This window comes from Streptomyces sp. NPDC048479, from assembly GCF_040651435.1.
In the GTDB taxonomy this organism is placed as follows: Bacteria; Actinomycetota; Actinomycetes; order Streptomycetales; family Streptomycetaceae; genus Streptomyces.
On sequence record NZ_JBEZKA010000007.1, the window covers coordinates 1 to 55,645 of the forward strand.

Genomic DNA, 55,645 nt, shown 5'->3' on the forward strand with positions numbered 1-55,645 from the left:
GCACCTCTCTGTGGAACGCGTGGAGGGGCCCTGGTGCCATGTGGCACCAGGGCCCCGAAGGAACTGCTACACCATCTGCCGACCCTGGTACTGCGTCGGCCTTCTGTTTCCGCAGACCCGACCGAGATGCTGTCGGGGGTGCGCGGATCGCGGTTGCTTGACCGGAGACCACCTCACTATCGATGTCCTGCGGTACCCGGACTCAAGACTTCCGCCCGGGCGATCCTGATGGCGCGGGGCTCCTCCGTTCTTCCCTCGGTGATCAACTACTTACCAAGCGGGGGACTGCGTACTGCTGGTACTGCTCTACTGCGAACTGCTGGTGATGCGAACTGCTCAGTGGCCTGCGACAGCGCCACTCTTCGGCAGCCAGCCCCGTCGCCCGTCCTGCATCTGCTCTGGCTTAGAACCCCACTGCCGAACCTCCCGGTACGCGCGCCCGCAGTCGACGCCTTTACCGAGGTGCTGCTCACTGACTTCACTGCTGGGTACTGCGAACTGCACTTACGGGTACTGCACTTGCGTTAACTGCGGTACTGCTTGTGGCGGCCCCTGATCACTGCGGGCCACCCGGTCCGGCCGTCAGTCCCGTCGCCGTCCTGCAACCGCTCTGGCTTCGGAACTCCACCACCGCACCGTCCTGCGAAGTGCACTTGCGGGTACTTCTGCCCGGCAGTTCATCTCTGCCGGGCCCTGCTCGATCTCGGCTACGTGAGAAACCATAACCACGCCACCCCCCAATGTCTACTCCAGCCGACGTAGATTTTCGTGTGTTCGACGGTGAGGTAGTCATCCTCGAACTGAACAGGGACAGGGTTGAGGGACCCCGAGCCGGGCAGAAGGTGCCGCATAGAGCGGACCGGGCATTGACGATCCAGAGACCGGGTGACCTGATGGACATGATGAGCATCAACGCCGCAGCCGACCGTTCCGCAATCTCGGTCGCCGACGCACGCGATGCCAGCCGGGCTTTCCTGGAAACCCCCGGGCAGCCGGAGATCGCCGCCGAAGCGGCCGACACCGTCGTCCTGGTCGTCTCCGAGCTCGTCACCAACGCGCTGCGCCACGGCGGCGGAACCTTCACGCTCCGCCTGACCGCCCACACCGACACCATCGCGGTGGCCGTCGACGACGCCAGCCCGCGGGCGCCGCGCATGCGCACCCCCGACCTGGACGGCGGCACGGGAGGCTTCGGCTGGCCCATGGTCAACCGCCTCGCCCGCGCCACCGCGGTGACTCCCCGGATGGCCGGCGGCAAGACGGTGAGCGCCGTCCTCACCCGGTAGCACCAAGACGACGGTGCCGACAACTTCCCAGAAACGACCCTTTCCCGGAGCAAGATCAAGAGCGGTCCGCGCCGGCGGCCCGGAACCCGGATCAGCTGTCAATACTCGTTCTCACTCAAAAGTGAGCTGTGGCCCATTCTGGGGTTTGTGACAGCATCCGAGATCATGACGGATCCTCAAACCGCACTCGCGTCCGATGCCGACGACGAGAGCCATCCCTGCTCCCGCTGTCACGCTCAGGCAGGTTCGCCCTGTCGCTCGCGCTCCGGCGCGGTCGCCGGCACCTACCACACCGGCCGCTTAACTAAGCTTGACTATTAACCCCACCAAGATCATGTCTTGGTGGGGTTAATAGTCAAGCTAAGGTGCCCCGGCTCGCCAAGCTCCTGCGCGTCCCGACCCCCGCCGACCGCGGCCCGGGTCAGCCGTGGCGACCCGGCACCCACGTCCCGGCACCGATCGACCCGGACACCCCGACCGCCGACATCCGCATCGGGTACGCCAGGCGCTCCAGGTGCTCCAGCCACCAGGAACTCCAGTCTCAGCTGGACGCGCTCGCCGCAAAGAACATCCCCCGGGACAAGATCTTCGCCGAGAAGATCAGCACCCGGGTGCGGGTCCGCCCCGCCTTCGGGGAGTCGCTGAAACCGCGAGGGAGATCAAGGCGCACGCCCCGCACTGCCGAGTGATTTTCACGGTGAACGAGAGGAAGAGGCCGGGGCGGGATGCCGCGGAGCTGACCGCGCTGGCGGACCACCTCACCGCGCACGGCCTGGTGCTGGAGATGCTGGCCGGACCGCTCGCCGGGATCTACGACCCCACCGGCCCAGGTCGCCTGCTGTTCGGGTTCTTCGCCGCGATGGCCGAGACCGAGCGGGAGACCATCCGGGAGGCCACGCTCGAAGGGCTGGACGCCGCGGCCCGCAAGGGCAAGCACGGCGGCCGGCCGTCGGTCATGACTGATGACATGCTGCACACCGTGCTCCGCCGCCGCGCGAGCGGCGAGACCGTCGAGCAGATCCAGCCCGACCTGATCACCCCCACTGGCAGGCGCAAGGGACAAAAACCGAGCCCGTCGAGCATCTACCGGGCCCTCGCCGAGCACGAGAAGCGCATGGCGTATCCGGAAGCCGTCGAGCAGGCTTGTGCCGACTTCGCCGCCCTGACGGCTGGCGAGGTACCCGGCCCGCGGGCAGCGGGCCAGGCCCCCGCAACGCCGTGACAGCCGAAGCATGCCCCGTCTGGAGTACGGCGCGTTCGAGTCCCGCTTCGTTGTACGTGGTGTGACGGCGGATGGTGAGCAGCGTGTTCACGGTCGTGGTTGACCCTGGGGCCGCGCCGGTCCAACGGTGTGGGCTGGCCGTACCAGGTCGACCAGATGCGTCGCGCGCTGAGGTCCCGGGCTGAAGACGCCCTCGCCCGGCGGCTGGGAGTGCCGCCGACTCGTTTCCTGACCTCGTCCGATGCCTCGGCCACAGCCGGACCTGGCAGCGCAGTGCCGGGGGCCTGGCCGTAGTCTGCTTCCCATGGCCGACACACAGACCCTCACGCCCCGTGAAGCCTTCGAGATGCTGCTGGCCGGCAACCAGCGGTTCGTCGCCGGTTCGCCCGAGCACCCGAACCAGGACGCCGCTCGCCGCACCGAGGTCGTCTGGGCCCAGAGGCCGTTCGCCGTGCTCTTCGGCTGCTCCGACTCCCGGCTGGCCGCCGAGATCATCTTCGACCGAGGGCTGGGCGACCTGTTCGTGGTCCGCACCGCCGGGCACGTCCAGGGGCCGGAGGTGCTGGGCAGCATCGAATACGGGGTGAGCGTGCTTGGCGCCCCGCTGGTCGTGGTGCTCGGCCACGAGGCGTGCGGCGCGGTCGCGGCCGCCCGCTCCGCCATCGAGGACGGCACAGCGGCGGGCGGCTACGTGCGGGACGTGATCGAGCGGGTGACCCCCAGCGTGCTGGCCGCCCGCGCCGCCGGGCGCACCGAGGACGCGGACTTCATCGCCGAGCACATACGGCACACCGTCGACCTCTTGCTGGACCGCTCGCGTGTTCTGGCGGGAGCCGTCGACACAGGCCGGGCCGCGGTGGTGGGGCTGTCCTACCGGCTGGCCGACGGTACAGCCCGCCTGGTCACCGCCCGTGGCCTCGACGACGTGCTGGTCGGCTCGGGATCGTAATCCGGGAGGGTCAGCGTTCCTCTAGGCCAGGCGCGACCTTGCGGAGCTCTGCGGCGCTGATCGCTCCGGCGCGCAGCAGGACGGGCGTGGCTGCGGTGATGTCCACGATCGAGGACGGGACGTCGGCCGGGGTCGGCCCCGCGTCCAGATACACGGCCACTGTCTCGCCGAGCATCATCTGGGCGGCGTCGCAGTCCTGGGGGGACGGCTTGCCGGTCAGGTTGGCACTGGAGACGGCGAGCGGACCGGTCGCGGCGAGCAGCTCCAGGGCGAGTGGATGCGCGGGCATACGGACCGCGACCGTGCCACCGGTGTCGCCGAGGTCCCACTTGAGCGACGGCTCGTGGCGGGCGACCACGGACAGCCCGCCCGGCCAGAACGCATCCAGGAGCTTCCGCGCCTGCTCCGGCAGATCTTCGACCAGGCCGTCCAGGTCATCGGGGGAGCCGACCAGCACAGGCGAGGGCATGTTCCGTCCCCGGCCCTTGGCGTCCAGCAGCCGACCCACCGCCTCGGGACGGAAAGCATCAGCCCCCACCCCGTAGACGGTATCGGTGGGCAGCACCACGAGCTCACCACGCCGCACCGCCGCGGCAGCCTCACCCAACCCGACGGCACGCACGGAAACGTCGCAGCAGTCGTAACGCCGAGACACGGTCGTCCTCCATCCCATCGTTCTGTTGTCCGGCCAGGGTAGGCACCTCCCCGGTGTCCAACGACCCGGACGTTCCGACGTTCTCCACCGCCAGACCCACCGGCCGGCCGTCGAACAGGCCATGGACAAGGGCAAGCGGCTCACCGGTCCGGCGCGCGACGAGCTCGCCGGCGAACTCAAGACCGCCTACGACGCCGGTGCCGCCAGCGGCACCGCAACCTCGACATCGTCGAGTTCTTCGGCCCGGTCCTCGAACGATGCCGTGGTCTCCAGCCAGGCGGCGAGCGCCAGGGCAGCCTGCGGGTCCAGTGCGGCCATGTGCGAGGCCGCCCCCAGGGCCCGCGCGTGGGTGCGCCGCTCCGGGCTGTCCGGGTAGGCGAACGAGGCGAGGATGCCGCCGCCCACGGTGCCGTCCAGCTCGACGTCCTGCGGCGTGAACCGGCCAGGACCAAGGCGCCCGTCTCTCGTCGGGAGACTCCGTGGCCTCGGCTGCGCGGCGCCGCAGGAGCGCCGCAGCTTCCCGCAGCAGCCCGTCCGTCATCGCCTGGCCCCTTTTCACCGGCCTCGGGTTCGGTCGGAAAGAAGCGGCGGCCGTGCCATGGGTGGTCGGACCCGGCGGGCGCGACGGCGCGGGGCCGCTGCGGTATCGAGCATGGCCCGGTCGGCGGCCGGTGCCGGGAGTCGTTCCTGTCCTGCTTCAGCTGCCCGAACGCGCTGGTACTGGGGCGGCACCTGCCCGCCCTGCTCGCGCTGACCGATGCAGTGCTGCACAGACGCCGAAGGGCCCCCGGCGCAAGGCCGGGAGCCCCCTGGGTTCGGCGGACCGGTCAGTGGCTGGCTGCGAGTTCGCCGCTGAGCGTGCCGTGGAGTTGGGCGCTGGGGTCGTTGAGGCCGGTGATCTCGACGGTTTTGCCACGCTGGGCGTACTTGGTCTCGATCGCGTCCAGGGCTGCGACGGAGGAGGCGTCCCAAACGTCGTGCTGCTGGAGCGCCGCAGCCCTGCGATCGGCCCGCGCGGGACTGTGCGCAGCAGGTCTTAACGGCTGCGGTTTCGTGACTCGATTCGAGCGAGGTCAGCCGTCCCCTCGGACGCCCTGCCTGCGTTGAGTGCGCCATCCGGCGGCGACCGACGAGGAGTGACGGCTCAGTGGCCTCGCGGGGCGTACATGATCACGGCCATCCCGGCGAGGCAGACCAGTGCGCCGATGACGTTGAAGCGGTCGGGCCGGTAGCCGTCGGCGATCAGATCCAGCCCTTGTGTTCGCGCACTCCCTGCCAGACCAGCCAGGCGCCGCCGATCTCGAACAGGGCGGCGACGACGAACAGGGCGAGGGAGCGGGCAACGGTCACGGCCGTGGGCCCTACCGGCGGGCCGGTCCGGTGATCTTCAGCGGGTCGGCCGCTTGCTTGCAGCCGCACCCCTCTTCTCGTGCGGCCGAGGGGGCGCAGGAGCAGGGTCGGCGGCGTTGTGAGAACCACCAGGCCCCTGCGGCGAGTGAGGCCAGGGCGAGGGCGAGCGCGGGCAGCCAGCCCACCAGGGCGGAGGCTCCGGCCCCGACGACGCCTGCGGCGATTAGGACGGGCAGCAGGCAGCACGCCACGCAGGCCAGCCCGGCCAGGCCCGCGAGCGCCTTCGGGGTGCGCTTCGGGCGCGGGTCAGCAGCAGGGTCCGGCATGTCGGTTCTCCTCGGCAAGATCAGTGAAGGGGATGGGACAGCAGGCGCTTCCGGCGCACACGGTCAGGTCGTCGCAGCCGGCCTCGACGGCCGCGACCAGGGTGGTGCGGATGGTGGTCAGGTCCGCGATCTTCGCGTCGACCTCGGCGAGCTTCGCGGCCGCGCGGTCCTGCAGTCCGGCAACGGGGCGGCCGTGGCGGTGCCGGCCGGCCTCCAGCAGCTCGGCCACCTCGTCAAGGGCGAAGCCCAGCCGCTGGGCCGCCTTGATCACCCGCAGCGCGGTCACCGCCTCACCCCCGTACAGGCGGTGACCACCCGGGCTGCGCTCCGGTGGGGTGAGCAGGCCGCGCCGCTCGTAGTAGCGCAGGGTCTGAATGTTCACCCCTGCCGCATCGGCGACCTGACCGCTGCGCAGGCCCGCGCTCAACGCGGCCCACCGGCGGCCGCGCGTTCGGCCAGTGCGTCCAGGACCGGCACGTGCGCCTGATCCACTGCGATGTCCAGCAGCACGGCACCGGCGACGGTGGTCACGGTGAAGGTGAAGAACGAGCAGCAGCTGCTCTCCCGCTCCACCAGGTCACCCACCCGCTCTTCCAGACCGGTGCCGGTGCCCAGGTCCAAGCGCACCCGCAGCGGCTCAGGCCGGGACACGTGCCGCAGCCGCTCGGCGAACAGCGCATCCCACTCCGCCACGCGCAACGGCAGCTCCTCGGCCGGCAGCGTGCACGCCTGTGGCACCCAATCCAGTTCAGTCATCGAAGCGCACTCCCGTCATCACGCCCCTTGGGCGGGGACTCTGTCGACGGTAAACCTGTACCTGGGTACCGGATGCAACCCTCGTCCCTCACTTGCCGCCGGACGCGTTCGGGGTGGCGGTGCCGAACACCGCGGTGACCACGTCGCGGGCCTCATCCGATGCGGTCACCGTGAAGCTCATCCCCTCCGGCCCGATCGTGAGGGCGAAGGTGAAAAACGAGCAGCAGGCGAACTCCGCCGCCGCCAGGCGGGCCAGTTCCACCGCAATGCCGGGGTCGTGGTCGAAGACCAGGCTCACCCCACCCTCGGCAGCCTCCCGCCCAGTGGCTTCGCCAAGGGCCGTCTGCCACTCAGTGATGCGCTCGCGCATCGCGTCGGCGCCGCCGGCAAGGGTGCACACGATGTCCGACCCCCCGCCGACCGCGTCCGCCGACAGGACCATCCGACTTGCCGGAACCCGCGGCGTGACCACGGCCGACGCCGCCGTCACGCAGACACATTCCTTGCCTCGCGCATCGCGTCGTGTCCCACCTCCCCGCCCACCTCGACGATCCGGCCCTGCACTCGCGCCACCTCTTCGCGCGGTCCGGGCTGGTCGCCGGGGGTGCTGCTCTGTAGCTGGGCGGCCTGCTCGATCAGCTCCACGATTCCGGACTGGAACGTGGTCAGACGCTCCGTCACCAGCTGGGCCATGCGGGCCTGCACCGCCGCACAGTCCTCGCCGTCGTACAGCTCGATCAGGCCGGCCAGATCGCTGCCGATGCCGAGTTGCTCGGCCGAGGCGAGCAGCCGCGCCCGCACGGTCGACGCCGCTTCCACGGGTGGCTTGCCTGGTTGCCCAGTGACGGTGCCACAGCACCTGCCCCCCGCCTCCGGCACCCAACCTGACATGGAAACCTCCACGGTCATCAGCAGTCTCGCTGTCGTGCACCGACCGTAAGGCTGTACGTGGGTACCGGATTCAAGCCCGCCGCGCGCGTGGGCCGGTGGCCTTGGCTCGCTCAGCGCACCGCCCGCGAGCGCACGTGTGTTGTCTGCGTCAGGCGGCGGGCTGCTCGGCGGCCGTGCGGCCGGGCATGAAGATGACCGTCACCAGCGCCAGGCCGACCACTGCTCCGGCGAGCTGGGCAGCAATGAACGGCGGAACCGAGGCGGGGGCGATGCCCGCGAACGTGTCGGTGAAGGCGCGGCCGACCGTGACGGCCGGGTTGGCGAACGATGTGGAGGAAGTGAACCAGTACGCGGCGCCGATGTAGGAGGCGATGGCCGCCGGCGCGAAGCGGAGGCGGTCGGTGCGGGCCAGGCCGAAGATCAGCAGGATCAGCCCGGCCGTCGCGACCACCTCGCCCAGCAGCAGATTCCCTGCCGAGCGGTCGTGCGTGGACCACTTCACCAGCGGCTCACCGAACATCAGGTCGGCCAGCACAGCGCCCGCGATCGCGCCGACGATCTGTGCGGGCACGTACACGGCTACCTCGCGGGCGGTGACGCCGGCGCCGCCGCGGCGGGCGGTCCACCACTCGGCCAGGGTCACGGCCGGGTTGAAGTGCGCGCCGGAGACCGGGCCGAGCAGAAGGATCAGTACACCGAGCCCGAAGACGGTGGCGATCGAGTTGGCCAGCAGCTGTAGGCCCACGTCCTGGGTCAGTTCGGTGGCCTGGATGCCGGAACCCACCACGACGGCGACGAGCGCAGCGGTGCCGACGAGTTCGGCAGCTGCCCGGGCGCCCAGCGGGGTGCGGGGCGGGGTGGCTCCGGGCGTCGGCTGCGGTTCGGCGGCTACGGAGGTAGCCGGGGTGGCGTCGGGGGAAGCGGCCTCGGTGGCGGTCAACAGGACTCCTTGGTGCAGTCGCGACGATGTGCGGGGGGTCAGGGGCAGGACCGCTTGAGGTTCGCTTCGGCAGTGGCGCGCGCGGTCTTGGCGAGGTCGGCGAACTGACCGGCAAGCTGTTCGATGACGTCGGGGCGCACCTTGTAATAGGTGAACCGGCCGCACGGCTCGGTCTCGACCACGCCCGCCTCGCGCAGCACCTTCAGGTGATTGGAGACGTTGGTCTGCTTGGCACCGGTCTCTTCGACCAGGTGCGTGGTGCAGAGCGTCTCTTTTGCGAGCAGGGTCACGATCTGGAGCCTGAGCGGGTCTGCCAGCACCCGAATCAGGTCAGTGTCGACTGACGTCATCATGGACTGATACTCTCACATCACCCGGAGCTGATACCAGTCCGGGCTGGCCTTCGTGAGCCCGTGGAGGGTTCTCATGTCCCCACCGTCTTCCCCCGTCCTGCCCGACCAGCGGCTCTTCGCCGGTGCCCCCCGCCTCGCCGCACGCCACGAGGGCCGCTTCTCGGCCGAGACCGTACAGCACCTGCTGGCCGACTCCTACACGCGGCTGGCTACCGTCGCCAAGATCCAAACGCATCTCGTGATGCTCGCCGAGCGCCTGGCAGCCGAACGGCTTGACGCACTCGCGAAGGTCGAAGGTGCCCCGGGATCCGGGATACCGAGGGTGCTGTTCGTTATGCAGCCACAACGCAGGCCGCTCGCAGATCGCCGCCGCACTCCTGGAGCACCGCGCCGGCGGCCGCGTGGTGGTGTCCTCCGCAGGCAACGCGCCAGCCGCAAAGGTCGACCCCGTCGTCGCCCAGGTGCTCGTCGAAACCGGCGCTGACATCGCCACCGCCTATCCCAAGCCGCTGACCGACGAAGTCGTCAAGGCCGCCGACATCGTCGTGACCATGGGCTGCGGCGACGCCTGCCCGGTCGCCCCCGGACACCGCTACCTGGACTGGCCCATCACCGACCCCGAAGGCCCCCCAATCGCCGTCGCCCGCACCATCCGCGACGAGATCGACGCGCACATCACCGACCTCCTGGCCACACTCCCGTAAGCCGGCACCTCCGTCAGCTCCACCCACGATCCCCAAAGGAAGAACCCATGTCCTCCACTCCGCTCGCCTCCGTGCTGTTCGTCTGCGTTCACAACGCCGGGCGCTCGCAGATGGCCGCCGGATTCCTCTCCCACCTCGCGGGCGATCGCGTCGAGGTCCGCTCCGCGGGCTCGATCCCGGCCGAGCAGGTCAACCCGGCCGCGGTCGAGGCGATGAAGGAGGTCGGCATCGACATCTCCGAGCAGAAGCCGAAGGTGCTGACCACCGAGGCCGTCCAGGCATCCGACTACGTCATTACCATGGGCTGCGGCGACGCCTGCCCGATCTTCCCCGGCAAGAACTACCTCGACTGGGCCCTCGAGGACCCCGCGGGGAAGGGCGTGGAGTCCGTCCGTCCCATCCGTGACGAAATCAAGACCCGCATCGAGGCCCTGTTCGCCGAGATCGACGCCAAGCAGGAAGCGTGACCTCCGTGACGGACACCGACGTGCGTGAGGTCATCGTCATAGGCTCCGGCCCCGCCGGATACACAGCCGCCCTCTACACCGCCCGCGCGCAGCTCAAGCCCCTGCTGTTCGGCAGCTCGATCTTCGTCGGCGGCGCGCTGACCACGACCACCGAGGTCGAGAACTTCCCGGGCTTCCCCGACGGCGTCGACGGCCCGGTCCTCATGGAGAACATGCGGGCGCAGGCCGAGAAGTTCGGCGCCGAGATGATCGACGACGACATCGTCGACGTCGATCTCACCGGGCCGGTCAAGGAACTCTCCGACTCGGCAGGCGCTGTTCACCGGGCCAAGACCGTGATCGTCGCGACCGGCTCCGGCTACCGCAAGCTCGGCCTGCCCCGCGAGGACGAACTGTCCGGACGGGGAGTGTCTTGGTGCGCGACCTGCGACGGGTTCTTCTTCCGTGACCGCGACATCGTCGTGGTCGGCGGCGGCGACACCGCCATGGAAGAAGCCACCTTCCTCACCCGCTTCGCCCGCTCGGTCACCGTCGTGCACCGCCGCAGCAGCCTGCGCGCCTCCAAGGTCATGCAGAACCGCGCGTTCGCCGACGACAAGATCTCTTTCGCCTTCGACAGCGAAATCGCCGAGATCAAGGAAGAGGGCGGCGTGCTCTCCGGCGTCGTTTTGCGCAACACGGACACCGGCGCCGCCCGCGACCTGGACGTCACCGGCCTGTTCATCGCGATCGGCCACGACCCGCGCACCGAACTGTTCACCGGACAGATCGACCTCGACGACACCGGCTACATCAAGGTCGAGGCCCCGTCGACCCGCACCAACATCTCCGGCGTCTTCGCCGCCGGCGACGTCGTCGACCACACCTACCGCCAGGCGATCACCGCCGCCGGCACCGGCGCGGCCGCGGCCCTGGACGCAGAGCGTTATCTCGCAGCCATCGCTGACACTCAGGTATCGGCGGTAGCGGTAGGGGCCGCCTGACCCATCGGCAGAGCCTCGTCGGTCTACGTACAGCGGTGCGCAGGCCGCCGCTTCGGCGGTAGCTGCGCCGGGGCGCCACACGACTCATTCCTGTCCGTGCGGCGCCCCGAGGCCCTACGTGCCTGGAGCGCCGAGGCTTTTGAAGAGGCGAGCAGCGGAGTGCGTTTCCAACGCGCAAGTTCCTGCTCAACCGGCCCGCTCAGGAGGAGTGATGGGCCAGTTCCAGATGCGGGTCCAGATCACCCGGCACTGGCGCCGGGTCGGCGTGCACGAGGACGGCGGTGAGTTTCGGAATGGCGTGCAGTAGAGCGTGCTCGGCATCGACGGCCACGCGGTGGGCCTCTCGTACACTCAACTCCCCGTCGACGACGACCGCGACCTCCGCGCGCAGCCGATGGCCGATCCAGTGCAGCCGCAGCTCGCTCACCGCCCGCACGCCCGCGACCTCGCCCAGCGCGTGCTCGGCGGCGTCGACCAGAGTGGGATCGACCGCGTCCATGATCCGGCGGAAGACCTCCCGGCAGGCGTCGCGTAGCACCAGCAGGATCGTGGCGGTGATCGCCAGACCCACGATCGGGTCGGCGAGCCGCCAGCCGAGCGCGGCGCCGCCGGCGCCCAGCAGCACGGCGAGGGAGGTGAATCCGTCGGTACGTGCATGCAGTCCGTCTGCGACCAGCGCGGCCGAGCCGATCTCGCGGCCGACACGGATGCGGTGGCGGGCGACCCACTCATTGCCGAGGAACCCGACGACAGCGGCGGCCGCCACCGCGGGCAGGTAGCTGATTTCCTGCGGGTTCAGCAGCCGGTCGATCGCCGTCCAGGCCGCGAAGGCGGCGGAGGCTGCGATGGTCAGCACGATGACGATGCCGGCCAGGTCCTCGGCACGACCGTAGCCGTAGGTGAAGCACCTGGTGGCCGCACGGCGGCCCAGCACGAAGGCCACCCCGAGCGGCAGCGCGGTCAGGGCGTCGGTGGCGTTGTGCACGGTGTCGCCGAGCAGTGCCACCGAGCCCGACAGCACCACGACGACCGCCTGCGCCACCGCCGTCACCCCCAGCACGACGAGTGAGGTCCACAGCGCCCGCATGCCCTTTGCCGAGGACTCCAGCGCCCGGTCAACCTTGCCGGCGGACTCGTGGGAATGGGGCTTCACCAGATGCCCCAGCTTGTGCCGCCACCGCGCCCAGCGGCCCGGGCCGTGACCAAGCTCAGGACCGTGGTGGTGCTCGTTGGGGTGGGTGGGCCCGTTCTGCTCGCTCACGAATCTGGCCTTCCGACGCGGGACAGGGAGGTGGACATGGGGACGAGCCTCCATCCATTCTGTGCGTATGAGCGCACGCATGCACCTATCACCTGCGCACGGCTCGCACCCGCAAGATCCGGGCGCCGAGCAGTTCGCTCGCGCCGCCGAGGTCCTGGGCCTGCTCGCCGACCGCACGCGACTCGCGCTGCTGCACACTCTCGGCAAGGGCGAGGCCGACGTCACCACGCTGACCGCCGCCTGCGACGCCGCCCGCCCGGCGGTCAGCCAGCACCTGGCCAAGCTCCGCCTCGCGGGCCTGGTCGATGCCCGCAAGGAAGGCCGCCGTGTCGTTTACGCCCTGGCAGACGGCCACCTCGCCCGCCTGGTCGGCGAGGCACTCAGCCACGCCGACCACGATCTGTCCGGCATCCCGCGCCACGGCTGACGGGCAGCGCCCTACCGGGACCTGCTCCGCGCCAACCACCGCCGTCCCGCCAGAGCGGCCGCAAGATGTGCCACAAGACCAACGGCGACCATCGCCAGACCGACCCGCGCACTGATCCACAGGTGCACCGCGACACCCGCACCCAGCAGCAGCGCGAAAGCGATCCGCAGAGTGCGGTTCGCGTGCAGCATCCGGCTCACCGCACAATTTCCGGCCGGACGGCCTGGACATAGCGCAGGTGCGGGCGCACGTCGCCGCGCGCCCGCACCTTGAAACCGGAGTCGGCGGCGAGGCCGTCGAGGAGATCCACCGGGTTGTGCTCCATCGCCGGGCCGGTCAGCGCGCCGATCAGGTGACGGCCCAGCCGACTGCGCGGCGGCCGGAAGTCTGCGAGCAGCAGTCGCCCGCCGGGGCGCAGCACCCGGAACATCTCGCGCAGCGCGGCGGGCCGCACATCGGCCGGGATGTGATGGATCGCCAGGCTGGTGACCACCACGTCGAAGGAGGCGTCGGGCGCGTTGAGCGCCTCGGCGACCCCGGTCTCGTACGAGCAGGCACCGCTGCCTGCTTTGCTCCGCGCATAGCCGATGACGGTGGGCGAGGGATCGATGCCCACCGCGCTGCCGCCGGGTGCCACCGCCGCGGCGACCAGCCGGGTGAGGTAGCCGGTGCCGCAGCCCACGTCGAGCACCTTGTCCCCGGGGCGGGCACCGCTGAGTTCGACCAGGCGCGAAAACGCGCGGCGCCGCCGCCCGCCGAAGAAGACCGCCGTGAACACCTCGTAGGCGCGGGCCGGGCCAATCGTCTCTCCCCGTGTGGTGGTCTGCGGATCGCCGTGCAGGAGTCGTCCGAGGGCCATCACCCCTCCTTAACTTAGTCATGACTAAGAACGCTCGTCAGCTTAGTCACGACTAAGTTAGGGGCGCAAGGGGGGTTACGATTTCCCCTGTGACCGACTCAAGATCCACCACCCGGAAAAGCGCGCCGCGCGTCCGGCTCCCCGCCGCACAGCGCAAGGAGTCGATCCTGACCGCGGCCACCGAGGTGTTCGCCGAATCCGGGTACCGGCGCGGCAAGGTCTCCGAGGTCGCCGCCCGGCTCAGGGTGAGCGAACCGGTGGTCTTTCAGAACTTCGGCTCGAAGGCGGCACTGTTCGCCGCCGTCCTGGACCGGGCCGTCACCCGGGTCCGCGATGTCCTCAACAACGCGGTCGACCACGGCACACCTGTGTCGGAACTCCTGGAGGAATTCCTGGCCCCGGACCACATGGACCGCTTCCACACACCAGGATCGCTCGGCTTCCTCTTCGCCGACGCCTCCTCGCTCACCGCCGAGCCCGGAGTCGATGACGTAGCCCGCCACGCACTCCAGCAGATGGCCGAGGCTTTCGCGGACCTGCTCCGCAGCGGACAGCGCGACGGCGACATCCGCCCCGACCTGGACCCGGCAGCCGGCGCCTGGTGGCTCATGTCAATGCTGTCCGCACGCACCTTCCGCGCCGCCGTCATCCCCGACCGAGCCGCGCTGGAAGCCCGTCTCAGCGCCATGACACTCAACGCGCTGACCGCACGGGAGCGGTCCGCCGACGAGCCGTAAGCCCTGCTCAGTGGATTCAGTCGGTTCACCGAGGTCTGCGCCCGAGGGTCTCCGACGCAGACGGCGGAATCATCGACTTGCTGCTCTCCGCTCAGTCGATGCCGCGATCGCCGATTTCGCTGTACTGCCCGCCGTGGCCAGGTAGTCACCACTCGTCCCGAGAACTGGCCCGCGGCTCAGTGGCGTACACGCCTCACGGCGGCGCGGACGACCGTCGAGGCCACGGTTCCCGGAGACTGCGCAGGCCGGGAAGCGGCGCTACGAGCCCTCCACCTCCTCCGCCGCCGCCCTCGGCGGCTCGGCCGCCGAGTGAGGGAACCCGGGTCTCGGGAAGGCGAACCAGTCCACCGTGGTGAGGGGCGGTGAACCGGGCAATGTCGAAGATGTCGAGGTTCGGGTTGGAGGGTCTCGAAGAAAACGATCCGGGTGCGGTCGGTGAGGACTTCCGGCACCCGGTCGGCTTCGGCGGCAATCAGGGACTCCGCACACGCGGCGCTGCCGCTCTGGTCCTGATCCTGGCCCTGGCCGCGCTGTTCCTGTCTGGGAATCCGCTCTGTGTGTGCGCGGGGCAGCCGGCCCTGGCGCGGCCGGGGTCAGGCTGCGCGGTGGCTTGTGCCACGGCCCTCGGCGACATCCGGAGCCTTGGCCGCGCGTCGCGGCAGCCGGAGGCGTTTGAGGTCAAGGGCGTTGACGGCGACGATGATGCTGGAGCCGGACATGGACAGTGCGGCGATCTCGGGGCGGAGCACCAGTCCGGTGGCGGGCTCGAAGACCCCCGCGGCGATCGGGAGGGCGATGGCGTTGTAGCCGATGGCCCAGCCGAGGTTCTGCCGCATCTTGCGCACGGTGCCCCGGCCGATCCGTAGTGCGGTGGCCACGTCGAGGGGGTCGGAGCGCATGAGGACGAGGTCGGCGGTCTCGATGGCGACGTCGGTGCCGGCGCCGATCGCGATGCCGAGGTCGGCCTGGGCGAGGGCGGGCGCGTCGTTGACGCCGTCGCCGACCATGGCGACCTTACGGCCGCCCCGCTGCAGTTCGGCGACCTTGGCCGCCTTGTCACCCGGGAGGACCTCGGCAATGACGGTGTCGATGCCCAACTGCTGGGCGATCCGCGTGGCTGTGGCCCGGTTGTCGCCGGTGAGCATGACCACCTCGACGCCGAGGGCATGCAGTTCGGCCACGGCGGCGGCCGAGGTCTCCCGGGGTGCGTCGGCGATGCCGAGCAGGCCTGCCGCCTGCCCGTCGACGCAGGCAATGACGATGGTGCGGCCGGTACTTACCATCTCCTGGCGCGCACCGGCCAGGGGGCCGAGGTCGACGCCTTCACGTTCGGCCAGGCGGCGGTTGCCGACCGCGACCCGGTGGCCGTCCACGACGGCCGTCGCACCATGGCCGGGAACGTTCTCGAAGTGCCGGGCAAGACCCGCTCCAACTGCAGCACGGGTCAGTGCGTACCGTACGACAGCCTCGGCCAGGGGATGCTCGGACTCGCGCTCCACCGCTGCCACCAGGCGCAGGAGCTCCGTCTCGTCAATTCCTTGTGCGGTGACGACGTCGGTGACTTCCGGCTCGCCCTTGGTCAGGGTGCCGGTCTTGTCCATGACGACCACCTGGATACCGGCGGATGCCTCCAGGGCGACGGCGTTCTTGAACAGCACGCCCCGCCGGGCGCCCAGGCCCGTACCGACCATGATCGCCGTGGGAGTCGCCAGGCCCAGCGCGTCCGGGCAGGTGATAACGACGACGGTGATGGCGAACAGCATCGAGGCGCCGAACGGGCGGTCGGTGGCCAACAGCCAGACGGCCAGAGTCACGGCGCCGCCGACCAGTGCGACGAACACCAGCCGGAACGCCGCCCGGTCCGCCAGCCGCTGCCCCGGCGCCTTGGAGTTCTGGGCTTCCTGGACCAGCTTGACGATCTGAGCCAGTGCGGTGTCGGAGCCGACCTTGGTGGCGCGCACACGCAACGTGCCATTGGCGTTGATGGTCGCGCCCACCGCCTGCGAGCCGGGCGCCTTGTGCACCGGCAGACTCTCGCCGGTGACCATCGACTCGTCGACTTCACTCTCGCCCCCCTCGACCACCCCATCGACGGCGATCTTGGCTCCGGGGCGTACCAGAAGCAGGTCGCCGACCGCGACCTCGGCTGTGGGTACCTCGACCGGCTCGCCGTCCCGCAGGACGAGCGCCTTGGGCGGGGCCAGGTCGAGCAGAGTGCGGATCGCGTCGTTGGCACCTCCCCGGGCACGCATCTCGAACCAGTGGCCGAGCAGCACGAACGAGGCAAGAACGGTGGCCGCTTCATAGAAGACGTCGCCGCCCCCAGTCAGCGTGACGATCAGGGAGTACAGCCAGCCGGAGCCGACGGCGACCGCGACCAGCACCATCATGTCCAGCGTGCGTGCCCGCAGAGCCCGTACGGCACCGCCAAAGAAGATCGTGCACGAGTAGAAGATCACCGGCAGGCTCAGCAGCAGTGCCCACAGGTCCTGGCGCAGCCCAAAGGGGACGGGGGCGTCCAGTCCGAACACGTCCTCGCCGATCGGCGACCAGATGACAATCGGGACAGAGAACACCACCGCCACCAGGAAGCGGTTGCGCATGTCGGCCGCCATGGCCGCCATCGACATCTCGCCGTGACCACCGTGGCCCATCCCTTCGTGCGGGGACACCGCCCCCTCCGGCTTCGCCGGCGCCTCGGCGTGGGCCGGGTGCCCGGCGGGCTCGGTCCACACGTCCGCCGCCACGCCGGGGACCCCATGCCCTTCATCGGGCGGATCCGGTTCGGCCATGGGGTCGCACACATGCGAGGGCACCAACTGACCTGCGCAGTGGTAACCGCAATCGGTAACCCAGCCGCGCAGCTCGGCCAGCGACGTACGCCGCGGATCAAAGACCACCGTCGCCGCCTGCGCAACCGGGTTCACCTCGACCTCAACGACGCCGGGGCGCCGCCCCAGCACAGCGGCGACGGTGCTCTGCTGCGACGCCCAGGCCAGGCCCCGTACATCCAGCACCGCAGTACTGCGCTGCTTGGCCGGGCCCGTCGGGTACGGCAGGGGTTGACCGTGGTCGTCTGCGGAGTCAGGCATGGCCATTCCTCTTCGGGGTCCGCTGTCTTCACGGAGGGAGTAGCAGGAGGGCCTGGATCGTGGTGCGCCGGCGCACACCCGGACCAGGTGGGCTACGCGTTGTCGAGGACAACATTCATGCGGGCGAACTCGGCGGTCTGGGAGATGACGATGTCGTCGGCCACCTTCTTGGCGACCTGGCTCGCGTCCTTGGCTTTTCGGTCTTGGCCATCACGACGACACCTTCGTGTCGCTTGATCATCAATTCCAGGAAAGCGGCGTCGAATGCCGGGACGCCTCTTCCAGCTTGGCCATGTCGTCGCCGGTCAGCATCCCGGGCATGGAGCGTCCAGAGTGCTCCATGCCGCCTTCCGCGGGTACGTCCTCGCCCCACGAGGTCAGCCAGCCGGTCATGGTCTTGATCGACGAGGTCGGTCGCTCCGAAGTGGAGGAGCTCCACGCGGTCGTCCTGCGGGCAATGATCCGACGCCGTGGCCTGCTCTCCTCGTGGCTCAACCGCCGCCGCAGTCCCCACTCGCCGGCCACCCTGTTCCTGTCACCGACGTACCCCCTCCTGCGGACGCCGGTCCAGCAGAGACTCCCCAGTTTTAGTCGCCGGCCGGTGCGGGACGACTAGGTGTATTGCCCTGGAGCGTTGTTCACGCGGCTGATCGGTGGGGGGCCGCCGAGTGCGGTGTGGCAGCGGCCAGACCGGGTGTGGAGGCGGTCGCGGAGCGCGGCGATGCGGTGGTGGCCGCCGTCGGCCAGCTCCTCGGCAGCCAGTTGCGCCGCGGCGCCCAGGGCGACGGCGAGCGCGACGTTTTCGGTGTCGGCGCGCAGGCCGCGTTCCCGCCCGCCGCCGTAGACCAGCGGTTCGAGGGTGACGCCGTCGCGTACGTACAGGGCGGCGATGCCCTTCGGCGCGTACATCTTGTGGCCGACGATCGTCAGCAGGTCGACGCCCAAGTCCCGTACGTCCAGGGGGATTTTCCCCTCCGCCTGAGCGGCATCGCAGTGGAAGAGTCCCCCTGGGCGCGGGTGATACGGGCCAGCTCGGCGATGGGCTGGAGTGCGCCGGTCTCGTTGTTGGCGGCCATGACCGAGACGAGGACGGTGTGCTCGGTGAGCGCGGCGGCCAGCGCCACCGGATCGACCAGGCCGTCGGCGTCGACGGGCAGGTAGGTCACCTCGGTGCCGTGCAGGCGTTCCAGGGCCCGGCAGGTTTCCAGGATGGCTGGGTGCTCGGTGACTGGGTGATCCCATGCGGACGGTCGGTCTTGGCGGCCAGTACGGCACCCCGGATGGCGAGGCTGTCGGCCTCGGAGCCGGAGCCGTTGAACACGATCTCCTCGGCTTCCGCCCCGATGAGCGCGGCGACCTGGCCACGGGCGCTGCCCAGGGCTTTCCTCGGCTCGGTCGCGTAGGCGTGGGCACTAAGGGATTGCCGAACCAGTCCGCCAGATACGGCCGCAGCGCCTCGGCAACCCGCGGGTCGGCCGGAGTGGTGGCGTTGTAGTCCAGATAGACCGGTCCACCCTGCAGCCCGGGGTGCACAGGGATCATGCGGCATTCCCACTGTCCACGGGCAGCTCGGCAAGCCGCCACTCCAGCATCCCGTCGCTCAGCCGGACCGCCTTGCGGCCACGCTCATGCAACAGCCGTACGGCGTCGTACGCGAGAACGCAGTAGGCGCCACGGCAGTACGCCACCACCTCGGCCTCATCGGGCAACTCGGAGATCCGCTCGGCGAGTTCCTCGACCGGAATGGAGAGCGCACCGGGGATGTGCCCGGAGGCGTACTCCTCAGACGGGCGGACATCGAGGACGACGACCTCACCCGCCTGTGCCCGGGCCAGCAGCTCCTCACGGCCGACCTCCTCCACCTCGCCCGGGTCGCCGAGGTAGGCGGTGCGGGCGGCCTCCACACCGGCCTGATGGGCCTGGGCGACCTGCCGCAGCAGCGCGTACAGGGCGGCGACGTCCTCCCCGGCCAGCCGGTAGTGGATGCGGACGCCTTCGCGGCGGGTGGCCACGAGCCCTGCCTGCTTGAGGGTCTGCAGATGCGCCGAGGCGGTGGTCAGATTCAGCCCCGCCGCCTTCGCCAGCGCGTCGACGGTGCGCTCGCCCTGAGCGAGCAGATCAAGCAGTTCCAGACGCTTTCCGCTGGCCAGAGCCTTACCCGTGTGAGCGAAGGCGTCGTACAGCGCCGACTTGCGCGTGACATCTCCCATGGCATCCTCCATAGATCCATGGAATATTGTATCTGTGGGCAGGTGCTGTGACCACTCAGCCCCTACCGTGACACCTGGAGGACCTGATGGGCTTCGCCGACGATCACCTGATACCCCTGGTCGATGAGGGGCTGGGCAACAGCGCCTACCTCGTCGACCTGGGCGACGGCCGGGCCCTGGCCGTGGACGCGAGCCGGGACCTGCGCGCCCTGCGCGCGGCTGCAAGCCGGCGCGGACTGACGGTCGCCGTCGCCGCCGACACCCACCTGCACGCCGACTTCCTGTCCGGAGCGGTGCAGCTGGCGGCCGACGACGGCGCCACCGTGCTCGCCTCAGCCGCCGGACGCCGCGCCTTCCCGCACACCGCGCTCGCCGACGGCGACGAGACCGACCTGGGCGGTCTGACTCTGCGGGCGCTGGCCACCCCCGGGCACACCGATGAGCATCTGTCCTTCCTCCTCCTGGACGGTGCCCGCGAGCTGGGCGTATTCACCGGCGGCTCACTCATCGTCGGCTCGGCCGCCCGTACGGACCTGCTCGGCGCCGACCGTGCGGAGGAGCTGGCTCGCGCCCAGTACCGTTCGCTGAGGCGCCTGGCCGAACTGCCGGACACCACAGCGGTGTGGCCCACCCACGGCGCGGGTTCCTTCTGCTCCGCGCCGCCCGGTGCCGAGCGCACCACCACCATCGCCGCCCAGAAGCGGGCGAACCCGCTGCTCGCCGCGCCGGACGAGGGTACCTTCGTCACGCAGTTGCTCGGCAGCCTCGGCTCCTACCCCGCGTACTTCGACCGCTTGGGCGAGGTGAACCGGCGCGGGCCCACAGTCCTCGGCTCCGCCCCGCCGCTCACCGCGCTCTCCGTGGCCGAGGTGCGCAGTCTGCTCGGCCAGGGCGCACAGGTCGTCGACGTACGTCTCGTCGCGGACTTCGCCGCCGGGCACATCCCCGGTGCGATCTCCATTCCGCTGCGCGACCAGTTCGCCACCTGGCTGGGCTGGTTGTTGCCCGACGACGCCCCGCTCGTCTTCGCTACCGCACCCGGTCAGGATCTCGCCGAAGTCACATGGCAGGCGCTGAAGGTCGGATACGAACGCCTCGCAGGGCACCTGCAGATGGCCGCCTGGACCGCCGACGGTGGACAGCAACAGACCATCGAACTGCTTACCGCCGACCGCATCGCGAACCGGCCAGTGCTGGACATCCGGCAGACAGCCGAACATGCGACAGGTCACATCGCCGACGCGGTCCACATAGAGCTCGGCGACCTTGCCGCCCGTACCGATGAAGCACCGAAAGGTGCTGTGGTCGCCTGCGGCCACGGCGAACGCGCCATGACCGCCGCCAGCCTCCTACAGCGAGCCGGCCACCAGGATCTCGCCGTTCTCGACGGCGGACCTGACGACTGGTCCAAGGCCACCGGCAGCCCCCTGGAGAAGACCGCGTGACCACCCACACCACCGGCGAGACCAACTCCGGCATACGTCTCGGACTACGCGCCAACCTCGCCCAGTTGAGCCTGCTCGTCGCCGTGAACGCTCTGGTCGGCGGCATGCTCGGCCAGGAGCGCACGGTCCTGCCGCTGCTGGCCGACGACGTCTTCCACCTGTCCGCCTACACCTCCGCCCTCACCTATATCGTGGCCTTCGGCGCCACCAAGGCCGTCACCAACTTCTTCGCCGGGACCTGGTCGGACCGCTTCGGCCGCAAGCCCGTTCTGATCGCCGGATGGCTGATCGCCATCCCGGTTCCCGTCATGCTCGCGTGGGGTCCGTCGTGGGGCTGGATCATCGCCGCCAACATCCTGCTCGGCATGAACCAGGGCATGACCTGGTCCACCACCGTCATCATGAAGATCGACCTGGTCGGCCCGGAACGACGCGGCCTGGCCATGGGCTTCAACGAGGCCGCCGGCTACGTCGCCGTGGCTGCCACCGCGATGGCTACCGGCGCCATCGCCGAGCACGCCGGGCTGCGCCCAGAGCCGTTCCTGCTCGGTGCCGCCTACGTCGTCCTGGCCCTGGGCCTGTCCACCTTCGCGGTGCGCGAGACCCGAGACCACGCCCGCTTCGAGGCCTCGCGCCATAACTCCCCTACTGGCGGTGGCCACGACGGAGATCTGACCACGGTCCAGATCGCCCGTCTCACCAGCCTGAGCGACAAGGCTCTGTCCGCAGCCAGCCAGGCCGGCATGGTCAACAACCTCAACGACGCCCTCGCCTGGGGCATCTTCCCCCTGCTCTTCGCCGCCCACGGCCTGTCGATCGCCCAGATCGGCATCCTCGCCGCCCTCTACCCCGCCGTGTGGGGAGCGGGCCAGATGCTCACCGGCTGGTGGTCCGACCACATCGGCCGCAAACACCTCATCACGACAGGCATGTTGCTGCAGGCCGCCGCCATCGCCCTTGTCGCCGTCGGCACTACGTTCGGCGCCTGGGCCGCCGCGCAAGTCCTCCTCGGCATCGGCACCGCCCTCGTCTATCCCACTCTGCTCGCCGTTATCGGCGACGTCGCCCACCCCGCGTGGCGTGCTCGCGCCGTCGGCGTCTACCGCCTGTGGCGCGACGGCGGCTTCGCCGTCGGCGCCCTGCTCGCCGGAGCCCTCGCCGACGTCTACAGCCTGACCACCGCTATCTGGGCTGTCGCCGCCCTTACCGCCGCTTCCGGCCTCGTCGTAGCGGTACGCATGTACGAGACGCACCCCCGCCCGTGATCATCGAGCCCCGGTGATCGACATCAGCAGCACTGACACCCGTCGGCCTCACGCAAACACCACGTCCGACCCCAGGACACGAGGCAGATGAGCGCGCCAATGATGTCGAACGTGGGGGCGCTGCGCTGACGGGATCGATCGCCTTGCCTGACCGGTACAGGTTCGCCCCGGAGATCGAGCAGCGGGACCGGTTCAAACTCGGCATCGTCGAACGCCTCGCCGCCCGCAAGCCGGCCCGCGGATCGAGCAACGGGTGAGGCACGGCAAGGACTCCGGCGGCTGCGCCCGCGCCTTCACCATCCTCGAACTCGGTGTCCAGGAGATCGTCCAGCGCAACGGTGACACCGAAGTCGATCTGGGCACCCGTAAGCCGGGCAAGGCCACGCTGATCACGGCGGTTGAGCGGTCCGGCGACTACCGGGCCCGCGTCGCCGGGTGAGCCGGCCGCCCCCGTATACACCCGGCCGGGAAGGATCGTTCCCGGCCGGGGCGGGGTCCGCGCTGGGCAGGACCGGGGCTGCTTGCACCTTCGAGGGGGCGTAGCGTTGAAGGTGATGAAGCTCCCGGGTTCCTGTGGCATCCGGTGGAGCGGAGGCGGTGATGGACGCTCCCACCGCGCCAGTCTTTGTGCCTGCGCGGAATTGCGGCGGGCGGCTCGGTGCGTGTGTCGTACGGAGTCGTCCAGGATGCTCCGTATGCTCACCGCCGACCGAACGCTCCCCACCGCTCACTCGCGATGTCGGCATCGTCCGTGACATCGGGCGATGGAGATCGAGCGGGGACTAGGAGGAGTCATGACGTGGAGTATTTCGGGCAATTACCTTTCCGGTTGTTCGTGTGTGATGGTCTGCGGGTGCGCCGTCGACGCGAAGCCCCGTGATGCGCAGGGGCGTGAGCAGTGCCTGGGCATGGTCGCGTTCCATGTGGCCGAAGGACGCCTGGATGAGCTGGACCTGTCCGGGGTCGACTTCGCCCTCTACAACCACTTTCCCTCGAACCTGACTTCAGGTGACTGGAAGGTGGGCATTGTCGTCGATGAGGGCGCCAGCGATGAGCAGGCCGCTGCGATCGAGCGCATCCTGTCCGGTCGCGAAGGCGGGGCATTCGGCGAACTCTCGCAGTTCTTCGGCGAGTACCTGGGTATGGAGCGGGCGAGCGTCTCTCTGAGTGACGGGGAGAATCCCAGCCTCAGCGTCGGTGGGAAGACCGAGCTCGCCTTCGAGCCTCTTACCGGGCCCGACGGAAAACCGACGACGGTCAAGAACGCATTGTTCGGGTTCGCGCCGGAGTACGTGGTGGGTCGCGCCAGCGGGCGTTCCGACGCCTTCGGCCTGTCCTTCGAGGCGGCGTACGGCGAGAGGGCGGACTACGCCTTCTCGAGCGAGGCGCCTGAGGGCGCACCCGCCGGGCGGGTGTAGGCGAAGGACACCGGGTGGGAGGAGGACCGTATGTCTCCTCCCGCGCCTGCTCCGCCGGGCCTGCTGCCGACTGTGTTCTCGCGCGCGTCGCTGTCCCGATGCGTGCCGATCGCGCTTGCCGTCGGCACGCTGTTGTCTCTGGTGAACCAGGGTTCCGTCATCGCGTCCGGCGATGCCACCACGGCCACGGTGGTGCGGGTCCTGGTCAACTATGTGGTGCCGTTCTGCGTCTCGAGCGCGGGATTCTTCAGCTGCCGGCGTGCGACATGGCGGTCGGGGAAGCAGGCGCTCAGTAGGGCAGGCCCATCATCGAGTCCATCGACGGCCCGGACATCTGAAGGCCGGGCAGCATCCAGTCCTGGAACGGGGCCAAGGCGGCCAGTACGAGGAAGGCGAGGCCGACCGCCCAGGTGAGCCAGGGGCCTCGCCACCAGAGCTTCTCCAGGAAGATCACCGCGGCCAGCCCGGCCATGGCCGCCACGTTCATCACCCCGAGCGGGATGAGGACGATCATCAGGCCCCAGCAGCAGCCGAGGCAGTAGAGCCCATGGTGCATGCCCACGCGCAGGTCGCGGGCCCACGGCCGGAAGCGCGCGTACCGCAGCAGGTGGGAGAGCGGATTGCGGCAGTGCCGCAGACACACGCGCTTCAGCGGCCCGAACTGGTGCACCCCGGCGAGGAAAAACGCGGCAGCGCCGAGCCAGCGGCCCGCGTCGGGGTTGTCGTCCACCAACCGCCCGGTCGCGGCCAGCCCTGCGTACGCGAGCAGTCCGAACGCGGCCCAGACGAGCAGGTAGCCGCCCGCGAACTGGGTCATCCGGGCGGCGCGGACCGCCCCCGCCGACTGCCGACCGATCGCACGCGCCCAGGTGATCGCGATGGGGGCCATCGAGGGCAGCATCATCGCCACCATCATGACCACCCAGAGCAGCAGAAAGAGCGGGAGTGCCATGCCCATGGTGCCGGGTTGCGTTCCCATGTCGCGTGACTGGCCGACCGTGAGTACCCATGCCAACGCGGCGATCAGCACCATCAGGATCCAGGCAACCGCCAGATCACGCCTCGGCAGGAGGACTCCCGGCCGGGTGGGCGCCGGCGCAGCCAGTCTGAGGTGCGGCATGGCACTTCCTCCAAGAACGTGCGCTGCCACGGCCCGCCCGGTGGCCCCGTTTTGATGCCTGCGGCATGCCACGGCGAGCGACGGACATGTGGATGACATCTCCAGCAGATCACAGAAGCGGAGGACTCAAAAGCGGGGGACCCGCAGGGGCAGCGGCCGACCGGGACAGGCCCGGTCGGCCAACTCGCGCTGTGCCCTGGGGTCAGCGGTGCATGGGCTGGAAGCGGCGCAGTCGCAGGCTGTTGGAGACGACGAACACCGACGAGAACGCCATCGCCCCTCCGGCGATCATCGGGTTCAGCAGTCCGAGCGCGGCCAGCGGCAGCGCGGCCACGTTGTAGGCGAAGGCCCAGAACAGGTTGGCCTTGATCGTACGCAGGGTACGGCGAGCCAGCCGGATCGCGTCCGCCGCCGCCCGCAAGTCACCCCGTACCAGGGTCAGATCGGATGCGGCGATCGCCGCATCGGTGCCGGTGCCCATCGCCAGGCCGAGGTCGCCCTGGGCCAGGGCGGCCGCGTCGTTGACGCCGTCGCCGACCATCGCCACCACGCGGCCCTCCTGCTGCAGCCGCTGGATCTCGGCGACCTTGTCCTCGGGGTGGACTTCGGCGATCACGCGGTCGATTCCGACCTCCGCCGCGACCGCGCCGGCCGCGGCCGTGTTGTCGCCGGTCAGCAGGACCGGGGTCAGCCCGAGCCGCTTGAGGTCGGCCACAGCCTGGGCGCTGGTCGACTTGACGGTGTCGGCGACCACCAGCGCGCCCCGCACCTGCGAGTCCCACGCGGCGAAGACGACCGTACGGCCCTTCGCCTCCGCCGCGTCCCGTGCGCGGGCCAGGTCTGCGGGCAGGGACTTCGCCTGTTGGTCCAGCCAGGAAGCGCGCCCCGCCAGCACGGTCCGGCCGTCAACCTGTCCGGTCACGCCGCGCCCCTGGGTGTTGGCGAAGCCGGTCACCGCAGCCAGAGCCCCGAACTGCTCGCGGGCGGCGGCGGAGATGGCAGCGGCGATGGGATGCTCGCTCGCCTCCTCCAGCGCACCGGCCATGCGCAGCACCTCGTCCGCGTCCTCGCCGTCGGCGGCCACCACCTCGACCAGACGCATCTTCCCCTCGGTGACGGTGCCGGTCTTGTCCAGGACGACGGTGTCGATGCGCCGGGTGGACTCCAGTACCTCGGGTCCGCGGATCAGCAGCCCGAGCTGTGCGCCGCGTCCGGTGCCGACCATCAGCGCGGTGGGCGTGGCCAGCCCCAGGGCGCACGGGCAGGCGATGATCACCACGGCGATGGCGGCGGTCAGCGCCGTGGCGGCGGACGCGCCGATCAGTGTCCAGACGGCAAACGTACCGACAGCCAGGGCGATGACGACCGGGACGAAGACCGCCGAGATCCGGTCGGCCAGGCGCTGCACCGCGGCCTTGCCGGTCTGGGCCCGCTCCACCAGGGCGGCGATCTGTGCAGCTTGGTGTCCGACCCGACCCGTGTCGCCCGTACGGTCAGCCGGCCGTGGCTGTTGAGGGTGGCGCCAGTGACCTGCGAGCCAGGCTCGACCTCCACCGGCACGCTCTCCCCGGTCAGCAGCGACTCGTCCACCGCCGAGGCGCCCTCGACGACCTCGCCGTCCGTGGCGATCTTCTCGCCGGGCCGTACGACGAAGAGGTCACCCGCGGCCAAGTCCTCCACAGGGATACGTACCTCCGTACCGTCGCGGAGTACGGCGACGTCCTTGGCGCCCAGGTCCATCAGCGCCCGGATCGCGTCCCCGGCCCGCCGCTTGGCGCGGGCCTCGAAGAACCGGCCCGCCAGCAGGAACGCCGTCAGTACGACGGCGACCTCCAAGTACAGGTGATCCCCGCCCAGTAGGAGAGTCCCGGCGCTCCACACGTAGGCGGCCAGCACCCCCAGCGACACCAGGGTGTCCATCGTCGCCGACGCATGCCGCAGATTCAGGGCCGCTGCCCGGTGGAACGGCCACGCACCCCACGCGACCACCGGTGTGGCCAGCAACAGCGCCACCCACTGCCAGCCGGGGAAGTGGAGAGCGGAGATCATCGACACGAGCACCACCGGCAAACCCAGCAGCGCCGAAGCGATCAGTCGGCGGCGCAGACCGGCGATGTGCGCGCCCTCGGCATCGACAGCCTCTTCCTCCGTGGCCGGGGCTTGGGTCCGGGGCACCTCGGCGCCGTAACCGATGGCCTCGACGGCAGCAATCATCTCCTCAACGCCGACATCGGGGCTCTCCCGGGTCACGTGCGCGGTTGCGGTCGCGAGGTTCACCGTCACGGTCACGCCGGGCAGCTTGCCCAGTTTGCGTTCCACCCGCGCCACGCACGAGGCGCAGGTCATCCCGGTGATGGCCAGTTCTATGGACTGCTCGGCATCGGGCCGCGTGCTGGTTGCCATGGACGGTTCCTTTCTCTTTCAGTCTCGTACGGCCGGTGCCACAACGGCGAAGCCCTGCCCGGCGGCGGGACGCCAGGTCAGCTCGCCCCCGTACAGGCGGCGTAGGACAGCAGGCGGCTGGTGGTAGCAGAACACAGATGTGCCGGCGCCGACGATGGCCGGGGTGTCGAGGAACAGCGGTAACTCGGCCAGGAAGTAGCGCACCGCGTGCTCGACCTGTTCCTCGTCCGGCACCTGCCCGGCGGGCAGTTTTTCGGCCAGCACCCACCCTGTGGCCTCCCGGCAGGCATCACGGAAACCCTGGTCGTCGGCGTACCGGCGCAGCCCGCTCGCATGGAGCCGACCGAACGCCGCATTGCCCTCCAGCTCCGCCCAGCCCAGCGCGCTTGTCCGCGTCGGCCAGGCCGAGCGAACCCAGCGCGGTGACGATCTTGTTGCAGGTGTACTGGCCCTGTCTGCGCGCTTCCACGCGGCCATCGCCGGCGCGTATCCCAGTGCCTCGAAGGTGAAGGCGCTCGGTGCGTCCGGCACGAAGAAGTCCACCCGCTCGAACCGATCGAGCCCCCACGCCGCCAGCTCGCGGATCCGGGCGGTGGAGAAGTAGCTGTTGAACGGGCTGATCCCGAAGCAGGCATGCTCGGCCCGCTCGACGACTTCGGCGCACCGGCCGCTCAGCGGTGTCACTGCCATCACCGCCGTACTGCCGTCGCCTTGATCTGTGGTCATGACCGGACGCTAAAACCTTGCCCTTAGGGCAAGGTCAAGCGCAGACTGGAACCATTCGCACGAACGGAGCCCTCCATCATGCTCACCGTCGGCCGCATCGCCGCCCAGACCGGGCTGAGCCCGAAGGCCGTCCGCCTCTACGAGGCCAACGGCCTCATCGACCCGCCCGAGCGCACCGCCGCCGGCTACCGCACGTACACCGACGAAGCGATCCCCGTACTCGGCTTCATCCGCCAGGCGCAGGCCCTCGGCCTCAGCCTCAAAGAGATCAAAGAGATTCTCGACCTCCAGCGCCGCGGCGAGCAGCCCTGCGGCCTCGTCAGCAACCTCCTCGACCAGCACCTCGCCGACATCGAGCGCCGCATCGCCGACCTCCAAGCTCTCCGGACCACCCTCCAGAACGCCCGCGCCCAGGCCGACCAGGCAGTCGACCAGGGGCAGAGCGCCCTGGTCTGCCGGATCATCGAAGGCATCACCGCGAGTTCCGGCCCGGCGAGTTCATGAGTCGAGATTCCGCCGGCTGTCGGACCACGTGCATCAGCTCCGCTGTCCCGCCTTGGTTGAGCTGAGGTGGGAAGTTCCGTGCCGCCCGGCATGGGGGCTGCCGATGCGTGCGATGAGCAGGGCGATGTCGTCGTCGGCGGAGGCGGGGGCGAGGTGGCTGAGCAGGGTGTCGCACAGGTCGGCCAGCGGTGTGGTGCCGGTGAGCAGGTGGGTGAGTTCGGTCAGACGTTCGTCGATGTCGCGGCCTCGGGCTTCGATGAGGCCGTCGGTGTACAGGACGAGCAGGCTGCCCGGCGCCAGGTCCACGTCGGTGGTGGTGAAGTCGATGCCGCCGACGCCCAGCGGTACTCCGGCAGGCAGTTGCAGCAGGTGCGCGGTGCCGTCGGGGGCGACGACGGCGGGCGGGGGGTGGCCGGCGCGGGTGATCTGGCAGTGGCCAGTGCGCGGGTCGCAGACGGCGTAGAGGAAGGTGGCCAGCAGCGGGTCGGCGAGGTCGGCGAGGGTGTCCTCCAGGTGGTGCAGGAGCTCGACGGCGGGAAGGTCGAGACGGGCGAGCGCCCGCACGGAGCTGGACAGCCGCCCCATGGCGGCTGCGGCGGCGGTGCCGTGCCCCATCACGTCCCCGATCAGCAGAGCCGCCTTCCCGTCACGGAGTGCGATCACGTCGTACCAGTCCCCGCCGACCTCGTTGACGTCGCTGGCCGGCAGGTAACGGTGGGCGATCTCGATCCCCGGCGGCGGCGTCACATGCTGCGGCAGCATGCTGCGCTGCAGGATCACGGCGGTGTCATGCTCCCGGCTGTACATGCGGGCGTTGTCGACGCACACCGCCGCACGGGCGGCCAGGTCGCTGGCGAGCGCGACGTCGGCGGAATCGAAGGGTCTGGCAGTGCCGACGCGGCAGAAGGACGCCACGCCCAGCACCACGCCACGGGCGACCATGGGCGCCATCATGAACGAGTGCACGCCCATTCCCAGCAGCCGTTGGGGCTTGTCGGTGTGGCGGGCCGCACCCGCCACCGCCCGGGTGTCCAGGTGGGCGATCAGGAAGGGCTGCCGCTGGACGAGGGCCTGGGTGTAGGGGGCAGCAGCCGGGAATGACAGACTCCGGCCCAGCGGGGCCAGGACATCGGCTACCGGGGAGCCGCTGAGAGGTGCCTTGCCCAGGCGGCGCACCGTTGCGCCGCCGACCAGCCCAGGGCCAGGCGCGGCGCCGGCGGCGACTGTTTCCAGAACATCGACGATGACCACGTCGGCAAGGTGGGGCACCGCCACCTCGGCCAGCTCCTGCGCGGTGCGTTCCAGCTCCAATGTTGTCCCGATCCGGACGCTGGCCTCATTCAGCAGAGCGAGCCCGCGGCGGCTCGCTTCCGCTTCCGTCTGGACCTGCTGCTGGGCGGTGATGTCGATGATCGAGGCGGTGACCCCGATCGACAGGCCGTGGGCATCCTCCAGACGGACGAAAGAGCACGACCACACCTGGTTGCGGTCGGGGTCGGCCGGGGTCCGTCCGACGCGGCGGAAGTCCAGCACCGGCTCACCGTCGGCCAGGACCCGGCGCATCATCTCCTCCATCTCCCCGGTATTCACCTCCGGCAGCACCTGCGCCAGACGACGGCCCACATGAGCCGCCTCAGGGAGGCCGTTCATCACCTGCAAGGCGGGGTTGACCTGCAAGAACCGAAGCTGCGTGTCGAACACCGCGATCCCGACCGGAGAGCGGGCGAACAACCCGTCCCACACCGCCGAGGACCCCCGCACCCGGCGGGCACCGGAGGCGTCGGCCGCGAAAACCAGCACCCCAGAGCGGCGATCATTGCCCGGGACCGGACATGCCCAGATCTCCAGTTCCAGCGGGTGCCCATCCCTGTGCCACGCCGTGACCACACCCATCACACCGTGCCCCGCGGCAGCCGCCTCCCACAGCGACGAGCCCAGGCTCCGGTCCGCGCCCGGATGCAGCAGCTCCACCACATGCCGACCCACAACCTCCGGCGCCGGGTAGCCCAGCAGCTCCTGCGCCACCGGATCCCACCGCACGATGCGGCCGTCGGCGCCGGTGGCCACCAGCGCCACCGGCAGCACACCCAGCCATCCGCCGGCAACTGTGGCCGCACCAGCGCCGGTCAACTCCTCGATCGGGGGCATGTCATCGCTCATCGCCGGGACCTCACGCCCGCAGGGGACCCTCCCAGTATCAGCCGCCGCACCCGGCACGGCACGGTGGTCGTTAATGCGCCGGCTCTGTGCAGTCCCGAATCCCGCAGACGCCGGGATGGGAACCCCTGTCTCCGGCGGTCTCTTCAGAGGGAGCGGCAGACTGGTGCGGCGTTGAAGCCCTGCAGGCCATGGTCCCCGGCGGGGGTCTGTACGCGGGCGGTGCCGTCGTGGTGCAGCACTGCGGCGATACGTGCAGCCGGGCCCAGGCCGACCAGGCAGCCAGCCGAGGGGGAGCGCCCTGGTCTGCCGGATCATCGAATGCGCCGCTGCGGTTCCGATCCGGCGGCTTCACATACGGGTTCTGTCGACTGTTGGGGCGGCCAGTACTCAGCCGAGGGGCGTGGCGGAGCAACTTCGGTCACCGGCTAGGCTCGCGGCATGGTCACAGCCTGGACGCCATCCGGCGAGCCTTGGGCCCGTTCCTCGGCGGGTCCGCTGCGCGTGCTGTGGTTGGCAGCCCTGCTGTTCGGTTTCCTGTACTCCCATGGTGCGAGCGCGGAGAGCGCAGCGGGACACATGACCGCCACTGCCGTCGCAGCCTCTGTGCATCCGGTGCACAGTCACACGGCTGACGGGCAGAGCCAGGTGACGCCCGGCCACAACGACGACGGCCAGGAGTCGACCCATCCGGCCGAAGAATGCGTGTCCGGGCAGCCTGAGCAGGGACCAGGGCTGTCGGCCCCTCCCCTCGCCCCGCTCGTCGGGCAGTTGCCCTGCGACGGAGTTCCGGCGGCCAAGTCCGGACGGCCGGTGGCCCAGTCGGCCCTTCCCCCGTTGAGTAGTTCAACGAGTTCCGTGGTTCAGCAGGTCTAGAAGCGGGCGTTTTCCCCGATTCGCCCTGGTTCGAGAGTCGTCTTCTCGCGCCGTCTGCTGCACCCGCACTCGTAAGGAACAGAACTCTTGTCGACCCAACTCATCGACATGCCCGCGCTCGAAGAGCAGCCCGCGACCGCCGGTGGCGGACGAGCCGCACGGCGCAAGGCGCAGGCGCACCGGGCCCGGAAGAGGTCCCTGGCTGCGCGCTATCTCGGATACGTCGGCTACTTCGTCGGCGCCGGTCTTATCAGCGGCGCCGTGGTCCACCATCCGCTCGACCCAACCCGCTACACGAGGATCGCCGTCTACGGTGTCTTGGTCTTCCTGGCCGCCACCGTCATCAACGAATTCATCCTCGCCCGCGAGCGGCCTGGCTCGCCGCGGATGCTGGTGGTGATCGGCGCCTCGCTCCTGCTGTCGTTCGGCATCGGCATGCTCAGCGGGGGCCTGCAGCACTTCGACGACTTCCCGGCGCGCGGAGCCGTACTCGTACCCGCGGGCATGACCGTGTCCTTCGTCGCGTATGTCATCAAGGACGCAGACACGCCGTGGCACCGCATCTTCAGCCTGGTGGGGCTGGGCGTGCTCCTCATCGCAAGCGTCAGCTTCGTCGGCCTGCGCCAGGTGGCGGCCTCCATGGGTGAGTCCTCGCAGGGCGGCGGGCACAGCCACGGAACAGAGGAGGAGAAGAAGCAGGACGAGCCCGGTCCGAGCCACCGGGCGTCGTCCCCGCCCAGTGCGCCGCCCCCCAGCGTCTCCCCGCCGGATGGCGGCGCAGCAGAAGAGCCGGGTCACGACGACGGCCACGCCCACTGACTGAACGGGATCAGCTCGCCGGGCGTACTACACATCGCCTCGGTTATCGTTCGGCAGCGGAGGTAAACGTCATGGTGCACCGGTACGCACGAGCAGTGGGCGTGGCAGCACGCCTGCTGCTTGTCGTCGTGCTGGCACTGGGCGTGTTCATCATGCACACCGTCGGTCACCCCAGCGGCGGCTCCAGCTCGCACACGGCCGCCGCGCCTCACGCGGTGGGCGCTCACGGGGTCGGCACGGTCTCCATGCACAGTGAGCGAGGCGGCGGTACCCACGTGGCAACGCCTAGCATCGCCGACCGCCCTGTCCACGGCTCCGAGCCGGCCGACGCTGTGTCGGCGCCGTACAACCCCGGTCTGGGGATGGACATGGCATCCCTGTGCTTGGCGGTGCTCGGCGGCTGGGCGCTGGCCTCTCTGCTGTACGCGGCGTTCGCCGCACGGCGCGATGGGCTGGCCGATCTCGGCGCCCGGGTCTTCACGCTCGTACGGCCCGATCCTCCGCCCAGACCACCTGACCTCGCGCAACTGTCGATCCTGCGGATATAGGCCCGGTCTCCCGCGCGGGCGGGCCCAACAGGGGTGCCCGCGAAGACGCCTGCCTGCCCACTCGCAGAATCGACCATGAGGTACACAACATGACCGCCTTCAAACGTTCTTTCCGCATGCCCCTGCACCGCGGTGTCGCGGTGGTGGGAGCCGTCGCTGCCGGGTCCCTGCTGCTCGCCGCCTGCGGCGGCAGCGACACCTCCGGCGCCGGGCACGAGGGCCACAACTCCGCCGCCACGCAGGAGTCGACGAAGTCGCCTGCCGCGGGCGCGTTCAACGACGCGGACGTGACGTTCGCCCAATCGATGATCGTCCACCACCAGCAGGCCCTGGAGATGTCCAAGTTGGCCGACGGCCGGGCGTCCGACCAGGAGATCAAGACCCTGGCGGGGCAGATCGAGAAGGCTCAGGATCCCGAGATCAAGACCATGCAGACCTGGCTCACGTCGTGGGGCAAGCCGGAGTCGTCCGGCATGGAGCACGGCGGCATGAACCACGGCGGCGGCTCGATGCCCGGGATGATGTCCGAAAAGGACATGTCGGACCTGACGGCGGCCAAGGGCACGGACTTCGACCGCAAGTTCGCCGAGCTGATGATCGCCCACCACAACGGGGCGATCGACATGGCGAAGGACGAGCAGAAGAACGGCGGCGCCGCCGCCGCCAAGAAGCTCGCCGACGACGTCGTGAAGAACCAGTCCAGCGAGGTCACGCAGATGCAGGGCGTCCTCGACCGGCTCTGATCCACGCACCGCCCAGAGTCGTTCCGGGCCTTCCACGGAAGGCCCGGAGCGGCGGCGTACGCCTCTACTCTCGGCAGGACAAAGGAAGATGAAAAGGATACGGAAGTGGCCCATCGCCGCCACGGCGGTCCTCGCCCTCGCGTTGGCCGCATGCTCCAGCAACACCGATACCCATCGTGGGGCAGGCACCTCGGATGCGTCCCGGCCGACGATCAGCCACATTCACGGGCTCGGCATCGACCCCGCCGACAACCGGCTCTACGTCGCCACCCATGAAGGGATCTTCACCCCGGGCGAGGGCGGTGCAGCGCAGCGGGTCGGCGACAGCAGGGATGACTTCATGGGCCTCACCGTGGCAAAGGCGAAGAGGTTCCTCGCCAGCGGCCACCCCGCCCCTGGCGCCGACGGACCCGGCAACCGCGGCCTGATCGAGAGCAACGACTCCGGCAAGACGTGGAAGACGCGCTCCCTCGCTGGCGAGGTCGACTCCCATTCCCTCGACTACGCGGACGGCACCATCTACGGCTACGACAGCGCCAACGGCTTGCTGCGCGTCAGCAAGGACGGGACCACCTGGCAGGACCGTGCACGCCTCCGGGCACTGGACATCGCCGTCAGCCCCAACGACCCGGACACTGTGCTGGCCACGACGGCGGAGGGCGTTGCGAAGAGCATCGACGGAGGCAAGACATTCGCCGCGGGCAAGCAGCCGGTCATGGCCTTGGTGTCGTGGGCAAAGCCCGATGCGCTCTACGGAATCGACACCTCGGGCGGACTGAACCGCAGCACCGACGCCGGGATGACATGGCAGAAGACAGCAACCGTGCCCGGCGGACAACCACAGGCGCTCACCGCCGTCGACGCTCAACACGTCCTCGCCGCCACCCAGGACGGCGTCTACGAGTCCCGGGACGGAGGCAAGACCTTCACGAAGCGACTCGCCGGATCGAACGGCGATCACTGACCAGCGTGCACGCGGATCTCCGCCGGGACACTGACCCGGCGGAGATCCGTCCCGGCCAACTGCAGGTCAGCCGAGACCCAAAACACTGTATGCACACTGGCGATCAAGCTGCCTGCAGAGCCGTCGCGGCGCGGCGGTCTGGCCGGGAGCTGCGCACAGTCGGCGCGCTGTCGCTGGGCCAGGGGATCGGGGCACCTGCGGCGTCTGGCCGATTTGCCGGCCGGAGGAGGAGCGTGGTCGTCGGCCTGTGGGTGCGGCGCCTGGTCTGTGGGACTCATGAGCGTGCCCCCGCCGCGCCTTTCGTGAGCAGATCTGTCGGCGACGGCTGAAACGCGTCGAGGTCAGGCGCGAACGTCCCTCTGCTGCACTTCCTTGAGGACCGTGGCCACTGTGGCGAAGTCGTTGTCGACGTGCAGCACGGTGTGCCCATGGTGCACCGCTGTCGCACACACGAGGAGGTCGATGGCTCCCGCGGCCCGGTGCTGGCCCCGCTGCGTGAGCTTGTACTGGGCAGTGTCGACCCAGCGCCACGCGTTCTTCGGGACCGGCGTGAGCTGGCAAAGAGCATCCAGCTCCCCGGCCAACTCGTCGCGATGAGCCGGGCTGGTGGCCGAGTACAGGAACTCGGTGCGTGTGGGCTCGCAGATACCCAACACTCCAGCGGCGATGTGCCCCTCCCAGGAACGCAGCGCCCCAGGGGTACGGAACAGGTGCCACAGCGCAGAGGTGTCAACGAGATAGGTGATCACTCAAACGCCGCCCGACGCGCACGCTTAGCAGCGTCGTACGCAGCTGCGGCTTTCTCGAACTCGCCGCGCGCGCCCCGCTCAGACAACTTCTCCGCAGCCTCAAGCCTCCTGATGCGGGCCACATAATCCCGCAGAGCCGCGTTGACGGTCTCCTTCTTCGTCGTCACGCCCATCAGGCGCATCGCCTCGGCCAGCGCCTCGTCATCAAGGTCGATCTGGGTAACCGACATGCTCACCACCCCACCCGAGAGTCCACGATGTACATACCTAAGCTACATCACCAACATTCACTAGGGGGCTACCGAGAGGAGCGGCGGCACGAAGCCGGATCGGCGGGCCCACCCAAGACCCCAAGCCCTGATTCCCACCGCACGCGACGGCATCTAGCCTGATCACTTTTTAGGGCAGATGAGGCCCATCTGACATCAGGCCCATTTCGGACACGCCGCGTCCACTGCGTGTCCACTGGATCTTGGTCCGGTGGAAAGCAATGGCCCCTCACGAGATTCGCGAAGGGCCTTACTACTGCGTTTGTGCAGGTCAGATCGTTTCTCCACGCGTAGCGCGCGGTGGGGCGGGTGGGACTCGAACCCACGGCCGACGGATTATGAGTCCGCTGCTCTAACCGGCTGAGCTACCGCCCCTAACGGCGCGTCGCGCACATATGTGCGCGCCGTCTGCCGCAGCATAGCCGCTCATACGATCTCCTGCCTCGGATGGTCGGCAACGCACAATCATGAGGACTGTGCTGCCCGCTGCCCGGTTCCAGAAGAGATCGAAGAGTCGTGCAGGACACACGAAAAAGGACCCCTAAGGGGTCCTCTTCCGGTATCTGCTCCCCCGGCTGGACTCGAACCAGCAACCCTCCGGTTAACAGCCGAATGCTCTGCCAATTGAGCTACAGGGGATCGCGCTCCCCCGACTGGACTCGAACCAGTAACCTGCCGGTTAACAGCCGGCTGCTCTGCCAATTGAGCTACAGGGGATTGCTGCATGTGCACCGAACGTACCCACCTCAGGGCGTCCCGGGGGGCGTGTGCTCGCTGCGACACATACATTAGCGCAAGCAGGGGGGTGCTCCGCCAATCGGTATGCCCGGGGTGATCTCGGGCCGCGCCGGGTAGGCGGGCAGCACCGACGCAAGGAAGGGTGGCAGCCATGCGGTACAAGCTGACGTTCGTCATCGGACTGGCAATCGGCTACGTGCTCGGCACTCGGGCCGGCCACGAGCGCTATGAGCAGCTCAAGAAGTCCGCGCGCCAGTTCGCCCAGAACCCCGCCGTGCGCAATGCCGCCGAGTCCGCTGCGCACAACAGCCGCGAGGTGGCGGGCAAGGCCTTCCACACGGTGAGCGAAAAGGTCGGGGAACGGGTACCCGACTCGGTTGCGGAGCGGGTGCGGTCCCTGCGGGAGCGGACCGCGGCCGGTGAGGACGACTGGGGAACGAGCAACACGTGACGAGATACGCCCGCGGGTGCGGCAGAATCTTCTGACATGGGGATAGTCGCCGGGCTGGACAGTTCGTCTGCATTCACGCGCATCGTCGTCTGTGACGCGGACACGGGCGCCGTGCTGCGCCAGGGGTACGCACCGCACCCCGTCGAGGCGAAGGCCACCGAGATAGATCCGCAGGCCTGGCTGCTGTCGCTCGGTGAGGCCGCGACCGGCGGGCTGCTGGAAGGCGTACAGGCCATCGGGGTGTCCGCGCAGCAGCACGGACTGGTGGCGCTGGACCGCCAGGGCAATCTCGTACGGCCCGCGCTGCTCGGCAACGACAAGCGGGCGCAGGTCGCGGCGGCGGATCTGATCGATGCGCTGGGCGGGCGGCAGGCCTGGGCCGAGGCTGTCGGCTCGGTGCCGCAGGCCGCTCAGCCGGTGGCGAAGCTGCGCTGGATGGCGCGCTCCGAGCCGGAGCTCGCACAGCGGGTCGCGCTGGTGATGCAGCCGCACGACTGGCTGGTGTGGCAGCTGCTCGGCCGGCCGGCCCGCAGGACCACGGACCGCGGCGGCGCCTCCGGCACCGGGTACTGGTCCGCGGGCAGCGGGTCCTACCGGCCCGATCTGGTGGAGCTCGCGCTCGGGCACCAGTGCGCGCTGCCCGAGGTGCTCGGCCCGGCCGAGGCGGCGGGGACGACGCCCGAGGGGCTGCTGATCTCCGCCGGGACCGGCGAGACGATGGCGGCGGCGTTCGGGCTCGGCGTCGGGGCCGGCGACGCGGTGGTGTCGCTGGGGGCTTCGGGTTCCGTGATGGCCGTGCACCATGAGGCGCTGGCCGATCCGAGCGGGATGATTACGTCGTTCGCCGATGCGACCGGGATGCATCTGCCGGTAGTGCACACGCTCAATGCCGTACGGGCGCTGCGCGGAACGGCCGAGCTGCTCGGTCTGGAGGGCCTCGACGAGCTCTCCGCGCAGGCGTTGAAGTCGACGCCGGGATCGTCCGGGCTTGTGCTGCTGCCGTATCTGGAGGGCGAGCGGACTCCGCAACTGCCGCACACCGCGGGAACGCTGAGCGGGCTGCGGCGCGAGTCGATGAAGCCCGAGCATCTGGCGCGGGCCGCGTTCGAGGGCATGCTCTGCTCGCTCGCGGACGCGATGGACGTACTGCGCGGGCGCGGGGTCGACGTACGCAGGGTCTTTCTGCTGGGTGCGGCCGCCGGGCTGCCCGTCGTACAGGCCGCGGCGCCCGCGATCTTCGGGGCGCAGGTCGTCGTACCGCAGCCCGCCGACTATGCGGCGGTGGGCGCAGCCCGGCAGGCCGCCTGGTCGCTCGGCGTATCGCAGGGGACGCTGTCGCCGGCCGCTCCGCCGGCCTGGCAGGGCGCGGCCGCTCAGGTCTTCGAGCCCGGTGAGAATCTGGCGGTGGGTCAGGCGGTCCGCCAGCAGTACGGTGCGACGCGGGATCACATTCATCCGGGGGCGTTCAACCCGACTTCTTGACCCCGCCTTGGGTTAATGGCTTGAGATTCCAGGGGTGGAGTGTCGGAAGATGGGGTGACCCCCCGATCTTGCCGACCTCGAGAGACTGCGTGTGCTGATACGACTACTGCGGACGCACCTGCGTCCGTACAAGAAACCCATCGCCCTGCTCGTAGCTCTCCAGCTGCTGCAGACCAGCGCCACTCTCTATCTGCCCACCCTGAACGCGGACATCATTGACAACGGTGTCGTGAAGGGGGACACGGGTTACATCCTGGAGCTCGGCGCGCTCATGATCGCCGTCAGCGTCGTCCAGGTGTTCTGCAATATGGGAGCCGTCTTCTACGGCGCACGGACCGCGGCGGCGCTCGGGCGGGACGTCCGCGCGGCCGTCTTCGACCGGGTGCAGAGCTTCTCCGCGCGGGAGGTCGGGCAGTTCGGTGCGCCGTCGCTGATCACGCGTACGACCAATGACGTCCAGCAGGTGCAGATGCTGGTCCTGATGGCGTTCACGCTGATGGTGTCGGCGCCGATCATGTGCGTCGGCGGCATCATCATGGCGCTCGGCCAGGACGTGCCGCTGTCGGCGGTGCTGCTGGCCGTGGTGCCGGTGCTGGGCATCGCGGTGTCGCTGATCGTCAAGAAGATGCGGCCACTGTTCCGCACCATGCAGGAGCGCCTGGACACCGTGAACCGGGTGCTGCGGGAGCAGATCACCGGCAACCGCGTCATTCGCGCCTTCGTACGGGACGAGTACGAGAAGGAGCGCTTCCGCGAGGCCAACAACGAGCTCACGGATGTGTCGCTGTCCACCGGCCGGCTGATGGCGCTGATGTTCCCGACCGTCATGACGGTGGTGAATGTGTCGTCCATCGCCGTCGTCTGGTTCGGTGCGCACCGGGTCGACAGCGGCGCCATACAGATCGGCGCGCTGACCGCGTTCCTCGCGTATCTGATGCAGATCGTGATGGCCGTGATGATGGCCACCTTCATGTTCATGATGGTGCCGCGCGCCGAGGTCTGTGCCGAGCGGATCGAGGCGGTCCTGGGCACGGATTCGAGCGTGGTGCCGCCGACCGAGCCGGTACGGCAGCTGCGCAGGCACGGCCATCTGGAGGTACGGAACGTCGAGTTCCGCTACCCGGGGGCCGAGGAGTCGGTGCTGCGAAGCGTCGAACTGGTGGCGCGGCCCGGCGAGACGACCGCGATCATCGGGTCGACGGGCAGCGGTAAGTCGACGCTGCTCGGGCTCGTACCGCGGCTGTTCGATGTGACGGGCGGCGAGGTGCTCGTCGACGGCGTGGATGTGCGCGAACTCGATCCGGCGCTGATGGCGAAGACGGTGGGGCTCGTGCCCCAGAAGCCGTATCTCTTCTCCGGGACCGTGGCCACCAATCTGCGGTACGGCAAGCCCGGCGCGAGCGACGAAGAGCTGTGGCAGGCCCTCGAGGTGGCGCAGGCCGCCGACTTCGTACGGGAGCTGGAAGCCGGGCTGAACGCGCCGATCGCGCAGGGCGGGACCAATGTCTCCGGCGGCCAGCGGCAGCGGCTTGCGATCGCCAGGACGCTGGTGCAGCGGCCCGAGATCTACCTCTTCGACGACTCCTTCTCGGCACTGGACTACGCCACGGACGCGGCGCTGCGCCGGGCGCTGGCGCTCGAGACCGCGGAGTCGACCGTGGTGATCGTCGCCCAGCGGGTGTCCACCATCCGTGACGCCGACCGGATCGTGGTTCTGGACGAGGGGCAGGTCGTGGGGACGGGAAGCCATCACGAGCTGATGGAGAGCAACGAGACCTACCGCGAGATCGTGCTCTCGCAGCTGACGGAGGCTGAGGCCGCATGAGCGGGCCGGGCGGACGCATGATGATGGGCCCCACCGAGCGGTCCATGGACTTCAAGGGCTCGGGCAAGCGGCTGCTGCGGCAGCTCGCGCCGGAGCGGGCCACGCTGTGGACGATGCTCGGCGCGGGTGTGCTGAGCGTCGCGTTCTCGGTAGTGGGCCCGAAGATATTGGGGCAGGCGACGGACCTGGTCTTCGCAGGGGTCGTCGGCCGTGGGATACCGGCCGGGACCAGCAAGGACCAGGCGATCGAGAGCCTGCGGGACAAGGGCAGCGGCGGACTGGCCGACATGCTCTCCGGGGTGGACTTCACGCCCGGCAACGGCATCGACTTCGACGCCGTGGGCAGGGTGCTGCTGATCGCGCTGGCGGTGTACGTGGCCGCCGGGCTGCTGATGCTGGTGTCGACGCGGATGTCGATCCGAGTGATCAACCGGACGATGTACCGGATGCGCGCGGACGTACAGGCGAAGCTGTCGCGGCTGCCGCTGTCGTACTTCGACCGGGCCAAGCGCGGCGAGGTGCTCAGCCGGGCGACGAACGACATGGACAACATCTCGCAGACCATGCAGCAGACCATGGGACAGCTGATCAACTCGCTGCTGACCATCCTGGGTGTGCTGGCGATGATGTTCTGGATCTCGCCGCTGCTGGCGCTGGTCGCGCTGGTGACGGTGCCGGTGTCGGTCTTTGCGGCGACGAAGGTCGGCAAGCGTTCGCAGCCGCAGTTCGTGCAGCAGTGGAAGTCCACGGGCAAGCTCAACGCCCATATCGAGGAGATGTACACCGGCCATGCGCTGGTGAAGATCTTCGGACGGCAGGACGAGTCGGCGCAGGCCTTCGCCGAGCAGAACGACGCGCTGTACGAGGCCGGTTTCAAGGCCCAGTTCAACAGCGGCATCATGCAGCCGCTGATGTTCTTCGTCTCCAACCTCAACTATGTGCTGGTGGCGGTCGTCGGCGGGCTGCGGGTCGCGTCCGGGTCGCTGTCGATCGGCGATGTGCAGGCGTTCATCCAGTACTCGCGCCAGTTCTCGATGCCGCTGACGCAGGTCGCGTCGATGGCGAACATGGTGCAGTCGGGCGTCGCCTCGGCCGAGCGGATCTTCGAGCTGCTGGACGCGGAGGAGCAGGAGCCGGACTCCCCCTCGGTCGAGCGGCCGGAGCAGCTGCGCGGTCAGGTGTCGCTGGAGAAGGTGGCCTTCCGGTACGAGCCGGAGAAGCCGCTCATCGAGGATCTGTCGCTGAGCGTCGAGCCCGGTCACACGGTCGCGATCGTCGGACCGACCGGCGCGGGCAAGACCACGCTGGTGAATCTGCTGATGCGGTTCTACGAAGTGACGGGCGGCCGGATCAGCCTGGACGGCGTGGACGTGGCGAAGATGTCACGCGAGGAACTGCGGTCCGGGATAGGCATGGTGCTCCAGGACACCTGGCTGTTCGGCGGCACTATCGCGGAGAACATCGCCTACGGAGCCTCCCGCGAGGTGACCCGGGAGGAGATCGAGGAGGCGGCGCGGGCCGCCCACGCGGACCGGTTCGTACGGACCCTGCCCGACGGCTACGACACGGTGATCGACGACGAGGGCTCGGGCGTGAGCGCGGGCGAGAAGCAGCTGATCACCATCGCGCGGGCGTTCCTCTCCGACCCCGTGATCCTGGTGCTCGACGAGGCGACCAGCTCGGTCGACACCCGTACCGAGGTGCTCATCCAGAAGGCGATGGCGCGCCTGGCCCACGGCCGTACGAGCTTTGTCATCGCGCACCGGCTCTCCACCATCCGGGACGCGGATGTGATCCTGGTGATGGAGAACGGCGCGATCGTCGAACAGGGCACGCACGACGAGTTGTTGGCGGCGGACGGTGCGTATGCGCGGCTGTACGCGGCCCAGTTCGCGCAGGCGGTCGTGGAGGTGGAGTGAGCGGCTCCGCCCCGGACCCCGTACGGCCTTCGGCCGTGTCCGCAAACGCCGGACGGGCTTGGATTTCCAGCTTCGGCAGCGGAACTCAGCCCCTCCGGCGTTTGAGGAGCGGGGCTTGGGGCGGAGCCTCAACAGGAGCCTCGCCGGCGATTGAGGCGCATCAGTCCAGGTAGCCGCGCAGTTGGTCGGCGAAGGCATGGTCGCGCAGCTTGTTGAGGGTCTTGGATTCGATCTGACGGATACGTTCGCGTGTCACGCCGAAGATCCGGCCGATCTCTTCGAGCGTGCGCGGCCGGCCGTCGGCCAGTCCGTACCGCAGCTGGACGACTTTCCGCTCGCGCTCGCCGAGGGTGGAGAGGACCGCCTCGAGGTGCTCGCGCAGCAGCAGGAAGGCGGCGGACTCCACGGGGGACGCGGCGTCGCCGTCCTCGATGAGATCACCGAGTGCGACGTCGTCCTCCTCCCCCACCGGGGCGTGCAGGGAGACCGGCTCCTGGGCGAGTCGCAGCACCTCGCTGACCCGCTCGGAGGGCAGGTCGAGCTGGATGGCGACCTCTTCGGGGGTGGGTTCGTAGCCGCGCTCCTGGAGCATCCGGCGCTGGACCCGTACGACCCGGTTGATCAGCTCGACGACATGGACCGGCACCCGGATGGTGCGTGCCTGGTCCGCGAGGGCCCGGGACATGGCCTGGCGGATCCACCAGGTCGCGTAGGTCGAGAACTTGTAGCCGCGGGCGTAGTCGAACTTCTCGACTGCCCTGATCAGGCCCAGGTTTCCCTCTTGTACGAGGTCGAGCATGGTCAGTCCGCGGCCGATATAGCGCTTGGCGACGGAGACGACGAGCCGGAGGTTGGCCTCGATCAGCCGGCGCTTGGCCATCCGGCCCATGACGACCAACTTGTCCAGATCGATGGCGAGTTGGGAGTCCAGGTCGGGAGTGCTGACGAGCTTCTCCTCGGCGAACAGGCCTGCCTCGACGCGACGCGCGAGATCGACCTCCTCGACGGCCGTGAGCAGGGGAATCCTGCCGATCTCCCGCAGATACTGCCGGAAGAGATCGGACGACGGCCCACTGCTGTCCGCCCGGCTGCCGGCCCGCGACTCAGGAGGTTCGGGCACTTCCACCGGATCCTCGACAACGGTCTCCGGGACCGCTTCTGGTACCGCCTCGGGGTGATGTACGGCCCGGCTCTGCGCGGGGACCTGCGCGGAGACGGCCGCGACAGAGTCGGTCTCGGTCAGGGTCTGCACGGGGGCGACCTCCAGGGTGATCGCTGCCGGTTCGGGGGCGTGCGGCAGCGGGACGGAGGCGGCCGGGCCGCTTTCCGTCCCGTACACGATGAGCGAATCCGCGGGGGTCAGGGGCCCACTGTGGGTGGACCGGCCGCGCTCCGAGGACTCAGGCACCGCACCCCAGTGTGGGGTACGACACATCGCTGCCACGAGGGGCGTGCGGTGACTTTTTGAGTCCCGTGCGTGACCGGGTGGTTACCGAAGGGGGATCTGCGGGGGCTGGAGATGGCCTAGAGAACGTCCGCGCCCTGGTTGCGGAGGGACTGGACGTACTGCTGGAGCACCCAGAGTTCGTTCGCCACGGCCGTGTGGTGCTCCGGGTCGGCATTCGGGCCGAGGCGGGCGAGGGTGCCCTGGACGTCGCCGATGCGGCGGTCGACCGCGCGCAGGCGCACCTGGACCAACTGGGTGCCGGCGTAGGTCTCGTCGACCGTCCTGGCGTGGATGGCTTCCACGGCGAGCTCGGTGACCATGGCGCGCACCGTGTCGTTCGGTGCGGCGTCGCGGACCCGGGCGAGGTAGTCGGGGCTGTCCTGGGTGCCCTGTTCGGCGCCGCCCGCCTCCGCGATGGTCTGGCGGACCGCCGCGTACGGCGGGGCGGTGAACTCGTCGACGCCGTACGCGTCGAAGGCCGGGGAGACCAGGCCCGGGTGCTGGAGCGCGAGCTTGAGCAGCTCGCGTTCGGTGCGGTGGGCGGGGCTGCGCAGATTGAGGGCGGGGCCCGCCGGGGTCTGCGGGGCGCCCTGCTGCTCGTACGACTGCGGGGCGCGGGACGGCGTCGCCGGGCCGCGGCCGCCGCGGTCGCGGGCCCAGCGCGCGAGCTGGGCGACGCGCTTGACGACGAACTGGGTGTCGAGGATGCCGAGGATGCCGGCGAGCTGCACCGCCGACTCGTGCTGGATGGCGATGTTCTTGATGCCGGCGACGATCGGCGCGGACTCGTCCAGCGCGGCGGCCCGGCCCGCGGGCGTCTCGAGGTTGTGGCGCATCACGCTGTGGCGGATCGCGAACTCGAAGAGTGGCGTGCGGGTTTCGACCAGCTTCTGCACCGCGTCGTCGCCCTCCGCGAGGCGCAGCTCGCAGGGGTCCATACCGCCCGGCGTGATCGCGATGGAGGTCTCCGCGGCGAACTTCTGGTCGTCCTCGAAGGCTCGCAGCGCGGCCTTCTGGCCTGCCGCGTCGCCGTCGAAGGTGAAGATGACCTCGGCGGTGGCGTTGTCCATCAGCAGCCGGCGAAGGATCTTGATGTGGTCGCCGCCGAAGGCGGTGCCACAGGTCGCGATGGCGGTGGTGACGCCGGCGAGATGGCAGGCCATGACGTCGGTGTAGCCCTCGACGACCACGGCCCTGCTGGTCTTGGCGATCTCCTTCTTGGCGAGATCGATGCCGTACAGCATCTGGGACTTCTTGTAGATGCCCGTCTCAGGCGTGTTGAGGTACTTCGGGCCGTTGTCGCTCTCGTACAGCTTGCGCGCGCCGAAGCCGACGACATCGCCGGAGATGTCTCGGATCGGCCACATCAGCCGGCCGCGGAAGCGGTCGATGGGGCCGCGGCGGCCGTCCTGGGAGAGGCCGGAGAGGATCAGCTCCTTGTCGCTGAAGCCCTTGCCGCGCAGGAAGCGGGTGAGGTGGTCCCAGCCCTGCGGGCTGTAGCCGACGCTGAAGTGCTGGGCCGCGGCCTGGTCGAAGCCGCGCTCGGCGAGGAACTTGCGGCCGGTCTCGGCCTCGGAGCCGGTCTCCAGCTGCTCGATGTAGAACTGCGCCGCGATCTTGTGCGCCTCCACCAGGCGGATGCGCTCGCCGCGCTGATGAGTGGGGTTGTACCCGCCCTCCTCGTAGCGCAGGGTGATGCCCGCCGTCGCGGCGAGGCGCTCGACCGTCTCCGAGAAGGAGAGATGGTCGATCTTCATCACGAAGGCGATCGTGTCGCCGCCCTCCTGGCAGCCGAAGCAGTGGAAGAGACCCTTGCTCGGGCTGACCTGGAAGGAGGGGGACTTCTCGTCGTGGAAGGGGCAGAGGCCCTTGAGGTTTCCGCCGCCGGCATTGCGCAGCTGGAGGTACTCGGAAACGACGGCGTCGATCGGGACCGCGTCCCGTACCGCCTTCACGTCGTCATCGTTGATCCTGCCTGCCACGCGTGAAGTCTACGGTGGCGCTGTGACACTCCCGTCAGCTGTTGAGGGAAGTGAGCGGTACGGACGGGTCGCCGAGGGCCTCGGGGTCCACGGCTGCTCCGCTGCGGATCAGCTGCTGGATGGGGTCGGTGACGTCCCACACATTGACGTTCATCCCGGCAAGCACCCTGCGGCCCTTCAGCCAGAAGGCAATGAACTCCCGCTTTCCGACGTCGCCGCGGAGAACGACCTGGTTGTAGGAGCCGGGCGGTGCCCAGCCGGAGTACTCCAGGCCCAGGTCGTACTGGTCGGAGAAGAAGTACGGGATGCGGTCGTACGAGACGTCCTGGCCGAGCATCGCGCGGGCGGCGGCGGGGCCGCCGTTGAGGGCGTTCGCCCAGTGCTCCACGCGCAGCCGGGAGTCGAGGAGCGGATGGTGGGCGGCCGCGACGTCGCCCGCGGCATAGATGTCGGGGTCGGAGGTGCGCAGGCCGGCGTCGACGGCGATACCGCCGCCGTGGCCGCGGTCGGCGAGCGCGAGGCCGGCGCTCTCGGCGAGTGCGGCGCGGGGGGCGGCGCCGATCGCGGCGAGGACGTCGTGGGCCGGGTGTTCCTCGCCGTCGTCGGTACGGACAGCGAGCACCATGCCGTCCTGACCGGTGATCTCGGTCAGGCGGGCGCCGAAGTGGAAGCGGACACCGTGCTCGCGGTGCAGCTCGGTGAAGACCTGGCCCAGCTCGGGGCCGATGACCTGGTGCAGCGGGGTGGCCTCCGGTTCGACCACGGTGACCTCGGCGCCGTAGCCGCGGGCGGCCGCCGCGACCTCCAGACCGATCCAGCCCGCACCCGCGATGACCAGCTTGCCGTTGTCGCGGCCCAGGGCCGTGAGCACCTGGCGCAGCCGGTCGGCGTGGGCGAGGCGGCGCAGATGGTGGACGCCGGCCAGGTCGGTGCCGGGAATGTCGAGGCGGCGCGGCTCGGCGCCGGTGGCGAGCAGGAGTTTGTCGTAGTGGAGGACGGTGCCCTCGCCCATCCGTACGGACTTGGCCTCGCGGTCGATGGCGACGACGGTCTGGCCGAGGTGCAGTTCGACGTCGGCCTGCGCGTACCAGGCGGGTTCATGGACGAAGACGCTGTCGCGCTCCTCCTTGCCCGACAGATAGCCCTTGGACAGGGGCGGGCGTTCATAAGGGTGGTCGCGCTCGTCACCGATGAGGATCACTCGTCCGGTGAACCCTTCGGCGCGGAGGGTCTCGGCGGCCTTGGCCCCGGCCAGTCCACCGCCGACGATGACGAATGTCCGATGTGCGTCGACCACTTGATGCCTCCTCTTTGCTTCTACGCCGTTCAGCCTTCAGCGAGCGTCCCGCACGGAGCGTGATGGCGAAAGAGGGAGTGGTCCCCGGGCGTGCCATCTCGGACGGGCCGCCCAGGCTCCGCCAAGGCGCTCCGGGCTGCTCAGCGGCGGGCCGTGAGCTGGGTGTGGAGCGTACGCGCGGATGCGTCCGTGAGGGACGCGAGCTGGTCGACGATCACCCGCTTGCGCGCCCGGTCGTCCGGCGCGGCGTCGAACAGGGCACGGAACTGCGGGTCGAGGCTCTCGGGAGCACGGGCCGTGAGCGCCTCGGCCAGCTCGGCCAGCACGATGCGCTGGTCGGCGCGGATGGCCTCCTGTTCGGCGCGCTGCATGACATAGCGGTCGGCGACGGCCTTGAGTACCGCGCATTCGTTGCGGGTGGCGCGCGGGACGACCAGCTCGGCGGCGTACCGCGTGAGCCGCCCCGATCCGTACGCCTGACGTGTCGCGGCCTCGGCGGCAAGACAGAAACGGCCGATGAGCTGGCTCGTCGCGTCCTTCAGCCGGGCCTGCGCGACGGCCGAGCCGTCGTACTGGTGCGGCCACCACTCCTGGCCGACGAGCCGGTCGAGGGCCTCGGCCAGTTCCTGCGGATCGGTGTCCTGAGGTACGTACCGTCCGATCGCCACCGCCCAGATGTCGCTCCGCTCCGGCTCGGCGAGGAGGAGATTGGGGTCGAGATGGCCGGCGTGCAGACCGTCCTCGAAATCGTGCACGGAGTACGCCACGTCGTCGGACCAGTCCATGACCTGGGCCTCGAAACATTTGCGGTACGCCGGCGCGCCCTGGCGGGCCCAGTCGAAGACCGGCAGATCGTCCTCGTACACGCCGAATTTGCCCGAGCCGGGATCGGTGGGGTGGCCGCCGCGCGGCCAGGGGTATTTGGTGGCGGCGTCCAGGGCTGCCCGGGTGAGGTTGAGGCCGACGCTGACAAGTTCGCCGCCCGCCGCGGCGGCGGATGTCACGGCCTCGCTGTGGACGAACCGCTTGGGCTCGATACGGGTCAGCAGCCGCAGCGACTGGGCGTTGCCCTCGAAGCCGCCGCAGTCCTTGGCGAAGTCGTTGAGCGCCTGCTCGCCGTTGTGCCCGAAGGGCGGATGGCCCATGTCGTGAGCCAGGCAGGCGGCCTCCACCAGATCGGGGTCGCAGCCGAGCGCCGCGCCCAGTTCCCGTCCGACCTGGGCGCATTCCAGGGAGTGGGTGAGCCGGGTGCGCGGGCTGGCGTCCCATGCCTGGTTGCGCGTGCCGGGGGTCACCACCTGGGTCTTGCCGGCGAGGCGGCGCAGCGCGGAGGAGTGCAGCACGCGCGCGCGGTCCCGCTGGAAGGCCGTGCGGCCCGGACGCTTGTCCGGCTCGGTGGCCCAGCGCGCGGTGGCAGCCTCGTCGTACACGTCGTGGCCGGCGGGGTCGTATGAGGTGGTGCTGGTGGTGCCTTCCATGCACCGAAGGTAACCGGAGCGGGTGACAGCCGGGTGGCTGCGGGCGGGCTACGCCGGAGTGAGTTCGCGCCGCTGAGGGGCGTACGCAGTGGTCACGGCATCGTCGTAACGCTGCAGCAGCAGCCGGGCCAGGGCCGGGTGCGCACCGAGCGGGGCGGCGGCGATCCAGGGCGCGACGGCGGCGCTGCGGGTGGCGAAGAGGCCGGGGGACGCGAAGTAGGAGGCGACGGCGATCCGGTGGCGGCCGCGGGCGGTGAGCGCGCGCACGGCCGCCGGGACGGTGGGCGAGACGGCGGAGGCGTACGCGGGGACGACGGGCACGCCGCCGAGGCGCTCGCTGAGCTGGTCGGCGGTGCGGCGGGCGTCGGCGACCGAGTCCGGGTCACGGGATCCGGCGGCGGCCAGGACGACTCCGGCGCTGCGGCTGGTGCCGTCCTCGGGGCGCCAGCCCGCGTCGGCGAGACGGGAGCAGAGCGCCTCGACGAGGAGAGGGTGCGGCCCGAGCGGGGCGGCTATGCGGATGTCCGCGCCGGGGACGGCCGCGGCGGCCTGCGGCAGATCGTGCTTGACGTGGTAGCCGCGGCTCAGCATCAGCGGTACGAGGACGGCTTTGGCTCCGCTCAGCCCGTTGCGCACCTCGCGCACCTCGCGCACGTCGCGCACCTCGCGGGTTTCGCCGCCGAGCGTGGCGAGCGTGGCGGAGAGCAGCGGCTCGTTCAGCTCGATGTGGCCGAGGCGGACGTCGAGCCCGGGACGCAGTTCGCGGACCCGGTCGAGGAGCGTGGTCACGGCGCGCAGAGCGCGCGGGTCGCGGCTGCCGTGGGCGACTGCGACGAGGGTGGGCGGCCGGTCGGTCGGAGGCATGGGCCTGCGGGTTCCGTTCAGTGTGACGTGGCTGAGCTGGGTGCCGAGCTGGGCCGTGATGCGCGTAAGAAGCTGCGCGGTGGTGTCGAGGGGCAGAGACTCACGAACGTGTGCCGACTCCGTCATGAACCGATCCTGACGGGCGCAGGTTGCCGGGTCGTTGCGTGAGGGTGACAGGTGTTTTCCACGGGCTCACGGGCTGCCCGGCGGCGTTGTCAGACCCGTCACCTACTGTGATCGACATCGGAACCGGAACGTCGGGGAGGCGGTCTTGCCATGGGCTGGATCGAGACGGAGAGCGGCGGATACGCCGCGCGCCGCGCCTACCGGCCGGCCAAACCCCTGCGCCTGTACGGCCTGTTCACCGAACCGGTCGTCACCGCGTCCGGCTATGCGGGCGCGACCACGTACGCCGTCGCACCGGACGGCACCCTCCGCACGGTCTCGGACGTGGCGCCCGGCGGCCCGGAGCGAGCGGTCCAGGCGGTCGGGCTCTCCGGTGCCGGGCGGCTGTGCGCTGCCGTTGCGGGCGTGGGGGGACGGCGGCGGGGTGATCCTGACCGGCCCGACCGTCTCACCGGACGGCCGGATCGGCGGCGGCGCCCGGCTCCGTTCCGTACGAGCGGCGGGGGCGCAATGGCACGAGTCGCCGCTCGACGCGCTGTGGCAGCGGCCGCCCGCGGCTCAACTCGCCGCCGCACTCGACTGGCTGGCGGAACCGGCCGACGACCGCACGGCGGGCGGCGATCTGCTCTTCCTCACCGGGACGGTCTCCCGCGGCGGGTTCCGCGTCGTCGGCGGCCCGGCGCTGCAGCTGCTCGCCCCGGACGAGCGCCCGGAACTGCCGTACGCAGAGAATCTGCGTCTGCTCGCCTCGCGCCCCGGACTCGCGCTGCGGCTGATCGCCCGAGCCGTTCCCGACCGGCCGGGCGGCGTCCATGCCCTCGCCGCTGCCTGGACGAGCCACGACGGCGAGAGCGTCCGCGCGGACCTGGGCCTGCGGCGGCTGAACCGTTCCCACATACCGGCACATACACCGGCGCCCATACCGACACAGACCGATCCACTGCACCTCGTTGCTGCCGCGCCGCCCGCGCTGCCGGTGGAGTTGGATCTGCTGCGCCGCGCGGTGGACCGTACGGTCGCGGGCGGCCGCGCCGTCACCGCCGCATCGGCCGACGGCGAACTCCCGCGCCGCCTGCGCGCGGTGGGCCTCGCCACGGGCGCGGACTGCGCCCTGTCCCTGGCCGAAACGGCAGCGGACCGCCGCCACGACGCGCTGGGCCGACTGCTGCCCGCCGACCCGGACGCCTTCGCGGCAGCCTGGCTCGCGGCCTCGGTCTACACCTCGGCGGCGGCCAGGTCGCTGCTGTCGGCCGCATGGTCGGCGACGGGCCCGGACCACGACACGAGGGCGATCTCCGGCACCGTGGACCGAACCGTTCGGCCCCGATCCGCGTCTGACCAGGCGTGAAGGCATCCCGCACATCGAAGGCATCGCAGGCGCCCAAGACGTCGAAAGCACCGAAAGCAGCCAAGGCGCCGAAGCCGTCCAAGGCATCAGGACTGAAGCTGCTGCGACTCCCGAAGCTGCCGCGCGCCCGGCGCACCCAGCGACGGATCGTGCAGACGGTCATGCTCGCGTGCGTGTTCGCGCTCGCGCCCGCGACCTGGATGCATGCCGTCGCCGACAGCCGGGTCCGCACCGTCGCCGAGGTGCCCGCGCAGGATGTCGCCGTCGTCTTCGGAGCCGGGCTGTGGAAGGGCCGGCCCACGCCCTACCTCGCGCACCGGCTCGACGCCGCCGCCGAGTTGTACCGGGCGGGCAAGGTCAAGGTCGTGCTGGTCACCGGCGACAACAGCAGGGTCGAGTACGACGAGCCGGATGCCATGCGGACATATCTCACCGCCCGCGGAGTACCGGGTGGGCGGATCGTCAGCGACTACGCCGGCTTCGACACCTGGGACTCGTGCGTCCGCGCCAAGAAGATCTTCGGCGTGGAGCGGGCGGTCCTGGTGACGCAGGGCTTCCACATCCGGCGGGCCGTCGCGCTCTGCCAGGCGGCCGGGGTCGAGTCGTACGGTGTTGGGGTCGCCGAGCCCCATGACGCGACCTGGTACTACGGCGGGACGCGGGAGATGTTCGCCGCCGGCAAGGCGGCGCTGGACGCCACGCTCACGCCCGATCCGCAATTCCTCGGCGCCAAGGAGCGCGGTGTGAAGGAAGCACTGGCCGCAGCGGCAGGGTGACACGCTGCGACACGAGCCTCACGGCGGCCGACCGACTCGCGTCGGCATCCGCGGCGCGCGACAGTGAGCCGTATGGAAAACCATGTGGCAACCCTCCTCACCCGGCACACCGAAGCGCTCGCGCTCTTCACCGAGCGCGTGCATGCCGTAGGGGCCGACCAGTGGGACGCTCCGACGCCCTGTGCCGACTGGTCCGTACGCGATCTCGTCAACCACCTCACTGTGGAACAGCTCTGGGTGCCCGCCCTGGTGACCGACGGATCGAGCGTCGAGGAGGTCGGCGACACGTACGAGGGGGATGTGCTCGGCAAGAAACCGAAGGCCTCCTGGGACGCCGCCGCACGCGCCGCACGCAAGGCCTTCGCGGCCCCGGGGGCGCTGGAGCAGACCGTACAGCTGTCGTACGGGGAGACACCGGCCGTCGCGTACTGCGCACAGATGATCACGGACGCCGTGGTGCACAGCTGGGACCTGTCCCGTGGGATCGGGGCGCAGGAGCAGCTGCCGGCCGCGCTGGTGGGCTTCGCGCTCGACGAAGTCACGCCGTACGCGTCGGGCCTGTCGAAGTCCGGCCTGTTCGCCCCGCCCATCGAGCCGCCGCCGGGCGACGGCCACCAGACCAGGCTGCTGGCCCTGCTGGGCCGGCGCGACTGAAAGAGGCCGAGGCGCCTCACGGGACGGCGGGGCGCGGTCGGAGCCGGTCGTACCCGGACCGTAATCCGGCGCGCCCACCCGCGTAACACCGGCGTCGCACGCTGGCGCTATGCCCGACATGCTCGACGACACCACCCCGACCCACTGTCCCTACTGCGCCCTGCAGTGCGGCATGAGCCTGCGCGGCAGAGCCGAGGCGGTCGAGGTGGTGGAGCGGCCGGACTTCCCCGTCAACCGTGGCGCGCTGTGCGGCAAGGGCCGCACCGCGCCCGCGCTGCTCTCCTCCCGGGTGCGCCTGACCGAGCCCCTGGTCCGACGCCCCGCCACAGGCAGGCTCGAGCCGGCCACCTGGGAGGAGGCCCTGGGCACGGTCGCTGCGGGACTGCGGCGTACGCGGGCGGTATACGGCCCCGACGCGGTCGGCGTCTTCGGTGGCGGCGGCCTCACCAACGAGAAGGCGTACACGCTCGGGAAGTTCGCCCGGGTCGTGCTCGGCACCTCGCAGATCGACTACAACGGCCGCTTCTGCATGTCGTCGGCGGCGGCCGCGCACCAGCGGGCGTTCGGTCTCGACCGCGGGCTTCCGTTCCCGCTGGAGGACATTCCGCGCAGCGGATGCGTGATCCTCGTCGGCTCGAATCTCGCCGAGACGATGCCGCCCGCGCTGCGCTATCTGACTGAGCTCCGGGCGAACGGCGGCAAGCTCATCGTCATCGATCCGCGCCGCACGCGGACCGCGGAGCAGGCCGATCTGCATCTGGCGCCGCGGCCCGGAACGGATCTGGCGCTCGCGCTCGGGCTGCTGCATGTGGTGGTGGCGGAGGGACGAACGGACGAGGAGTTCGTCAGGGACCGTACGAGCGGCTGGGGGGAGGCCAGGGCGGCCGCGATGGCGCACTGGCCCGAGCTCGTCGAGCGCATCACGGGTGTCGGCGTGCCCGAACTGCGCGCGACGGTACGGATGTTCTGCGACGCGGAGTCCGCGATGGTGCTCACGGCGCGCGGGCCCGAGCAGCACTCCAAAGGCACGGACACGGTGAGCGCCTGGATCAACCTCTGTCTGGCGACGGGCCGGGCGGGGCGGCCGCTGTCCGGCTACGGCTGTCTGACCGGTCAGGGCAACGGCCAGGGCGGCCGCGAACACGGCCAGAAGGCGGACCAGTTGCCGGGCTACCGCAAACTGGACGACCCGGCGGCGCGGGCGCATGTCGCCGGGGTGTGGGGTGTGGAGCCGGAGACGCTGCCGGGTCCCGGGCGCAGCGCGTACGAACTGCTGGACGCGCTGGGCGGGGACGTGAAGTCGCTGTTGCTGATGGGCTCGAACCCGGTGGTGTCCGCGCCGCGCGCCGGGCATGTGGAGGAGCGGCTGCGCTCGCTGGACTTCCTCGCGGTCGCGGACGTGGTGCTGTCGGAGACGGCGGCGCTGGCGGATGTGGTGCTGCCGGTCACCCAGTGGGCGGAGGAGACGGGCACGACGACGAACCTGGAGGGCCGGGTCCTGCTGCGCCGGAAGGCGGTGTCGGCGCCGCCGGGAGTACGGAGCGACCTGGAAGTCCTGGGCAGCCTGGCGGGCCTGCTGGGCCACGAGAAGGGCTTCCCGTCGGACCCGGAGGAGGTCTTCGAGGAACTTCGCCGGGCATCGGCGGGCGGCCCCGCGGACTACTCGGGCATCACCTACAAAAGGATCGCGGAGGAGGACGGGGTGTTCTGGCCGTGCCCGGAGGAGCCGGCTGCGGCCGGAGGCGCCCATGAACCCGTCGCTGCCGAGCACGCGCCCGGATCCCGACCCGTCCATCCCGGTACGCCACGGCTCTTCCTCGAGCGGTTCGCCACTCCGGACGGGCGTGCCCGGTTCATCGCCGTCGGGCATCGGGCAGCCGCGGAGGAAGCGGATGCCGAGTATCCCGTGCTGCTGACGACCGGGCGGGTCGTCGCCCAGTACCAGTCCGGGGCGCAGACCCGGCGGGTCGATGAGCTCAATGCCGCCGCGCCCGGGGCCTTTGTCGAGCTGCATCCGCAGCTCGCCGAGCGCGTGGGCGCCGTCGAGGGGGCTCCGCTCGCCGTCGTCTCGCGGCGCGGGCGGGCCGTCGGGCCCGCTCGGATCACGACCGGGATCCGGCCGGACACCGTCTTCATGCCGTTCCACTGGCCGGGCGAGGGCCGGGTCAACTCGGTGACGAATCCGGCGCTCGACCCGACCTCGCGCATGCCGGAGTTCAAGGTGTGCGCGGTACGGGTGGAACGCGCAGAGCAGGAGGAACAGCAGGGGTAGGCGACAGCAGCAGTGGGCGCGGGTCAGCTGCTGCTTCGGCCGCACCAGTCGCCGCCGCGGATGCGGGTGCCCTTCGCGCGGAGCTCCCGGGCCAGGCCCGGCGCCGCAAGGTACACCCAGGCCCGGACCGCAGTGCCGTCCGGCCGGACGACGTCGCGGGACACCCGCTCGTACAGATTGCGCGGGTGTCCCGGCGCGACGTACTCCTCCAGGCGGTCGAGTACGACGAGGAGCTCCCCGTGCTCCCCCGGCGCCGCCGTCACCACCTCGCCCGCGACCGTGCCCCCACCGGCGGCGAGCAGGGCGTACGGATAGCCCGGGCCCTCGTAGAGCACCGCGTCAGTCAGCAGCGCCGGCTCCTCCGCCGCCGTGCGGCCGTGCAGGAAGAGATCGTGGTTGCACTCGCCGGGGCGCAGCGTGCCGTAGACGAAGAACGGGAGCTCGGCCCCAGGCCCGGAACCGGACTCGATCTCGGGCTCGGGCTCGGGCTCGGGCTCGGCCTCGGGCTCGGCCTCGGGCTCGGGCTCGGGCTCGGGCTCGGGCTCGGGCTCGGTCACGGCGCTACGGTCTCCGCGTCCATCCATGCCAGATACCCCGCACCGCCGCGCACCACCGGCGTCGCGATGATCTCCGGAGTTTCGTAGTCGTGCGCGGCCGTCAGATGCGCCTCCAGCGCGGCGTAGCAGGCCTCGGTCGTCTTGAACAGGACCTGCCACTCCTCCGCCGTCTCGATCGCGTTCTTCCAGTGGTAGACGGAGGTGACGGGTGCGGAGATCTGCGCGCAGGCAGCCAGCCGCGACTCCACCGCACCCCGCGCGAGCGCCTCCGCCTTCTCCGCACTGTCGGTCGTGGTCAGCACGGTGAGTGCGGTCAGTGCCTGGGCCATTGACACGTTCCTTCGGGTCGTAGGGGCGGCGGGACCTTGAGTCCATCGCCGGTCGATCAGGCCACCGTACGCACGACGCACCCTTCCCGCCCCGTCGTCCCGCCCCTGCCCACGGCCGCGGCGATGGCGATGGCGTCAGCCGGCGTACGGACAGACCGACTTGGCGTTGCGCAGGGCGTGCCCCCACCAGGCGAGCTGGTCCAGCATCGTCTTCGCGGCGGCGTCGCAGGCGGTGGGGTCCTTGTGCTGCCCTTCGTCATCGAACTGGCTGCCGGCGTTGTGGAAGGAGACGGTGTCGCGGACGGTGACGGCGTGCATTTCGGCGAAGACCTGGCGCAGCTGCTCGACGGCGCGCAGACCGCCGGAGATTCCGCCGTACGAGATGAAGCCGACGGGCTTGGCCTGCCATTCGCCGAAATGCCAGTCGATGAGGCTCTTGATGGAGGCGGGGAAGGAGTGGTTGTACTCGGGCGTGAGGACGACGAAGGCGTCGGCGTCGGCCAACTTCGGGGCGGTCTTGGCAAGTTCGGCCCGCACTTCGGGTGCCGGGCGGTAGGAGAGGGCGGTGGGCAGGTCCACTTCGGCCAGGTCGATCAGTTCGACGGCGAAGTCGGCGCGCTCGGCGG

Annotated in this window: 55 protein-coding genes, 3 tRNA genes and 8 pseudogenes (1 of these 66 cut by a window edge); 30 read left to right on the top strand and 36 right to left on the bottom strand. The window is 70.1% G+C overall.

Going from position 1 to position 55,645, the window contains the following annotated elements:
* The first annotated feature begins 893 nt into the window (after positions 1-893).
* From AB0D12_RS13035 to AB0D12_RS13050, 4 genes are all read left to right on the top strand, one after another.
* The gene (locus AB0D12_RS13035; RefSeq protein ID WP_362681259.1) at positions 894-1,286 is read left to right on the top strand and encodes an ATP-binding protein; all 393 of its coding nucleotides are present in this window, start codon (positions 894-896) and stop codon (positions 1,284-1,286) included.
* 365 nt (positions 1,287-1,651) lie between these two features.
* Positions 1,652-1,975 (top strand): hypothetical protein, encoded by a 324-nt coding sequence (locus tag AB0D12_RS13040; protein ID WP_362680601.1) that lies wholly within the window; start codon positions 1,652-1,654, stop codon positions 1,973-1,975.
* Positions 1,976-1,983: 8 nt separating this feature from the next.
* Positions 1,984-2,508 (top strand): recombinase family protein, encoded by a 525-nt coding sequence (locus AB0D12_RS13045; RefSeq protein ID WP_362680604.1) that lies wholly within the window; start codon positions 1,984-1,986, stop codon positions 2,506-2,508.
* A gap of 304 nt (positions 2,509-2,812) precedes the next feature.
* A complete protein-coding gene (locus AB0D12_RS13050) occupies positions 2,813-3,457 on the top strand; it encodes a carbonic anhydrase (RefSeq protein ID WP_362680607.1) in 645 nt (214 codons plus the stop codon).
* Between the two features lie 10 nt (positions 3,458-3,467).
* Here AB0D12_RS13050 and AB0D12_RS13055 read toward each other — a convergent pair whose 3' ends face one another.
* Entirely contained in the window at positions 3,468-4,112 is a 645-nt protein-coding gene (locus AB0D12_RS13055) for an L-threonylcarbamoyladenylate synthase (protein ID WP_362680610.1), read from the bottom strand.
* A 121-nt stretch (positions 4,113-4,233) separates the two neighbouring features.
* Between AB0D12_RS13055 and AB0D12_RS13060 the strand changes: the two are divergent.
* Positions 4,234-4,290, top strand: a pseudogene (locus tag AB0D12_RS13060) (hypothetical protein); the annotation flags it as partial.
* An 8-nt stretch (positions 4,291-4,298) separates the two neighbouring features.
* On the opposite strand, the gene AB0D12_RS13065 reads toward AB0D12_RS13060, so the two are convergent.
* The 10 genes and pseudogenes from AB0D12_RS13065 to AB0D12_RS13110 all read right to left on the bottom strand — a co-directional run bounded on the left by AB0D12_RS13065 (position 4,299) and on the right by AB0D12_RS13110 (position 8,728).
* On the bottom strand, positions 4,299-4,517 hold the full coding sequence (locus tag AB0D12_RS13065) for a hypothetical protein (protein ID WP_362681319.1): 219 nt from the start codon (positions 4,515-4,517) through the stop codon (positions 4,299-4,301).
* A 422-nt stretch (positions 4,518-4,939) separates the two neighbouring features.
* A pseudogene (locus AB0D12_RS13070) lies at positions 4,940-5,086 on the bottom strand (sodium-independent anion transporter); the annotation flags it as partial.
* 170 nt (positions 5,087-5,256) lie between these two features.
* Positions 5,257-5,462: pseudogene (locus AB0D12_RS13075) on the bottom strand (hypothetical protein).
* 11 nt (positions 5,463-5,473) lie between these two features.
* Positions 5,474-5,788, bottom strand: a complete 315-nt coding sequence (locus AB0D12_RS13080; protein ID WP_362680613.1) for a hypothetical protein — start codon at positions 5,786-5,788, stop codon at positions 5,474-5,476.
* Entirely contained in the window at positions 5,769-6,215 is a 447-nt protein-coding gene (locus AB0D12_RS13085; protein WP_362680616.1) for a MerR family transcriptional regulator, read from the bottom strand. Before AB0D12_RS13085 ends, AB0D12_RS13080 begins: the two co-directional genes overlap by 20 nt.
* Complete coding sequence (locus tag AB0D12_RS13090) at positions 6,212-6,544, bottom strand: hypothetical protein (RefSeq protein ID WP_362680619.1); 333 nt, start codon at positions 6,542-6,544, stop codon at positions 6,212-6,214. Before AB0D12_RS13090 ends, AB0D12_RS13085 begins: the two co-directional genes overlap by 4 nt.
* Positions 6,545-6,632: 88 nt before the next feature.
* Complete coding sequence (locus AB0D12_RS13095; protein ID WP_362680621.1) at positions 6,633-7,034, bottom strand: hypothetical protein; 402 nt, start codon at positions 7,032-7,034, stop codon at positions 6,633-6,635.
* On the bottom strand, positions 7,031-7,363 hold the full coding sequence (locus AB0D12_RS13100; RefSeq protein ID WP_362680623.1) for a hypothetical protein: 333 nt from the start codon (positions 7,361-7,363) through the stop codon (positions 7,031-7,033). The genes AB0D12_RS13095 and AB0D12_RS13100 overlap by 4 nt, the downstream gene beginning before the upstream one ends.
* 220 nt (positions 7,364-7,583) lie before the next feature.
* Positions 7,584-8,375, bottom strand: a complete 792-nt coding sequence (locus AB0D12_RS13105; RefSeq protein WP_362680625.1) for an MIP/aquaporin family protein — start codon at positions 8,373-8,375, stop codon at positions 7,584-7,586.
* A gap of 38 nt (positions 8,376-8,413) precedes the next feature.
* Complete coding sequence (locus tag AB0D12_RS13110; protein ID WP_362680626.1) at positions 8,414-8,728, bottom strand: metalloregulator ArsR/SmtB family transcription factor; 315 nt, start codon at positions 8,726-8,728, stop codon at positions 8,414-8,416.
* Between the two features lie 73 nt (positions 8,729-8,801).
* Between AB0D12_RS13110 and AB0D12_RS13115 the strand changes: the two genes are divergently transcribed.
* From AB0D12_RS13115 to trxB, 4 genes are read left to right on the top strand one after another with little or no spacing between them, the layout of a single operon-like run.
* Positions 8,802-9,212: a three-helix bundle dimerization domain-containing protein gene (locus tag AB0D12_RS13115; RefSeq protein WP_362680628.1), complete on the top strand. Its 411-nt coding sequence runs from the start codon at positions 8,802-8,804 to the stop codon at positions 9,210-9,212.
* Complete coding sequence (locus AB0D12_RS13120; RefSeq protein ID WP_362681262.1) at positions 9,106-9,432, top strand: arsenate reductase ArsC; 327 nt, start codon at positions 9,106-9,108, stop codon at positions 9,430-9,432. The genes AB0D12_RS13115 and AB0D12_RS13120 overlap by 107 nt, the downstream gene beginning before the upstream one ends.
* 47 nt (positions 9,433-9,479) lie before the next feature.
* The gene (locus AB0D12_RS13125) at positions 9,480-9,899 is read left to right on the top strand and encodes an arsenate reductase ArsC (RefSeq protein ID WP_362680630.1); all 420 of its coding nucleotides are present in this window, start codon (positions 9,480-9,482) and stop codon (positions 9,897-9,899) included.
* A 5-nt stretch (positions 9,900-9,904) separates the two neighbouring features.
* The gene (trxB, locus tag AB0D12_RS13130) at positions 9,905-10,882 is read left to right on the top strand and encodes a thioredoxin-disulfide reductase (protein WP_362680632.1); all 978 of its coding nucleotides are present in this window, start codon (positions 9,905-9,907) and stop codon (positions 10,880-10,882) included.
* Positions 10,883-11,081: 199 nt separating this feature from the next.
* Here trxB and AB0D12_RS13135 read toward each other — a convergent pair whose 3' ends face one another.
* Complete coding sequence (locus tag AB0D12_RS13135) at positions 11,082-12,047, bottom strand: cation diffusion facilitator family transporter (protein ID WP_362681265.1); 966 nt, start codon at positions 12,045-12,047, stop codon at positions 11,082-11,084.
* Between the two features lie 163 nt (positions 12,048-12,210).
* Between AB0D12_RS13135 and AB0D12_RS13140 the strand changes: the two genes are divergently transcribed.
* Complete coding sequence (locus tag AB0D12_RS13140) at positions 12,211-12,570, top strand: metalloregulator ArsR/SmtB family transcription factor (RefSeq protein WP_362680634.1); 360 nt, start codon at positions 12,211-12,213, stop codon at positions 12,568-12,570.
* 11 nt (positions 12,571-12,581) lie between these two features.
* Here AB0D12_RS13140 and AB0D12_RS13145 read toward each other — a convergent pair whose 3' ends face one another.
* Positions 12,582-12,761: a hypothetical protein gene (locus tag AB0D12_RS13145; RefSeq protein WP_362680637.1), complete on the bottom strand. Its 180-nt coding sequence runs from the start codon at positions 12,759-12,761 to the stop codon at positions 12,582-12,584.
* Between the two features lie 5 nt (positions 12,762-12,766).
* Entirely contained in the window at positions 12,767-13,429 is a 663-nt protein-coding gene (locus AB0D12_RS13150) for a methyltransferase domain-containing protein (protein ID WP_362680640.1), read from the bottom strand.
* Between the two features lie 89 nt (positions 13,430-13,518).
* On the opposite strand from AB0D12_RS13150, the gene AB0D12_RS13155 reads away from it, so the two are divergent.
* Positions 13,519-14,166, top strand: a complete 648-nt coding sequence (locus tag AB0D12_RS13155) for a TetR/AcrR family transcriptional regulator (protein WP_362680643.1) — start codon at positions 13,519-13,521, stop codon at positions 14,164-14,166.
* 593 nt (positions 14,167-14,759) lie between these two features.
* Here the strand turns inward: AB0D12_RS13155 and AB0D12_RS13160 are convergent.
* The 4 genes and pseudogenes from AB0D12_RS13160 to AB0D12_RS13175 form a co-directional block, all read right to left on the bottom strand.
* Positions 14,760-17,258: a heavy metal translocating P-type ATPase gene (locus AB0D12_RS13160; RefSeq protein WP_362680645.1), complete on the bottom strand. Its 2,499-nt coding sequence runs from the start codon at positions 17,256-17,258 to the stop codon at positions 14,760-14,762.
* A 115-nt stretch (positions 17,259-17,373) separates the two neighbouring features.
* Positions 17,374-17,651 (bottom strand): annotated as a pseudogene (locus tag AB0D12_RS13165) (DUF305 domain-containing protein).
* 219 nt (positions 17,652-17,870) lie between these two features.
* A pseudogene (locus tag AB0D12_RS13170) lies at positions 17,871-17,975 on the bottom strand (IS481 family transposase); the annotation flags it as partial.
* Positions 17,976-18,023: 48 nt separating this feature from the next.
* Positions 18,024-18,469, bottom strand: a pseudogene (locus AB0D12_RS13175) (aminotransferase class V-fold PLP-dependent enzyme); the annotation flags it as partial.
* 69 nt (positions 18,470-18,538) lie between these two features.
* On the opposite strand from AB0D12_RS13175, the gene AB0D12_RS13180 reads away from it, so the two are divergent.
* The gene (locus tag AB0D12_RS13180) at positions 18,539-18,661 is read left to right on the top strand and encodes a hypothetical protein (protein ID WP_362680647.1); all 123 of its coding nucleotides are present in this window, start codon (positions 18,539-18,541) and stop codon (positions 18,659-18,661) included.
* A 135-nt stretch (positions 18,662-18,796) separates the two neighbouring features.
* Here the strand turns inward: AB0D12_RS13180 and AB0D12_RS13185 are convergent, their stop codons facing one another.
* Positions 18,797-19,468 carry a metalloregulator ArsR/SmtB family transcription factor gene (locus AB0D12_RS13185; RefSeq protein WP_362680649.1) on the bottom strand — a complete coding sequence of 224 codons (672 nt, stop codon included), beginning with the start codon at positions 19,466-19,468 and terminating at the stop codon, positions 18,797-18,799.
* An 86-nt stretch (positions 19,469-19,554) separates the two neighbouring features.
* On the opposite strand from AB0D12_RS13185, the gene AB0D12_RS13190 reads away from it, so the two are divergent.
* The 5 genes and pseudogenes from AB0D12_RS13190 to nrtS form a co-directional block, all read left to right on the top strand.
* Complete coding sequence (locus AB0D12_RS13190) at positions 19,555-20,913, top strand: MBL fold metallo-hydrolase (RefSeq protein ID WP_362680651.1); 1,359 nt, start codon at positions 19,555-19,557, stop codon at positions 20,911-20,913.
* Positions 20,910-22,178: an MFS transporter gene (locus tag AB0D12_RS13195; protein WP_362680653.1), complete on the top strand. Its 1,269-nt coding sequence runs from the start codon at positions 20,910-20,912 to the stop codon at positions 22,176-22,178. Before AB0D12_RS13190 ends, AB0D12_RS13195 begins: the two co-directional genes overlap by 4 nt.
* 253 nt (positions 22,179-22,431) lie before the next feature.
* A complete protein-coding gene (locus AB0D12_RS13200) occupies positions 22,432-22,617 on the top strand; it encodes a hypothetical protein (protein ID WP_362680655.1) in 186 nt (61 codons plus the stop codon).
* Positions 22,618-22,942: 325 nt separating this feature from the next.
* Entirely contained in the window at positions 22,943-23,596 is a 654-nt protein-coding gene (locus AB0D12_RS13205; RefSeq protein WP_362680657.1) for a DUF1326 domain-containing protein, read from the top strand.
* Positions 23,597-23,626: 30 nt separating this feature from the next.
* Positions 23,627-23,830, top strand: a pseudogene (gene nrtS, locus AB0D12_RS13210) (nitrate/nitrite transporter NrtS); the annotation flags it as partial.
* A 55-nt stretch (positions 23,831-23,885) separates the two neighbouring features.
* On the opposite strand, the gene AB0D12_RS13215 reads toward nrtS, so the two are convergent.
* The 3 genes and pseudogenes from AB0D12_RS13215 to AB0D12_RS13225 form a co-directional block, all read right to left on the bottom strand.
* The gene (locus AB0D12_RS13215; protein ID WP_362680659.1) at positions 23,886-24,716 is read right to left on the bottom strand and encodes a DUF2182 domain-containing protein; all 831 of its coding nucleotides are present in this window, start codon (positions 24,714-24,716) and stop codon (positions 23,886-23,888) included.
* 202 nt (positions 24,717-24,918) lie between these two features.
* Positions 24,919-27,119 (bottom strand): annotated as a pseudogene (locus AB0D12_RS13220) (heavy metal translocating P-type ATPase).
* 18 nt (positions 27,120-27,137) lie between these two features.
* Positions 27,138-27,845, bottom strand: coding sequence for a tRNA-dependent cyclodipeptide synthase (locus tag AB0D12_RS13225; RefSeq protein ID WP_362680661.1), 708 nt, complete (start codon positions 27,843-27,845; stop codon positions 27,138-27,140).
* A gap of 78 nt (positions 27,846-27,923) precedes the next feature.
* On the opposite strand from AB0D12_RS13225, the gene AB0D12_RS13230 reads away from it, so the two are divergent.
* Positions 27,924-28,349: a heavy metal-responsive transcriptional regulator gene (locus AB0D12_RS13230; RefSeq protein WP_362680663.1), complete on the top strand. Its 426-nt coding sequence runs from the start codon at positions 27,924-27,926 to the stop codon at positions 28,347-28,349.
* 33 nt (positions 28,350-28,382) lie between these two features.
* Here AB0D12_RS13230 and AB0D12_RS13235 read toward each other — a convergent pair whose 3' ends face one another.
* The gene (locus AB0D12_RS13235) at positions 28,383-30,509 is read right to left on the bottom strand and encodes a SpoIIE family protein phosphatase (protein WP_362680665.1); all 2,127 of its coding nucleotides are present in this window, start codon (positions 30,507-30,509) and stop codon (positions 28,383-28,385) included.
* Positions 30,510-31,469: 960 nt separating this feature from the next.
* Here AB0D12_RS13235 and AB0D12_RS13240 point away from each other — a divergent pair.
* From AB0D12_RS13240 to AB0D12_RS13255, 4 genes are all read left to right on the top strand, one after another.
* Entirely contained in the window at positions 31,470-32,201 is a 732-nt protein-coding gene (locus tag AB0D12_RS13240) for a hypothetical protein (RefSeq protein WP_362680667.1), read from the top strand.
* Between the two features lie 101 nt (positions 32,202-32,302).
* Positions 32,303-32,749, top strand: a complete 447-nt coding sequence (locus AB0D12_RS13245; RefSeq protein WP_362680669.1) for a hypothetical protein — start codon at positions 32,303-32,305, stop codon at positions 32,747-32,749.
* Positions 32,750-32,838: 89 nt separating this feature from the next.
* A complete protein-coding gene (locus tag AB0D12_RS13250) occupies positions 32,839-33,492 on the top strand; it encodes a DUF305 domain-containing protein (RefSeq protein ID WP_362680671.1) in 654 nt (217 codons plus the stop codon).
* Between the two features lie 88 nt (positions 33,493-33,580).
* Positions 33,581-34,456, top strand: coding sequence for a F510_1955 family glycosylhydrolase (locus AB0D12_RS13255; RefSeq protein WP_362680673.1), 876 nt, complete (start codon positions 33,581-33,583; stop codon positions 34,454-34,456).
* Between the two features lie 341 nt (positions 34,457-34,797).
* Here the strand turns inward: AB0D12_RS13255 and AB0D12_RS13260 are convergent, their stop codons facing one another.
* From AB0D12_RS13260 to AB0D12_RS13280, 5 genes are all read right to left on the bottom strand, one after another.
* Positions 34,798-35,205, bottom strand: coding sequence for a PIN domain nuclease (locus AB0D12_RS13260; RefSeq protein ID WP_362680675.1), 408 nt, complete (start codon positions 35,203-35,205; stop codon positions 34,798-34,800).
* Positions 35,202-35,435 carry a type II toxin-antitoxin system VapB family antitoxin gene (locus AB0D12_RS13265; RefSeq protein WP_362680676.1) on the bottom strand — a complete coding sequence of 78 codons (234 nt, stop codon included), beginning with the start codon at positions 35,433-35,435 and terminating at the stop codon, positions 35,202-35,204. Before AB0D12_RS13265 ends, AB0D12_RS13260 begins: the two co-directional genes overlap by 4 nt.
* A 340-nt stretch (positions 35,436-35,775) precedes the next feature.
* Positions 35,776-35,849 (bottom strand) — tRNA-Ile (locus tag AB0D12_RS13270).
* 191 nt (positions 35,850-36,040) lie between these two features.
* Positions 36,041-36,113: transfer RNA gene (locus AB0D12_RS13275), tRNA-Asn, on the bottom strand.
* A gap of 5 nt (positions 36,114-36,118) precedes the next feature.
* Positions 36,119-36,191, bottom strand: a tRNA-Asn gene (locus AB0D12_RS13280).
* A 172-nt stretch (positions 36,192-36,363) separates the two neighbouring features.
* Between AB0D12_RS13280 and AB0D12_RS13285 the strand changes: the two genes are divergently transcribed.
* The 4 genes from AB0D12_RS13285 to AB0D12_RS13300 all read left to right on the top strand — a co-directional run bounded on the left by AB0D12_RS13285 (position 36,364) and on the right by AB0D12_RS13300 (position 41,889).
* On the top strand, positions 36,364-36,663 hold the full coding sequence (locus tag AB0D12_RS13285; protein ID WP_362680678.1) for a YtxH domain-containing protein: 300 nt from the start codon (positions 36,364-36,366) through the stop codon (positions 36,661-36,663).
* Between the two features lie 36 nt (positions 36,664-36,699).
* The gene (locus AB0D12_RS13290) at positions 36,700-38,145 is read left to right on the top strand and encodes an FGGY family carbohydrate kinase (protein WP_362680680.1); all 1,446 of its coding nucleotides are present in this window, start codon (positions 36,700-36,702) and stop codon (positions 38,143-38,145) included.
* Between the two features lie 91 nt (positions 38,146-38,236).
* Positions 38,237-39,970 carry an ABC transporter ATP-binding protein gene (locus AB0D12_RS13295; protein WP_362680683.1) on the top strand — a complete coding sequence of 578 codons (1,734 nt, stop codon included), beginning with the start codon at positions 38,237-38,239 and terminating at the stop codon, positions 39,968-39,970.
* A complete protein-coding gene (locus AB0D12_RS13300; RefSeq protein WP_362680686.1) occupies positions 39,967-41,889 on the top strand; it encodes an ABC transporter ATP-binding protein in 1,923 nt (640 codons plus the stop codon). The genes AB0D12_RS13295 and AB0D12_RS13300 overlap by 4 nt, the downstream gene beginning before the upstream one ends.
* A gap of 160 nt (positions 41,890-42,049) precedes the next feature.
* On the opposite strand, the gene AB0D12_RS13305 is transcribed toward AB0D12_RS13300, so the two are convergent.
* From AB0D12_RS13305 to AB0D12_RS13325, 5 genes are all read right to left on the bottom strand, one after another.
* Positions 42,050-43,297 (bottom strand): sigma-70 family RNA polymerase sigma factor, encoded by a 1,248-nt coding sequence (locus AB0D12_RS13305; RefSeq protein ID WP_362680689.1) that lies wholly within the window; start codon positions 43,295-43,297, stop codon positions 42,050-42,052.
* A gap of 116 nt (positions 43,298-43,413) precedes the next feature.
* Positions 43,414-45,318, bottom strand: a complete 1,905-nt coding sequence (gene dnaG, locus AB0D12_RS13310) for a DNA primase (RefSeq protein WP_362680692.1) — start codon at positions 45,316-45,318, stop codon at positions 43,414-43,416.
* 34 nt (positions 45,319-45,352) lie between these two features.
* Positions 45,353-46,615 (bottom strand): FAD-dependent oxidoreductase, encoded by a 1,263-nt coding sequence (locus tag AB0D12_RS13315; protein WP_362680694.1) that lies wholly within the window; start codon positions 46,613-46,615, stop codon positions 45,353-45,355.
* Between the two features lie 140 nt (positions 46,616-46,755).
* Positions 46,756-48,093, bottom strand: a complete 1,338-nt coding sequence (locus AB0D12_RS13320) for a deoxyguanosinetriphosphate triphosphohydrolase (protein ID WP_362680697.1) — start codon at positions 48,091-48,093, stop codon at positions 46,756-46,758.
* A 48-nt stretch (positions 48,094-48,141) separates the two neighbouring features.
* Entirely contained in the window at positions 48,142-49,083 is a 942-nt protein-coding gene (locus AB0D12_RS13325; protein ID WP_362680700.1) for a sirohydrochlorin chelatase, read from the bottom strand.
* Positions 49,084-49,507: 424 nt separating this feature from the next.
* On the opposite strand from AB0D12_RS13325, the gene AB0D12_RS13330 reads away from it, so the two are divergent.
* The 4 genes from AB0D12_RS13330 to AB0D12_RS13345 all read left to right on the top strand — a co-directional run bounded on the left by AB0D12_RS13330 (position 49,508) and on the right by AB0D12_RS13345 (position 54,133).
* Positions 49,508-50,431, top strand: coding sequence for a hypothetical protein (locus AB0D12_RS13330; RefSeq protein ID WP_362680703.1), 924 nt, complete (start codon positions 49,508-49,510; stop codon positions 50,429-50,431).
* Between the two features lie 161 nt (positions 50,432-50,592).
* Positions 50,593-51,207, top strand: coding sequence for an ElyC/SanA/YdcF family protein (locus AB0D12_RS13335; protein ID WP_362681268.1), 615 nt, complete (start codon positions 50,593-50,595; stop codon positions 51,205-51,207).
* Between the two features lie 72 nt (positions 51,208-51,279).
* On the top strand, positions 51,280-51,861 hold the full coding sequence (locus AB0D12_RS13340; RefSeq protein WP_362680706.1) for a TIGR03086 family metal-binding protein: 582 nt from the start codon (positions 51,280-51,282) through the stop codon (positions 51,859-51,861).
* Positions 51,862-51,979: 118 nt separating this feature from the next.
* On the top strand, positions 51,980-54,133 hold the full coding sequence (locus tag AB0D12_RS13345) for a molybdopterin oxidoreductase family protein (protein ID WP_362681270.1): 2,154 nt from the start codon (positions 51,980-51,982) through the stop codon (positions 54,131-54,133).
* Positions 54,134-54,156: 23 nt separating this feature from the next.
* Here the strand turns inward: AB0D12_RS13345 and AB0D12_RS13350 are convergent, their stop codons facing one another.
* The 3 genes from AB0D12_RS13350 to AB0D12_RS13360 form a co-directional block, all read right to left on the bottom strand.
* Positions 54,157-54,603: a gamma-glutamylcyclotransferase family protein gene (locus AB0D12_RS13350; protein WP_362681273.1), complete on the bottom strand. Its 447-nt coding sequence runs from the start codon at positions 54,601-54,603 to the stop codon at positions 54,157-54,159.
* An 83-nt stretch (positions 54,604-54,686) separates the two neighbouring features.
* Positions 54,687-55,019, bottom strand: coding sequence for a divalent-cation tolerance protein CutA (gene cutA / locus AB0D12_RS13355; RefSeq protein ID WP_362680709.1), 333 nt, complete (start codon positions 55,017-55,019; stop codon positions 54,687-54,689).
* Positions 55,020-55,154: 135 nt separating this feature from the next.
* Positions 55,155-55,645: the 3' portion of an NAD(P)H-dependent oxidoreductase gene (locus AB0D12_RS13360; RefSeq protein WP_362680712.1), read on the bottom strand. Its footprint extends 97 nt past the window's final position; 491 of the gene's 588 nt are visible here — the last part of the coding sequence; its start codon lies off the right edge, out of view; the stop codon is at positions 55,155-55,157.

Excerpts from the sequence above, each read along its gene's own strand:
- AB0D12_RS13035 (WP_362681259.1), top strand. The coding sequence starts at position 894 with ATGGACATGATGAGCATCAACGCCGCAGCCGACCGTTCCGCAATCTCG.
- AB0D12_RS13050 (WP_362680607.1), top strand. The coding sequence starts at position 2,813 with ATGGCCGACACACAGACCCTCACGCCCCGTGAAGCCTTCGAGATGCTG.
- AB0D12_RS13080 (WP_362680613.1), bottom strand. The coding sequence starts at position 5,788 with ATGCCGGACCCTGCTGCTGACCCGCGCCCGAAGCGCACCCCGAAGGCG.
- AB0D12_RS13090 (WP_362680619.1), bottom strand. The coding sequence starts at position 6,544 with ATGACTGAACTGGATTGGGTGCCACAGGCGTGCACGCTGCCGGCCGAG.
- AB0D12_RS13110 (WP_362680626.1), bottom strand. The coding sequence starts at position 8,728 with ATGATGACGTCAGTCGACACTGACCTGATTCGGGTGCTGGCAGACCCG.
- AB0D12_RS13115 (WP_362680628.1), top strand. The coding sequence starts at position 8,802 with ATGTCCCCACCGTCTTCCCCCGTCCTGCCCGACCAGCGGCTCTTCGCC.
- AB0D12_RS13125 (WP_362680630.1), top strand. The coding sequence starts at position 9,480 with ATGTCCTCCACTCCGCTCGCCTCCGTGCTGTTCGTCTGCGTTCACAAC.
- AB0D12_RS13140 (WP_362680634.1), top strand. The coding sequence starts at position 12,211 with ATGAGCGCACGCATGCACCTATCACCTGCGCACGGCTCGCACCCGCAA.
- AB0D12_RS13145 (WP_362680637.1), bottom strand. The coding sequence starts at position 12,761 with ATGCTGCACGCGAACCGCACTCTGCGGATCGCTTTCGCGCTGCTGCTG.
- AB0D12_RS13150 (WP_362680640.1), bottom strand. The coding sequence starts at position 13,429 with ATGGCCCTCGGACGACTCCTGCACGGCGATCCGCAGACCACCACACGG.
- AB0D12_RS13160 (WP_362680645.1), bottom strand. The coding sequence starts at position 17,258 with ATGCCTGACTCCGCAGACGACCACGGTCAACCCCTGCCGTACCCGACG.
- AB0D12_RS13180 (WP_362680647.1), top strand. The coding sequence starts at position 18,539 with ATGGCGAGGCTGTCGGCCTCGGAGCCGGAGCCGTTGAACACGATCTCC.
- AB0D12_RS13185 (WP_362680649.1), bottom strand. The coding sequence starts at position 19,468 with ATGGGAGATGTCACGCGCAAGTCGGCGCTGTACGACGCCTTCGCTCAC.
- AB0D12_RS13190 (WP_362680651.1), top strand. The coding sequence starts at position 19,555 with ATGGGCTTCGCCGACGATCACCTGATACCCCTGGTCGATGAGGGGCTG.
- AB0D12_RS13205 (WP_362680657.1), top strand. The coding sequence starts at position 22,943 with ATGGAGATCGAGCGGGGACTAGGAGGAGTCATGACGTGGAGTATTTCG.
- AB0D12_RS13215 (WP_362680659.1), bottom strand. The coding sequence starts at position 24,716 with ATGCCGCACCTCAGACTGGCTGCGCCGGCGCCCACCCGGCCGGGAGTC.
- AB0D12_RS13225 (WP_362680661.1), bottom strand. The coding sequence starts at position 27,845 with ATGACCACAGATCAAGGCGACGGCAGTACGGCGGTGATGGCAGTGACA.
- AB0D12_RS13230 (WP_362680663.1), top strand. The coding sequence starts at position 27,924 with ATGCTCACCGTCGGCCGCATCGCCGCCCAGACCGGGCTGAGCCCGAAG.
- AB0D12_RS13235 (WP_362680665.1), bottom strand. The coding sequence starts at position 30,509 with ATGAGCGATGACATGCCCCCGATCGAGGAGTTGACCGGCGCTGGTGCG.
- AB0D12_RS13250 (WP_362680671.1), top strand. The coding sequence starts at position 32,839 with ATGACCGCCTTCAAACGTTCTTTCCGCATGCCCCTGCACCGCGGTGTC.
- AB0D12_RS13255 (WP_362680673.1), top strand. The coding sequence starts at position 33,581 with ATGAAAAGGATACGGAAGTGGCCCATCGCCGCCACGGCGGTCCTCGCC.
- AB0D12_RS13265 (WP_362680676.1), bottom strand. The coding sequence starts at position 35,435 with ATGTCGGTTACCCAGATCGACCTTGATGACGAGGCGCTGGCCGAGGCG.
- AB0D12_RS13285 (WP_362680678.1), top strand. The coding sequence starts at position 36,364 with ATGCGGTACAAGCTGACGTTCGTCATCGGACTGGCAATCGGCTACGTG.
- AB0D12_RS13290 (WP_362680680.1), top strand. The coding sequence starts at position 36,700 with ATGGGGATAGTCGCCGGGCTGGACAGTTCGTCTGCATTCACGCGCATC.
- AB0D12_RS13300 (WP_362680686.1), top strand. The coding sequence starts at position 39,967 with ATGAGCGGGCCGGGCGGACGCATGATGATGGGCCCCACCGAGCGGTCC.
- AB0D12_RS13320 (WP_362680697.1), bottom strand. The coding sequence starts at position 48,093 with ATGGAAGGCACCACCAGCACCACCTCATACGACCCCGCCGGCCACGAC.
- AB0D12_RS13325 (WP_362680700.1), bottom strand. The coding sequence starts at position 49,083 with ATGACGGAGTCGGCACACGTTCGTGAGTCTCTGCCCCTCGACACCACC.
- AB0D12_RS13335 (WP_362681268.1), top strand. The coding sequence starts at position 50,593 with ATGCTCGCGTGCGTGTTCGCGCTCGCGCCCGCGACCTGGATGCATGCC.
- AB0D12_RS13340 (WP_362680706.1), top strand. The coding sequence starts at position 51,280 with ATGGAAAACCATGTGGCAACCCTCCTCACCCGGCACACCGAAGCGCTC.
- AB0D12_RS13345 (WP_362681270.1), top strand. The coding sequence starts at position 51,980 with ATGCTCGACGACACCACCCCGACCCACTGTCCCTACTGCGCCCTGCAG.
- cutA (WP_362680709.1), bottom strand. The coding sequence starts at position 55,019 with ATGGCCCAGGCACTGACCGCACTCACCGTGCTGACCACGACCGACAGT.